Origin of the sequence: Flavobacterium quisquiliarum (genome assembly GCF_019308285.1) — a bacterium.
GTDB classification, from domain to species: Bacteria; Bacteroidota; Bacteroidia; order Flavobacteriales; family Flavobacteriaceae; genus Flavobacterium; species Flavobacterium quisquiliarum.
The window spans coordinates 1-57,671 of sequence record NZ_WWEM01000004.1; the positions used below are offsets into that span (position 1 = coordinate 1).

The window sequence follows — 57,671 nt, forward strand, 5'->3', positions numbered from 1 at the left end:
AGGGTCGTATAAACGACCATTCATATTGATAAGCCCTACACTCTGCAAATGTTCGTGGCCTGTATATCCTCTATCTAGTAATAATTCGCTGCTTTCTATGTCTTGTTCCAGCTTTGCTAAATTGCCCCAGGCATCATACAGCCGTTTTTCTACTGCTCCGCCAAATCTATCGGTTATGCCTAAAATAGAACCTTGGTAATCTCTTTGTAAATATAGATAATTTTGTGTTGTTCCATCACTTTTTACCACCACTGGAGCAGTGTAGCCATCTCCTCCAATGTAAGTAACAAAATCCAATTCCCCAGAAACTAGATTTTGTTTAATTTCCATTGTACCATCTTCAGAATAATATTTACGGTATGGTCTCAGCAATTTATCTGTTTCTAAGCTACCATAAAACATGGCAGTACGATTATTGGCATCATTATAGCAGAAACTTATTTTATCTACTCCTGTTTCTTCAATATCTACTGGAGCTTTAAAAGTATTATAAGTGATATTTAATGCTCTTACAGTAGTAGAGGGTTGGCTTGTTTTTCGTATCTGCACATCATCAAACCATACATTTCCAATGCCGTTATTACTTAATGTAATTCGTAATTGTTTAACATCTGCCGGCACTAAAACCGTTTTGGTAATAGGAGTCCAGACTCCTGTTGTGGTTATTTTTACAGAATCTGTCGTATTGCCAAGAAAAAACTCGCCCTCCTTTCTCATATTCAATATCATTTCTGCCTCGGGATTGTCTGTAAATACCCAGGCAGAATAGGTATATTGTGTGGGTGCTGTATTGTTAATGGTAATCATTTTTTCTGAAAATACGAATTGTCCGTCTCCATACGTACTATTTATTTTAATTGAATTTTTACCACTGTATGCTTTTGTATCATCGTAACTGTATGCTTTTACGGCTAAAGGATCGTTAAACAAATCATCAAAACTCATCCAGCCTTTTTTTTCTTCCATGCTGCTAAAAAAAATTCCTTCACGAATACCGTAACTGCCCACGGCTTCTTGACTGAGTGTAATCGAAGTGTTTTGATACGGCTTTGCAGTTATTGCATAATTGTATTCGCCAAGACTGTTTTTCTTAATCCTGCCATTATCATAATAACTCTGTTCTTCCTGCTCCCCTGCCACATTGGTATATTCTATTAATCGGTCATTTGCATCATACTTAAATTCTTCTTTCCAGGGTATTTGGACAAAGCCTCCATTAAAAAAATCAGGGTCGTAAACATTCGGATCAAAATACTCATTATCTCGACTGGTTAAATTTCCTGTTTTGGGATTAAAAAAAGTATTTAGAGTTAAAATATTTGGATTTCCAAAAGATGGCCCTGACAATTCATATTTGCGTACTACATTATGACCATAATCATCCATGGTAAAATCAATTTTTACAGGACCACTTTTCGCAAAACAAAGATTCCCTCTACCATCTATTGCATCGGTTTGCCATAAAACCGCATTGCTTGTATTATCTAGTATCTGCCAATGAAACCCATCTCTATAGGTATTCTTTATGGTATTTGAACTGCTTTTTCCTGCTGCTGATGCAGTCGATTTTTCTGTATAAATCCTGCCAAAACCATCATAGGTAAGCTCTTTTTTAAATGTGGCATAGGGTGTGGTTTCCTGTGTTGTACTGATTCTCTTGAATGAATCGTACGTATAATCGTTTATAATGGTATTGCCATTTATAAAATCCTCATACTTATTACCAGTCAATAATTTTGTCGAAGAGTCGTAGTAATAAATTGTTTTTGAATTGCTGTTGGTTCCAAGAATTGTTTTTTCATCGAGTTTTCCAACATCATTAAGTTTGTAAGCTGTTGTTCCATTAGGGGTAGTTTCTTTAGTAGTTTCGCCAAAATCATTATATTCATACGTATATGTACCGGCAGAAGTATCTGTCAGCTGGGTTTTTCTTCCCCAACCATCTTGTAAAATCGTTGTCTTTACTCCTCCGTAATCTGTTTCTTTTAAATTTCCATTTGCAAAATAAGTATAGTTAATGGTTTCTCCAGGAGTTTCGGTTAATGAGATGACTCTTCCTATAGCATTTTTGGTTATAATTTTTGTTTGAGCTTCATTACTAACAGTTGCAGTAAGTCCTGAATAAGAAATATTTGTTGTTCTTCCTGTGTAAGAAATGTTCTGAATGTTTCGTCCATATTCATCAAATTTTATTTCACTCCATTTATTCCATCCAACCCCTACATAAGGCTCACTTATCCTTATAGCCCTGTCATAAATGTCGTATAAAAAAGATTTATTATAGTTAAAACTTTGCATGCCCGATGAAGCCGTATTTATTTTTCTGCCTAAATCATCAAAAGTTTCTTCTACACTACCACCGCTGTCTCCTGAAGAAGTTACTACTGTTTTCTCAGCATTACGCGAGTAAGAATAAGTTCTATTTTTGTTTAAATAATCTGTTACTTTTATTATTTTTCCCCAAGAGTCATAAGTATAGGACGTAACTTGTCCGTATGGGTTGGTTTCTGAAGTTAAGAGTCCATTATTTGAATTATAGGTATATATTGTTGATAATCCCTCAATATCTGTATCTTTTGTCATGAAACGACCTGAAGAGTCATATTCATAGTTCGTTACTCGAGGCGTAAGTCCTGTAGCTGAAATAGTTTTTTTTGTTATATTCCCAAATGCATCATAGACATTATCTTCTGTAATGTAGTTTGTCCCTGCTCCCTTTTTCTTTATCTGGGTTAACAAGTTATTCGAATAAGTATATAACTCTTCTGTTGTCATTACATCACCCGGTATTGTAATACTTTGCGTCGAACCTGATAGCTGTCCCATGACAAAAGGAGATGTACCAGGCGAATTGTACGTAAAGGCTGAAGCCTTTGTTTGTATTGTTGATGCACCTTCTTTTGTTACTACTGTACTACTTAAAACATTGTTGTAAATATCATAATTTAATGAAGTCTCTGTACTAGTACCATTCAAAGCATTAATTTCTTTTAAAGCTAATGTTTTTAGTTTAAAAACTTTATTAGTCTGTAAAGCATCAGTAGGCAGATTATAATCAATAACAGATTTTGTAATATAATTGCCAGAAACATTTGCTTGAGGAGAAAATTGTCCCAAAGCAGAATAATTTTCAATATTGGCTCCTCTTAACGATATGTCATTTTTTGAAATATAAGAAATTATTGGATTAGTATCGTTGTGCCAATTTGTTTGTGCTGTACTCTTAAAACCTAGAAATCCTAATCCCTCGACATTAGAAACAGCACCATAATACTGGAATAATTTCTTCTTATAACTAGCAGTACTATTTTTCTCCAACATACTCACAACAAAAAAATTAGGATCATTTAGAATATTAATACTAGGATAATTTTCCAAATCACTAGCACTAAAATAGACTTGATTTGGTCCTTGTCTTGATTTTGTATCTAAAGGCACATAAGAGATAGTCTCGGTTACTCCGTTTCCATTTGTTATCTTCTTAAGCAGAACATCCAATTTGTTGTACCATACAAAATCCATACTGTACATTTTACTTCCAGTTATTAACGAGTATTTAAAACTTTTACTTAAATCATTAACATTCGTCAAAACAGGTATTGGATATCGTTCTACTTTGTTCGCAGCATAATAAAATTGAAGAGTCGACATAAATTTAAAATCAGAAACTCCAAATCCCATATTAAATACAATTTGAAATTTGGTCATTTGTGGTGTTCCTTTAGGTTTAGGGTTTGGAGCACCACTCTGATCTGATTCAACTGTAAAATTCTGTTGATTTAAAATATCTGTTTTTCCATCTCCATTGAAATCATTTGCTACATAAGTATTTTCATTTAAACTGTAAGTCCAATCATTATTATTGATAAGGTCTTGATAATATTTTTTTACTTCTGACTGATTATACTTCAAACCAATGGCTCCGCTTATTTTATTAAAACTGGTTCCTGTAGATATGTAAAAATTCCAATCATCCTGACCAAGTGCAGTTGGAATCACAAAATCTGTTTTTCCGTCTCCATTAAAATCTCCGTATAAAATTATTTTACTAGTAGCAATTGCCGAATCTGTTTTAGTAAACAATTGTACAAAAACATTTTGGTTGTTGAGGGAAAATACTTTTACCAAACCATTTTTAATCGCTATTATGTCTTCTTTTCCGTCTCCATTAACATCGGCGACTTTCAATTTGTATGTATCATCTATATTTAAACCACCAGATCCAAAAACAAAATCTGTAGTTAAACGTTTATCCATATTTATAAAGTAAGACATCCCATAATAATTTTCTGTAACACTAGTAGGATAAGGGTCATTTATTGTACAACGCTTTAGGTACGAAAATTGACAATCGTATTCTATTGCAACAATATCGGTTAGCCCATCTCCATTAAAATCCCCGCTTAAATATGTTTTGGAAATATCCTGAATATATGGGATGATATCTCCTGTCTCCTGACAATTTGATGGAAATTCTGGATGGTATACCAACTGCGGAAAAGTAAATATTTTTTCGTATTGTAATCCTATCCCCAAAGTCAAAGAAGATGAATATACCGAAAATGTGATTGAATTAGTATTGCTGCCATACTTTAAAACAGTCCATCCTTGTTTTGTCATTAATTTATTTACTGAAACACTATTTCCTTCCAATATTGACGTAGGGAAAATCTCTGCAAACTCTCCAGTATTATGCTCGAATCCTACATTTAATCCCGCACTCGAAATATCTTTATACAGCCAGTATTTCTTTTTTGCATTAATTGTTTTTTTTGGATATAAAATAACATCCGTCTTTCCATCTCCATCGAAATCACCCGAAACATTACCCATAGTTTCATAATCTAAATTAGTTAAATCTAAATTAGCAGGTGCAGTATTTGTAAAACTATTATCTACCAATGGACCATAAGTAAAAATAGTGGGATTATAACTCTTAGAATTATCTCCATTTTTTTCTGTTATTTTAATCAACCTCTGATAATCTTTATAGGTAGTTTCATACTCAAGAAAATAGTTTCTATAACCCACACCATTTGAGAAAACCTTTATATTGTTTAGAATATTATTTTTTAAAATATTTTGATTTCCTACATAACTTTGTTCAGGTCTTTTTCTAGTGCTGTAAGAAAATTGGATTTCATTTACTGGAGTACTACTAGATAATGTTCCATATTTTATTGAACTTATATCCAATACATTATTTGTTGCAGTATAATTATAATTAATCCTTACTCCTTGAGGATTTTCCCAATACGTTATTGCCCACTCCAACAAAGAGCGCGAATCTACAGAATTTCCATAGTAAGCTTTTGATCCATCAGGATACTCAACTACAAAATAAGCAGGACCATAATTAACTCCATTAGGATGAGTTCCGTAAGATGTAATCTTAATATTTGAAAAACTTTCGGTTTCATATAATGTTTCATTACTCCCATATATTCCAGATGTTCCGTTTTTTATTAATAGCCGTTGTCCATCAAAAGCAAAACGATCCAAAGTATTAAAGTCAACAGGATCAATTACACCATCATGAAATTTAGTAGAAGGAACTCTAGAAATGGTTGAAACACCCGAAATATTCCAACCATAACCTGCAATCCCATTTCCTCCCTGACTATTGTAAACCAAGCTTACCTGTGGTACAACTCCCTTAATTCCAGGAGGAACTGCTATAGGAATTTTATAATTTGCCGCACCAGTAAGAGAAACCGATAATTCTCCTTCTGTTAAGCCCACTTCTGCAGATTGTCCAAAACCAAACCACGCAATAGATAAAAATAATAGTGTAAAATAAAACTTCTTCATATCTGCTTATTTTTTAATTATTTTAATCGTTTTTTCATCTCCATCTTTGTAAGAAAACAACACCAAATAAACACCAGTTGAATACTGTTGAAAAGGAATATTTAAACGATTTGTACTGCTTGCTATTTGAAAATTCCTTAAAAGTTGGCCTGTCATGGAGTAAATAGAAATAGAACTTACATAGTTTTCCTCTGCCACTTGCCATTGCAGGTATAACTCTTCTCTTACAGGATTCGGGTAATAGGAAATGACATCTTCAGGAAAGAATTTTTCTAGTTCAGTTTCAGTTAATGCTTCCAATTCTTGAACCTCTTTTACAACTTTAGAGGTGCAGTTAAGACACAATACTCGAGTAATTTGATTTCCAGCAGTATCATAAGTAAACAAAACTTTATTTTGTGCCTGAAAATAAAAAGGCATCAATAACAGTAAGTGTAAAATATATTTCATATTTAGTTTGGTTAGATGGTTAGTCTTTTTTAATCAACTTATATACATTAATTAATGATTTTGTACATGTTGGTATCTATATTTTTAATAAAAATCTTTCATTTTTATATAACGCAAACATATTTACATAAGTTAAATATTGTTAATTAAAACAAAATATTATATATTCGTTTTTAACTAATCGTCTTAAAATATGTTGTTATGGGTGTTGGATTCAAAATCAAAAAATTAAGAGAGTCAAGAAATTTAACACAAGATCAATTGGCCATACAATTAGACATTTCGCAAAGTGAGTTGTCTAAGATTGAAAATGGAAAAGCCAAAAAAATCGATTTCCATTTAATGGGTAAAGTCTGTGCTTTTTTTAATAAAGATTTTGTTTATTTCCAGGAGAAGCGGGATCCAGTAAAAATTCTGGACAACTTTAATATTGATATTTCAACTGAAAAAATTCTGGATGAATTAAGCAGAATATCAAACGAATACAAGAAGAAATTAAACGATGCTGAATAAAACTGGTAGTAAATTTTTATAAAATATCAAACCTTCATTTACAAAGTCTAATTATAAACCTCTTAAAAAATTAAAACCCTAAAAATCAACTTCGATTATTATCAAACTTTTAATTTTAGTCTGTTTTTAGAAAAATTTAAGAATCCTTACTTTTGAAAATAGTATATTTGGCGCACTGTACATGACTTGAAAATCCAAATTTTCAGCAACAAAAACTAATTACTATTTTACTATAAATGAAACCTGGTAAGTTCATATATATCGTTTTACTTTCGCTGCTTTGTTTTTTCAGAGGCACCGAAAAGTATACGTTACCTATTGAACTGAATCCTTGTATTACACTGGATAGTGTTGAAGCAGACGATGTTTTGCACTTCTCTTCCGATTTTTCTACATCAAAAACTATTGATCTTCATTGTATAGCCAAAAAGAAGATTAAAGGAAGAGCGACTACTTTAGAGCAAAGTACCATCAGGGCTCCTTATTTTAGTAATTTAATCAACTTCAAGCTTTATAAAAAGAGCTTAATTTATGGTATTGCTTCGATATACCAGATTGAAAGACATACTCATCTCCACTTGTATCAATTATTCTAGATTGTAATTTCTTTAGTGTTTTTATATTTTCAGAAAATCATTCTGAACCAATCTTTCGTTTGCCTAAATGAGGGATTCGGCTATAAAAATATTTCTTAAAACGGTGCTTCAAGAAACAGAAAAGCAACCAAAAACATTTCTGTTTATTTTATCCAAAATCATTCAAACTTCCTGTATTTAAGCACGGAAGAACACCAATTTTATCTAAATTTTACAAATCTAATTATGAATATCTATAAAAATACATTCCTGTTGTTCTCTTTATCCCTGTTCGTTTTGGTCTCGTGCGGCGATAAATCAAAAAAGAATTCCGACAATATCAAAACGCTTCCTGTTTACAAAGTTACCCTAAAAGACACCGTAGTTTCGAGCAAGTTTGTTGCCGATGTACATGCCAAAAATAATGTAGAAATACACGTAAGAATTCCTGGTTTACTAGACAAAGTGTATGTAAGCGAAGGACAAAAAGTAAAAAAAGGACAAATCTTATTCAAAATAAGCGATGTCGAACTTCAGATACAACTCCTAAAAGCCGAAGCCGTTTTTAAAAGCGCAAAAGCCGATTTAAGAATTGCAACGGTAGAATTGGAACAAGCTCAAACGCTATTCAACAAAAAAGTAATTGCCGACAAAGAATTAGAATTATCTAAAGCAAAACATGAAGCTGCTTCTGCAAAATTGGCTCACGCTGCCGCAGAAAAAAAAGCCATCGACCAGCAGATTAGTTTTACCACTATCTGTGCACCTTTTGATGGTACAGTTGACAGAATTCCGTTTAAGGAAGGAAGTTTGGTAGAAAACGGTTCGTTACTAACAACGGTTTCTCAACTGGACGACGTTTATGCCTATTTCTCCATTCCTGAAAACACCTATTTTCAAATGATGGAAGACAAAACCCTTCATACACAAGGCGATATTAAACTCGTATTGCCAAACGGAATGGTTTACGATCAAAAAGGAGAATTGAGAACTGCTGATGGAGAAATCGACAGACAAACGGGTTCTATTCAATACAAAGCAAAATTTCACAATCCGCAAGGGTTTATCAAACACGGAACTTCGGGTAAACTGATTATTTCAGAACCAAAGAAAAATGTCGTATTGATTCCGCAGAAAGCCGTTTTTTCTATTCAGGACAAACAATATGTATTTCTGGTACAAAAAGATGGAGTAGTTAAAATGACTAATGTAAGCATTGAAAGTACTCTTGATGATGTGTACATCTTAAACGATGGACTAAAAAGCGATGACCTTATCGTTCAGGAAGGCACGCAGTCATTAAGAGACGGAGATAAAATCAACATCAAACAAATGTAGGTTTTAGGCTTAATATCAGTTATTTAATTATTTATCTAAAAAAAATCCAATGATAGAGTTATTTATCAAAAGAAAAATATTGTCATTAATCATCTCGGTAATGATAGTACTTTTGGGATTACTGGCGTTGTTCCAGCTTCCCATAACACAATTCCCCGACATTGTACCTCCGTCTGTTACAGTAACAGCAAAATATACAGGTGCCAACGCAGAAGTTTCAGCAGATGCCGTTGCACTTCCATTAGAAAGAGCTATCAATGGTGTTCCCGGAATGACGTATATGTCAACCGTAACTTCCAACGATGGTCTGACACTTATTCAGGTTTTCTTTGAAGTAGGAACCGATCCCGATCTGGCTGCCGTAAACGTTCAGAACAGAGTAACCACGATTCTGGACGAACTTCCAGAAGAGGTAATTCGTGCCGGAGTTACCACCGAAAAAGAGGTAAACAGTATGTTGATGTACTTAAATATTACGAGTACAGACAAAACTCAGGACGAACAGTTTATCTTCAACTTTACCGATATTAATATCCTGCAGGAATTAAAACGTATTGATGGTGTCGGTCGTGCCGAAATCATGGGACAAAAAGAATATTCGATGCGTGTCTGGCTGGATCCGCAAAAGATGCTTTCCTATAATATTTCAGCAAACGAAGTAATTAATTCCCTTCAAAAACAAAATATTTCTGCTGCGCCGGGTAAAGTCGGCGAAGGTTCAGGACAATTGAATAATGAATTGCAATATGTGATTAAATACGGCGGGAAATTCTTCCAGCCAAAACAATATGAAGAAATCGCTTTAAGAGCCAATCCAGACGGAACAATCTTAAGATTAAAAGACATATCCAACATCGAATTTGGCGCAATGAGTTACGGAATGGTTTCTAAAACCGACGGAAAACCTTCTGCTTCGATTATGTTGAAACAACGTCCGGGTTCTAACGCTTCTGAGGTAATTGCCAGCGTAAAAGCAAAAATGGCTGAATTGAAAGATTCTTCTTTTCCTCCGGGAATGGAATTTAATATTGCTTATGACGTTTCCCGTTTTCTTGACGCTTCAATTCATGAAGTAATCCGAACATTAATTGAAGCATTTATTCTGGTAGCCTTTGTGGTTTTCATCTTCCTGCAAGATTGGAGATCGACATTAATTCCAGTATTAGCAGTTCCTGTTGCGCTTATTGGTTCGTTTACTTTTATGTCGATGATGGGATTCTCGATCAACTTATTGACACTTTTCGCTCTAGTACTTTCCATCGGAATTGTGGTGGATAACGCCATTGTCGTCGTCGAAGCCGTTCACGTAAAAATATCTGAAGAACATATGTCGCCAATGGACGCTACAATCAGCGCTATGAAAGAAATCACCGGAGCTGTAATTGCGATTACCATTGTCATGGCTGCGGTATTTATTCCGGTAGCGTTTTTGAGCGGTCCAGTTGGAGTTTTCTACAGGCAGTTCTCTTTAACAATGGCCATTAGTATCGTGATTTCGGGAGTTAACGCGCTTACACTTACTCCTGCCCTTTGTGCCATTATGCTGAAAGCACACGATCCGAATAAAGAAAAGAAGTCATTAATCGATCGCTTTTTTCACAGATTCAATCATTGGTTTGATAATGTTACTTCAAAATACATTAAAGTCTTGGTAAAATTTGCGGATCGAGGTGCTGTAACTATTGGATTATTAGTACTCTTTTGTTTTCTAACTTGGGGAACAAGCAAGTTTTTGCCTTCAGGATTTATTCCGTCTGAAGATCAGGGAATGGTTTATGTGAGCGTTACAACGCCACAGGGAGCAACCGTTGAACGTACCGAAAAAGTATTAGACGAAGTAACCAAAATTGCAAAAGGAATTAAAGGAGTTGATAATGTTACGACTCTTGCCGGATACAGCATTGTAACTGAAATTGCCGGAGCATCATATGGTATGGGAATGATCAACTTAAAAGACTGGAGTGATCGTGATATTTCTGTAACCGATTTTATTGCTGAGCTTGGCGAAAAAACAAAAGGAATTACCGATGCTCAAATCGAAATTTTTGCACCGCCAACTGTTCCTGGTTTTGGTAATACAAGCGGTTTTGAGCTTCGATTATTAGATAAATCCGGAGGAGGTATTACGAATACAGATGAAGTGACAAAAAACTTCATCAAGGAATTAAATGCTTCACCTGAAATTCAGAACTCTTTCACCAGTTTTGATGCTACTTTCCCGCAGTATTTAATTCATATTGATTATGATTTAGCCGCCAAAAAAGGAATTTCTGTAGACAATGCCATGGCAACCTTACAGACAATGTTAGGATCTTTTTATGCGACCAACTTTATCCGTTTTTCTCAAATGTATAAAGTAATGGTTCAGGCAAGTCCGCAGTTTAGAAAAAATCCAGAAAGCATTTTGGATATGTATTTGAAAAATGAAGCTGGCGAAATGGTTCCATTCTCTACTTTTATTAAATTGGAAAGAGTATACGGCCCAGAAGTTTTAACACGATACAACATGTATATGTCGGCTATGATTAACGGAGAACCTGCCGAAGGTTACAGTTCCGGAGAAGCTATTGCAGCTGTAGAAAGAATTGCGGCAGAAAAACTGCCAAGCCGTTTTGAAGTGGAATGGTCTGGTATGACGCGTGAAGAGATTCTATCTGGTAACCAAACGATTTACATTTTTGCGCTTTGTATACTATTTGTATACTTGTTACTTGCCGCACAATACGAGAGCTTATTGCTTCCTTTCCCAGTATTACTAAGTCTTCCTGTTGGAGTTTTTGGCTCTTATCTGGCATTAGTTGCAGTTGGTTTAGACAATAACATTTATGCTCAGGTCGCACTCGTCATGCTGATTGGTCTGCTCGCCAAAAATGCCATTTTGATTGTAGAATTTGCTATGGCGCAGAACAAAATCGGACGTGATATTGTCGAAGCCGCAATTGAAGGCGCAAGGCTTCGTTTCAGACCTATTTTGATGACTTCTTTTGCTTTTATTTCTGGGTTGATTCCGTTATGTATCGCTACAGGTGCAGGTGCTGTGGGTAACCGTTCTATTGGTACGGCCGCTGCGGGCGGAATGTTAATTGGAACTGTGTTTGGTTTGGTGATTATTCCAGGACTTTACATCGTATTTGCCAAACTTGAAAAACGAATGAGCAAATCTTAATGCGTAATTTTTAAACACATAGAATCATAGAATTTAGATAATCTAAAAAGGCGTTTCATTAGCATAAATACACATAGCTATGTGTTAGAAACTAGTTTCTTTCAACCCCCTTATCCATAAGAAAAAATCTATGTTTCTATGTGTTTAATGAAAATTTTACGCAAAGGATTGATAAATAAATATAAACAATGAAAGAGATATTAAATCCATATAAAATTTTGAATCAGAATAAGATCAGTGCTTTTGTTTTAACCGGAACGCTTCTTTTAACAGCATGTTCTGCACCTAAAGTCAGTGATAAACTAACTGCTGCAAAACTACCCGAACAATTTGATGCCAAACGAACTTCTGATACTTCTAAACCTTTTATTCCGCTGCAAACGGAAACCTATTTTAAAGATCCAAAACTGGAGCAGTTATTAAAAAAAGCCGTGGCTCAAAATCCTGATTATTTAATTATGCAGGAAAGAATTTTGATTGCCAATTCCCATTTAAAAGTAGCAAAAATGGCACTGCTTCCCTCTTTAGATCTTGCCGTTGATGCTTCGGGAACGCATTACGGAAAATATACGATGGACGGTGTTGGAAATTACGATACCAACTTTTCGCAAAATATTACCGAAAAACAAAGAATCAATGAAGACGTCACTCCTAACCTATTTTTAGGCGGGAAAGTTTCTTGGGAAGCGGATATCTGGGGAAAACTAAGCAACCGTAAAAAAGCAGCACAACAGCGTTTCTTTGCATCACAGCAAGGAATGAGACTTTTGCAGACCAGACTTTTAAGCGATATTGCCGATTTGTATTTTAAATTAATCGCCTTAGACAAACAAGCTGCGATTTACGATAACAACCTTAAAACACAAGAAAGAGCATTAGAAATTGTTTCGGCACAAAGATCGGTTGGAAAGGCTACGGAACTAGCTGTACAACAGTTTAATGCACAAAACAATAATATTCATGCCGAAGCTTCGGAACTAAAATTAAGCATTGATCAAACGGAAAAAGCTTTATTGACGCTTTTGGGACAATATGGCGGAACGGTTGAGAGAAGCAGTGATTTCCTGGCAGGTCATTTAGAAGTTTTAAATCAGCAGATAAGTGTTGATTCTATCATTCACAAAAGACCGGATGTGTCTGAGGCTTATTTCGAATTATTAGCCAGCAACGCAGATGCTAAGTCTGCAAGAGCAGCCTTCTTCCCGACTGTAAACTTGGGAGGTTATGCAGGTTTCAATTCGTTTTCTTTCAATACCATTTTTGACGCGGGATCTTTTGCCTGGCAGATTCTTGGCGGATTAACAGCCCCTGTTTTTAATAAAGGACAAATCAAACAAGAATATTACGTTTCGAACAGAAAACAGGAAATTTCTTTTCTACAATATCAAAATGCGGTTACTACAGCTTATAACGAATTGAGCGCTTTATTGCATAGAAATGAAGCTTTTGAAGAGGTTTTGAAATATAAAACCAACGAAATTGATCATTTAGAAATTGCTGTAAATGTTTCGAACGATTTGTATTTAAGCGGTTATGCCAATTATCTTGAAATCATTAATGCGCAGAAAAACAAGCTGCAGGCAGAACTTGATTTTGTAGACATTCAGCTGAAAAATGCAAACTCTCAGGTGTTGCTTTACAAAGCTTTAGGAGGTGGAATTAATTAGTTTATATATTGGTTAAAAATTGTTTGAGCTTTTTTAATTAATTCATTTTGCTGGCAATTTTATATCCCATCCGCCCCCAACGGATGGGATTTTTTTTGATTGAAATTTTCTGTTCCGCATTACAACACTTACCTTTATTCCAAATTCCTAAAATAGCTCAGATGGATATTTCCACTATTCTTGACAACATCTATAAACTGCCAGAACAATCACGGCTTGCGCTGCAAAACAATGTCACAGAAATTGCTTTCCCAAAAGGACATATTTTACTAAAAGCCAACAAAGTAGAATCGAATATTTATTTGATAAAAAAGGGATTAGTAAGAGCATTTGTAGATCGTGATAACGAAGTTACATTCTGGTTTGGAAAAGAGGGCGAAACAGTGCTTTCTATGAAAAGTTATGTAGAAGAACAACCAGGATATGAAAGCATCGAACTATTGGAAGACTGTGAATTGTATGAACTCAAAACAGAAAATCTAAAAAAACTCTTCGAACAGGACGTTCATATCGCCAACTGGGGAAGAAAATTTGCCGAAAAAGAATTAATAAAAACCGAAGAACGATTGATTTCGAAACAATTCAAAAATGCTTCCGAACGTTATCTCGAATTGATGAAAGATCATCCTGAATTGCTTCAGAGAGTTCAGTTAGGACATATTGCCTCTTATCTTGGTATTACTCAAGTCAGTCTTAGCAGAATCAGGGCTGAACTAAAATAATTTCATTTTTTATCATTTGTTAAATTTTTTCTGAATTTCAAAAGGGAACTTTGCACCATAAAATTTAACTCTATGAACTGGATTATTCTAATCATTGCAGGGCTTTTTGAAGTAGCCTTTGCCTCATGTCTTGGAAAAGCAAAAACAACTACAGGAACAGAAATGTATTATTGGTATATTGGTTTCTTCATATCGCTAACTGTTAGTATGCTTTTATTAATGAAAGCGACTGAAACATTACCACTAGGAACAGCTTATGCAGTCTGGACAGGAATTGGTGCTGTAGGAACGGTTTTGGTTGGCATTTTTATCTTTAAAGAACCTGCTGCTTTCTGGAGACTGTTTTTTCTAGCTACTTTGGTTGGGTCTATTGTGGGATTAAAGGCGGTTTCTCATTGATTTTTTCTTTTAAACACATAGAAACATAGATTTTTTTTTGTTGGAATTTCAAAAAAGGTAAAAGAAAAAACAAGTTTTCACGCATAGCATATTGAATTCTCCTCTTGAAATTTTTCCTCAATCTTGTTAATTCCGAATGAGGAATCTCAGTAAGTAACTCGCCAAAGATTGGAATAACTTTACGGAATATTGTCGCGGAGATTCCTCCTTCGTCGGAATGACAATCTTTGTGGTTACTATGTGTTTAGTTACTTAATTTCAAGTCTGGTATGTCATTCCGACGAAGGAGGAATCTCCGTAAGAAGCTCGCCAAAGATTGGAATAACCATGAGGAATACTGTTGTAAAAATTCTTCCTTTCGGAATGACAAATTGCACGTAAAACTTTGACAAAGTTCTTCAAGTCAAAAATAGATAAATAAGCGAAATACAACATTTCGCTTATTTTTTGCCTAAATTTTATTAATGCATTTTTAGCATCACATGATAAAAAAATAGCATTTTACCACATTATTCTCTCTTCTATCTTTGTCATCAAATAAAGATTAAATTAAAACATGACATTCAGCCATTTCATTAAATCATTTGACGAATTAACCAATCACGAAATGTATGCTATGCTTCGTTTAAGAAGCGAAGTTTTTGTTGTAGAACAAAACTGTCCTTATCAGGATTTAGACAACAAAGACCAAAAAGGTTTTCACTTACTATATTATGTTGATAATGAATTGGCAGGCGTTACCCGCTTACTTCCTAAAGGGATATCTTATGAAGAAATTTCGATAGGACGAGTTGTAATCGCTCAAACACATCGCGGATTAGGTTTAGGCGTAAAACTAATGGAAGCTTCTATCAAAGGTTGTGAAGAAAAATTTGGAAAAGGTGCGATACGAATTAGCGCACAATATCATTTATCTAAATTCTATCAGTCGCTTGGATTTGTAGAACAAGGGAAAGTGTATGATGAAGATGGAATTCCGCATATCGGAATGCTGAGAGCTTAACAATTACGGGATAATCAGCTTTAAAACGTTGGCTAAAACAAGATTGTGGTCTTCTATTCTCCAATTGATATACAAATCGGTTTCTAGCGGTAATTTGATAAATCGAATCCCTGAAATTTCATGATAAACGTAAGAATCTGGTAGAATGGCAATTCCAAGTCCTTTTCGAACCAAAGCAATAATAGCTGATCCAAATTCAGAGTGAAGATAAACCTCTGGAGCATTTTCAAAAGAGTTGAATAATCGCTGAATTAAATCGCTGTAACTGCTGCCTTCATCGTTTGTTGGCAATATGAATTTCTGGGAAGCTAGCGTTTCTTTGGTAAGATCTTTGGGTGTTCGATACGGATGATTTTCGGGAACAACAATAGCGAGATGATCGGTATGGATTTTTTCAGAATGAATATCTTTTGCAGTATTAATATCTCTGGTAATCGCTAAATCAATTTTATAATTGCGAAGGTATTCCTGCTGATTTTCATACAATACCTGAACTAGTTTGATTTTTAGTTTAGGAAATGCATCAGAAATACGAGATAAAATATCAGGCATCAATGAAGCCGAAATAGAATCGGGATGTGCAATGGTAATGGTTCCGCTTTCGCCCAACTGAATCTGCCGAGCCGATTGATGGATGTATTCGAGTTTACTCATTTCGACTTCCCATTTTTCTTTCAAAAACTGGCCGGCCGCTGTGAGCTTGACATTCCGTTTATTGCGTTCAAACAGCTGAACGCCAAGCTGATTTTCAAGCGATTGAATCTGACGGCTTAAAGCAGACTGTGTGATATTCATTTTTCCGGCTGTATTCCAGAAATGAAGTTCACGAGATAAGGCTAAAAAATATTTAATTTGCTGTAAATCCATTGATGCAATTTACGCATTTATTAGGAGATAAAACCCTGTTAGACGCATCAAAAAAATTAAAACACATAGAAACATAGTTTTTCTTGTGTCTAAAAAGAAATCAAAAGAAACAAGTTTCCACACATAGCTAAACTATGTGAATTTAAAACAAGTGAAACGCCTTTTAACGTTAGTAAAATCTATGTTTCTATGTGTTTAAAATTAGTTGTGCATAACAAATCATTAAATAATAAAAAATGAATTTATTAGAAATAAAAAAAGCAACTGTAAAAGATTTAAATGAACTTCAAATAATTGGAAGACAAACTTTTTTAGAAACATTCGCAGACGTTAACAGCGAAGAAAATATGATCAAATACTTGGAAGAAAGCTTTGCTGATGAAAAATTGACAGCAGAACTTAATAATCCTAATTCGTATTTCTACTTAGCTGTTTTAGAGAATAACGTTATCGGCTATTTAAAACTAAATACTGGAAATGCACAAACTGAAAAACAAGACAGCAATGCTCTTGAAATCGAACGCATATATGTAGCAAAAGAATTTCATGGCAAAAAGGTTGCGCAGACATTGTATGCACAAGCTTTAGAAACTGCTGAAAAACTGAAAGCTACTTATATCTGGCTTGGCGTTTGGGAAAAGAATTTTAGAGCCGTAAGTTTTTATACCAAGAATGGTTTTATTCAATTCGATACTCATATTTTCCGATTGGGAGATGATGAACAAACCGATTTATTGATGAAAAAGACTTTGTAAACTTTGAAAAAGTTTCTTTTCTGTCTAGTTTGTCATTCTGACGAAGGAAGAATCTCCGTAAGTGGCTCTATAAAGATTGTCGATCCTGATTGCGGAGTTTCTTGTGAAGATTCTTCCTTCATCAGAATGACAATATTGGGGGAAATTTTTAAAATAACAATAAAAAATCTACAAAAACACAAATGAAACAAAAACAACTTTTACTAATCTTATTAATCATAGGAACAGCTTTTTGGGGCATTTCTTATTCGGTTACCAAACTGGCAATCGGGAATTATTCTCCTGCCACTTTCCTATTCTACCGTTTCTTACTGGCTGTTATTGTGCTTTCTATTATTTTTTGGAAATATGTCAAAGACATCAATTTACAAGCGGTTAAAACAGGATTTATTTTAGCCGTCCCAATGTTTTTAGGTATTCATTTACAAACAATCGGACTTAAATATACCGACGCTTCACAATGTTCTTTTATTGCGGGATTAACCGTTATTATTATTCCGCTAATGAAATTGGGACTTTATAAAACCAATGCTTCTCTAAAAATCTGGATTGCCGCTTTTACCGCTTTAACAGGTTTATTTGTTATCGCCATACAAGATAAATTTACTGTAAACGTTGGTGATTTGTTTACCATTGCAGGTTCGTTTGGCTTTGCGGTTTATTTGATTGCGGTTGAAAAGCATTCGGCTACAAAGAATCTTTTGTATTCTATCGTTCCTATGTTTGCCTTTTGTGCTTTATTCACTTTTTGTATTGCTCTTACAGATGCTAAAGCTGTTTGGTTACCACAGAATGATACTTTTTGGCTTGGTGTGGTTTACTGCGCTTTGTTTTCCACCGCTTATATGTACACCGTCTCTAATATTTCGCAGCGTTATTTATCGGCAGAACGTGTGGCAGTGATTTATTTGTTTGAACCTGTTTTTGGGGCAATCGGTGCTTTCTTTATACTAGGAGAAGATCTTTCGTGGCGTTTGCTTTTAGGCGGAAGCCTGATTTTTGCAGGAACTATTATTTCTGAAGTCAATTTTAAAAGTCCTAAACTTAGGATTTTGACTAAAAGGAGTTGATTTTTTTACTCCCGCAGATTTAGCAGATTCAATAAAATCAATAGATTTAGTTAAAAAAAAATCTGTCGAATCTGCTAAATCTGCGGGAGTAAATATTTTAAATACTTATAAAGTTGTAAGTGAATCTTCAGGATCACAAGGGAAATAGATAATAATGTCGGTTCCTTGATTTGGTTTTCCTTCGGCACGGATGTCTCCTCCAACAGCCTGCATAATTTTTTTGCATAATGCCAAGCCAATACCCGAACCTGTGTATTGCTCCTGCGTGTGAAGTCTTGTAAATACTTTAAAAATAGATTGTGCATATTGCGGTTCAAAACCAATTCCATTATCCGAAAAACGAACCCAATGACAATAGACCTTATATAAATCATGAATCAAAACCGGTTCCTGTGATGCGGTTATCGTAATCTTAGGCTTTCTTTCGGTCGAAGCATATTTTAATGAGTTCTGTATAATATTGATAAACAGCTGTCGCATTAAAAAGCTGATAGCGTGAACTTCTGGAAGACTTTCATATTCAATTAAAGCTTCATTATCCAAAATGGTTTCCTGCATTTCCTTAATCGTAGATTCTAAAATTTCATTTAAATCTACTTGTTCCAAAGCATCTCTGGTATTTTTAATGCGGGTATATTTTAGAATATCATCCAGCAGTCCTCTCATTCTACCAGCTGATTTTGAAACACGTTGCAATGAATCGGAAATTGAATCGGTTGAAATTACATCCAGTTCCGACAGCATTTTAGACGTAATCAGCTGAATTTTACGCAAAGGTTCCTGTAAATCGTGCGTACTGATCCAGTTGATATTCTCAAGCTCCGAATTTGTTTCTTTCAGCACTTCACTTTGATAGCGGTACTTTTCTTCTTCCTCACTCAGCATAATCAAAATAAGCTGATTGTGTAAAGCATGGGCGTATTGAACCGCAGCGTTTATTTCATACTGTTTCCAAATACTGCTTCGGTTTTTAACGATCTGTTTCCAGATATTAAAAGAGTTTCTCGGATGAAGTCCTTTACTGTCTTTTATGATGCTTTTTTCGGGATCACCACCCCAATTAATTTCAGTAACAGTTTCTGGTCTAAACCATATTATGTGATCTCCATTTCCAAGTGAATGATAAATAATCCCCGCAAAATTAGAGTCTTGTGCTATTTCAGGAAACTCATCGCAAATTTTATGGGTTGTAAAAATTTCATTTTCGCTTTTGGCATAAATTTCTTCAATCAATTTAAAAATCTTCTCATCGCAAGGTGCTAATCCGTTTTTATAGATTTTTCCTCTTGAAACAATCGAAACGCCAGCCGCATTACAAATTTCCAGTAATTGCGGTGTAGCAATAATCGTTTCTAATGAATCTTGCGAAATCGGCAGATCCAGTCCCGTCAATTGTTCTAACGCTGCGTTTGTTTTCTGTGCACTGATATTCTCATCATTGGATTGCCTGATATCAATTTGAGAAGTAATAAATTGTCCTTGAAGCTTGGCAGCCAATCTAATTTCAGGCGAAATATTTTTTTCTGAATAATGATGACAGGCAATCAATCCCCATAATCTGTCATGATGAATTAGCGAAATAGTAAGTGTTGCACCAACTCCCATATTCTTCAAATATTCGACATGAATTGGCGATGTGCTTCTAAGAATTGAAAGGCTCAAATCTAAATTCTTATTTTCTTTGTCATCATCAACAGTAAAAATAGGAACAGGCTTATAACCAATATCAACAATAAGTCTCAATTGGTTTCTAATGTATAATTCTCTCGCTTGAGCTGGAATATCAGTATGCGGATAATGCAATCCTAAAAATGGTTCTAAATCTTCTCTGCAGCTTTCAGCAAAAACTTCGCCATTGTATTGTTCATCAAAGCGATAAATCATTACACGGTCATAACCTGTAATTTCTCGTGTTCCCTCTGCTACAAGTGCACACAAATCTTTAAGCGATTTGGTATTGTTCATTTGAGTCACAAACTGAATTGTTTGTGTGTAAACATCTGCGAGTTTTTCTTTTACAGAAAACTGTGGTTCGGCTTCTAAAACATAAATATCGAAGCTTTTATGTATCGAGATTTGAAATAGTTTACCAAATAATTCAATCTGAAGCGGAAAGACGTTTTGAATTTTATCTTCATTAATATAATCCAAAATCTGTTTTTCTACAGCTGCACCAAAAACAGAGGCAAAGTCTTTTCCTAAAACCTGATGATGAGTAATATCTAAAAATACAGTTATATTTTCTGTACAATAGTCTATTTTCCAATCGAGAGTAACACCAATTAAAAAACCATGTGGCTGTATTTGACCAGGAATGTGTATGGGTTCGTGCTCACAATTGGTTAACGTGACGATATCGCGATTAACTATATCTTTAAACTTCATTCTCTCTACCTGCCCTCAAAATGTTTGTAAATACTGTCAAAAGCAAACACTGCTCCTTCTATAATCTCCTCTCCACATTCGTGCTTTTGTTCGTATTCTGATAGGAAATTCAGAAAAGCTTTCCAAAAACTTCCTGTTCTTTCTCCATAACCACTAAAATAAGACACACCTTTTTCTCCTGAAAGTTCAGGACGTTTTGAAACATTTTTCAAGATAAATCGCCCGCCCAATGTTGAACCTTCCACAACATATAAAACGCCAAGTGCAAAAGGAACTGACATTTCATCTTTATGAAAAACTGTAGCCGAATCTGTTTTTTTAGAATTTAAAAATAAAAGGTCGTATTCTATAAGATGTTTCTTTCTTCTTTGTTCTAAATCTTCGATAAGATTGGAGAAAAAAGGAAAAATGATAGTTTCTGTATCGTTATGAACATCGTGCATTAAACTCAAATAATGAATATAATCTTCGAGTTCCATATTTGGCGACATGATCGATTTCGACACCGAAAGGTCTTCCAGTTTTTGATGAGAATCAGCTGTTTGCGTTTTTAGATTTTGAAGGAAATCCGAAGCTATCGCAGAATTTATATGTGTACTCATTTATAAAATTGTGTGTGGTTTATGAGCTTTATTTGCTTAAGCTCTTATCACAAATTTAAACAAAAAATGGTAGTACTAAAATAAAAAATAGTCCTTTACATTTTAAGTTAAAGTAGACGTAATTTTTACGATTTTGACATTCGTCAATGTTTTTCTGCGAGATTAGCTTTAATTTTGAAATTGATTAAAAACTGACCAATGATAAGTGAACTTGAGACTTTAATTAAAAGCAAATTAGAATTAAAAAATAACGAACTAGACACCATTCTTTCCTGCTTTAAATTAATACAAGTAAAAAGAAATGAACAACTACTGAAAAGTGGTGCCGTAGCCGATAAAATATTTTTTATCAAAAAAGGATGTCTGCGTTTGTATTACAGTACCGAAGATCATACCATTGCAACGCGATTTATGGCTTTTGAAGGTACATTTCTAACTTCTATTGTCAGTTTTATTTCCCGAGAACCCAGCGCAGAATATATTGAAACCGTTGAAACATCTGATCTTTTAGCTATTTCTTATAACGATTTTTTCAGACTTAGAAATACCATTCCGCAATGGGATAAAATGTACATTTATATACTTGAATACGGTTTAACAGTAATTACTTCTAAACTAACTAGTTTACTGACTCAAAACGCTGCCGAACGTTATCGCAATCTCCTTAAAAACAATCCAGAACTTGTGCAAAGATTATCCAACGTCAATCTTGCCGCTTATCTTAATATTTCTCCCGAAACATTGAGTCGAATAAAATCACAGATCTAATTTAGAGTCTGTTAACTATCAAAAAAAAACAAAAAAACAACCTTAAAAAACATTTTTTATCATGAGAAGTGATGAAGTAAAAAAAGGCGTTCAGCGAACGCCTCACAGATCCCTATTGCGTGCTACGGGTTTAAAAAACGAAGATTTCAGCAAACCTTTTATTGGAGTCGCAAACTCTTTTATCGAGATTATTCCGGGGCATTTTTTCTTAAATAAAGTATCGGAAATCATTAAAGAAGAAATTCGCGCCAATGGCTGTGTTCCTTTCGAATTCAACACTATCGGAATTGATGACGGAATTGCCATGGGACATGACGGGATGTTATACTCCTTACCAAGCCGTGAAATTATCGCCAATTCGATTGAAAGCGTAATGAACGCACACAAACTAGATGCCATGATCGCGATTCCAAATTGTGATAAAATCGTTCCTGGAATGATTATGGGCGCACTTCGTGTAGATGTGCCTACTATTTTTGTGAGCGGAGGGCCCATGTCAAAAGGGTATACCAAAAACGGAACTGCGATCGATTTGGCTTCTGCTTTTGAAGCCGTTGGAAAACACGAAGCAGGAAAAATATCAGACGAAGAATTGTACGATATTGAATGTAATGCCTGCCCAAGCGGTGGAAGCTGTTCTGGAATGTTTACGGCAAACTCCATGAATACTTTGATGGAAGCGATGGGAATTGCATTGCCCGGTAATGGAACTATTTTGGCACAAACTCCAGAACGCGAACAATTGTACCGTGAAGCTGCAAGAAGAATTTGTGCTATCGCCAAAGATCAGCAGGAAATTGAAAAATTCAAACTGAAAAATATCTTAAACGAAAATGCCGTAAGAAACGCTTTTGCCGTTGATATGGCAATGGGCGGAAGCAGTAATACCGTTTTACACATGCTTGCGATTGCAAATGAAGCTAATGTCGATTTTAAACTGAAAGACATCAATACTATTTCCGGAAACATTTCTCATATTGCTAAAATTTCTCCGAGTTTGAGCACGGTTCACATGGAAGATATTAATAGAGCCGGCGGTGTAAATGCTGTAATGAAGGAAATAAACAAAAGAGGTTCTGGCGTTTTGTTTGATAATCTGACGATCAGCGGGGAAACTTTATTGGAGAAAATTGAAAATGCCGAAATTAAAGACACTACAATTATTCATACCATAGACAATCCGTACAGTAATGTGGGCGGATTAGCCATTTTATATGGTAATCTGGCTGAACAAGGTGCTGTAATTAAAACTGCTGGACTTACAGGCGCAAGAGTTTTTACAGGAAAAGCGGTTTGTTTTGACGGTCAAGCCGATGCCATTGCCGGAATTATGATGGGAAAAGTAAAAGCTGGAAACGTAGTAGTTATTCGTTATGAAGGCCCAAAAGGCGGCCCTGGAATGCAGGAAATGCTCTCTCCTACTAGTTTAATTATGGGAATGGGATTAGGAAGTTCCGTAGCCCTAATTACTGACGGAAGATTCAGTGGCGCAACCAGAGGCGCTTCAATTGGACATGTTTCTCCTGAAGCAGCTGAAGGCGGCATGATTGCTTTGGTAAAAGATGGAGACGAAATTCATATCGATGTGGATCAGTATATCTTGTCTGTTAATTTGAGAGATGAAGAAATAAAAACCAGAAGAGAAAATTTCAAACCTTTGAAAAAGCCTTTAAATTCAAAATGGTTAAGTCAATATCGTGCTCTTGTAACTAACGCCAGTACAGGCGCTGTTTTGAAAACTGATTTAGATTAAAAATAAAAATTGCTTCGGAGAAGCAAAATATGTGTAGAAATTCTATATATGATTAATAGCAAAGCTCCATCGGAGCGAAATATAGTAGCATTGCCTAAAAAACATTTCGCTCCGATGGAGCTCTTTTTTCGTTGCCCTATTTGGAGTTCTATACATATTACGTCCCTCTGGGACTTACCTTTTTGATTATTTCAAACTGATTTCGATTACTATATTTTTTAGTTTTATTATTTCCAGTTATTTATCACAGAGGGGTTTCCTGCAAGGTCTTTTTTGACCTTGTCGGTATTATTCTCTTTATGTATGGATACCTACAAGGTTTTAAAAACCTTGCAGGAACTAATTAATAATCGAATTCAGTTTACTATTAAAAGGCGTTTCACTTGGATTAATACAAATAGCTATGTGTTAATGACTAGTCATTTTTTAAAATCTTAGGCAGATTTAAAATAAAAATCTATGTTTCTATGTGTTTAAATATTTTCTCAATTTAAATCTTCTACCAGACAAATTTCAAAAGTTGTTTTTCCTTTTTCATTTTTGTTGAGAATATAACCGCCGTGCGCTTCTACAATATTCTTAGAAAGCGTTAAACCAATTCCTGCGCCTTCATTTCGAGTGGTAAAAAATGGGAGAAAGATCTTGTCTTCTATTTCTTTTTCAATACCTTTTCCGTTATCGGTAATCTTTATGAAAACCCGATTTTCTTTGGCTTCAGCCGAAATAAAAATCTGCTTCTGACTATTTTGGTTTAATAATGCATTAATAGAGTTTGTCAATAAATTAATTAACACTTGCTCAAACTGCTGTTGATCAACATTAATATGATAATTATATTCAATCGAATTGATCACTTCAATATTATCCTTTCTCAATAACGGATTCATAATCTGAAGTACATTTTCTATCAAATTAATTAATTCTATTTTTTCCTTTTTGGGAGAAGGAAGCATTGCGAGTTTACGATAACCTTCAACAAACTTCTGTAAATGGTCACTTCGTCTCAGCATAGTTTCTACACTGTTTTTCATATCTTCCAAATCTTCCTCAGAAAGCGAATCTTGTTCTACTAAATCTTGTAAATTCTGGCAGATCGAACGAATTGGCGTTATCGAATTCAAAAGCTCGTGCGAGATTACTTTCATCAGATTAATCCACGCATCTTTCTCTTTTTTCTCCACCACATTCTGAATCGAATCCAGTAAAACAATAAAATAATCCTGTTCAAAAATTTCGGTGCGCGAAGCCTGTAAAACAAATGTCTGTTTGCTTTGTTCGTTAATACTGATGTCGATTGAAGTTTTAACTTCATGAAAATCATCCTCTTCTATAATTTCGCATAAAGCAGGTAATTGATTTTTTAGGTATTTCCATTTCGAAACTTTAGGTACATTAAAATGATTCGAAAAATAATCATTCATCAAAAAAATGCTCCAATCGTTTTCTTGTTTCTGCAAAATCACAACTCCAGTTTCTATATTATTTAAGATCGAACGATAAATAATGTCTTTAGAAATCTGTTCATTTTCCTTATTTTTCAAGGTTTCATATAACTGAAATAAATCGTTATAAGTTCTATTGAATTTGTGTTTGGAAAAATCCGACGAAAAATCATTCTGTAAAATGGAAGCAATCGTTTTGTCATAAATCAGAACAAAATTTCGGACGTAAAAATACATTTCACGCACAATCAAAAATACCATGCAGAGTCCGAATATGCCTGTAAACAATAATCCTATTTTGAAAAAATAAATAGAAAGTTCAATTCCTGCAACAATTAGCATTAATCGCAGAAAAAGTAGTTTATAAGTTTGTAATGTCTTAAACATATCAGCTAATATTGATATTATATTTTTCTAAACGTCTGTATAAAGCACCTCTTGAAAGTCCCAGTTCTTCTGCCGTTTTACTAATATTATTATTGTTTTTAAAAAGTGCTTTTTCGACGGTTGACTTTTCTACAGCAGAAAGTTGAATATCATCGGAACTTTCTTCGTAAGGAGTTATAATTTCTAAATCCAGATCAGAAACTGTGATTTTGTTATTTTCACAAAGAATCACAGCGCGCTCTATTTTATTTTCCATTTCACGAATGTTTCCGTTCCAAGCGTGTTTTTCAATTTGTTCTAATACTTTTGGATCAAAAACAATTTCATCTCTTCCATACTTCTCAATCATCTTTTCAAGAAGATATTCTGCCAGCGGAATCTTATCTTCATCTCTTTCTCGTAAAGGTGGCAACACAATTTCCATCGTATTAATGCGATAGTACAAGTCTTCACGGAAGTTTTTATGAACTACTTCTTCTTTCAGATTCAGATTTGTTGCTGTAATAATTCGGACATTTAGAGGTCTTGCTTTGGTTTCTCCCAAACGTGTTACCGTTTTGGTCTGAATGACCTGAAGAAGTTTCGATTGCAATTGAAGCGGTACATTTCCAATTTCATCCAAAAAAATAGTTCCATTCTGCGCCATTTCAAAACGTCCCGGCGTATCGGTTTTGGCATCTGTAAAAGCGCCTTTTGCGTAACCAAATAATTCACTTTCGAAGATATTTGAATTTAGCGAACCCAAATCAACTGCAATAAAAGGTTTTTCTTTTCTTTCCGACTGCGAATAAATATGATGCGCTAAAACGAATTTTCCTGTTCCGTTTTCCCCCAGAATTAAAACATTGGCGTCGGTTTTGGCTACTTTATCAGCAAGAGAATAAGCTTTTTTAATGGTTTCTGAACTTCCAATAAAAAAGTCATTTTTGATTTCAACTTCTTTTACTTTTTTCTGTTCTTTTCGGGCTTTGTCAACGGCTTGTTTTACCGATTCTAAAAGCTTTTTGTTTTCCCAAGGTTTTAAAATATAATCAAAAGCACCTGATTTTAAACCTTCAACGGCGGTTTCTACTTTTCCGAAAGCGGTCATTAATATCACAACGGTTTTCGGCGAAAGCGTTTTTATTTCTTTCAGCAAATACAAACCTTCTCTCCCATCTTCAAAACCAATTCTGTAATTCATGTCCAATAAAACGACATCAATGGTATTTTTTGCCAATAATTCGACAATATTTTTCGGATTATTGAGCGTATAAATGTTCTCAAAATACTTTTTCAGATACACTTTTGATGCAAAAAGGATGTCTTCCTGATCGTCTATGATTAAAATGGATGCGTTTGTTTTTTTCATTGTTGTTCGGTTTTGGACGAAAGGTGTCCATTAATGGACAGTTCGATATTTACTGCATAAATAAACCATTAAAAACAAGCTGTTTACAAGGTTTAAATTATTGGCACGAAAATCACATTAGAACTGGTAAATCATTAATAATTAACGGCTTTCAGAAGTAAAAATAACAAAATAATTAAGTACAAATTACATCGAAATTATCTTAATTTTCAGACTTGTTTCTTTCATTTCCGAAGGCATAAAATTTTAAAAGAAAATCAATCAAAAAACAAACAGTCAAATTATGATTACAATTAAAAAACTTTCAAAAGTATTTAGAACTGAGGAATTAGAAACAAGAGCTTTAAATGACATTTCATTAACCATTAATGAAGGTGATTTTGTTTCGATTATGGGGCCTTCGGGAAGCGGTAAATCAACTTTGTTAAACATTATCGGACTTCTAGACAGCGCTACAGACGGGAGTTACAAACTGCTTGATCAAGAAATGGTCGGTTTAAAAGAAAATTTAAAATCAAAAGCCAGAAAACAAAACATCGGATTCATTTTTCAAAACTTCAACTTAATTGATGAGTTATCGGTTTTCGATAATATTGAGCTTCCATTGCTTTACAACAAAATTCATTCTTTTGAAAGAAAGAAAAAAGTAGAAGATATTGCGTCTATTTTAGGCATTTCACATCGTTTGAAACATTTTCCGCAACAACTTTCAGGCGGGCAACAGCAACGTGTGGCTGTAGCTAGAGCTTTAATCAATAATCCGAAAATTATTCTAGCCGATGAGCCAACAGGAAATCTGGACAGCAAAAACGGAAATGAGGTAATGGAACTACTAACCGATCTTCATGCCAGCGGTTCGACAATCCTGATGGTAACGCATTCTGATTACGATGCTTCTTTTTCGCAGAAAACCATTTTAATGAAAGACGGAATGATTTTGTCTGAAAAAGTAAATCACAGGAATGTTGACGTTTTGATAACTGCTAAAAACTAAAATTATGCTAAAAAACTATATCAACATATTTATATACCACATCAAAAACAACAAACTCTTTACGGCTTTGAATGTTTTAGGTTTGAGTATTGGGATGGCGACCTTGATTTTCGCCATTCTCTTTTGGAATGACGAACATTCTTATGATCAATGGAATCCTGAAAGAGACCAAATTTATTCTGTTCTAAATGACATTGGACAAAATAATATTTGGACATCAAACCCTGCAACTACAGGCCCTTTACTAAAATCTGTTTCCTCAGAATTAGATAGTTATTGTTATTTCTATGCCGATTATGCTAAAGATGTTATTTCTTATAATGGAAAAAAAGAAATGATCAGCAAAATATTTACAGCACAAAGTAATTTTTTCTCCTTTTTTCCATTTCATTTTGTTTACGGAGATGCAAAAACTGCACTCAAAGACCGAAACAGCATTGCATTATCTGAAGAAACTGCAATACGTTTATTTGGAAACGAAAATCCGTTAGAAAAGCTAGTAAAATATGAAGATCAGATTTTTACAGTTCGCGGTGTATTTAAAATTTCTGAAAAATCATCCGTCATGCCAAATGCAATTACAACAATAATTGAAGATGATTTAAAAAAAACAAAAGACCAATGGACTTATCATTATGGACTTATTCTTAAATTTAAAAATCCAAAAGCATCCGCTGGAATAGTAAAAACCTTAGATCGGCTTTTTTTTGAAAACTGTACCAAAGTGTATGCAAAAATGGAAGGTTTGACTGTTGCTGAATTCATTAAAAAATATGGAGAACCAGTAAAATCAAGCTTACTTCCTTTACCTGAAGCACGATTATACAAAGGAAATTTTCCTTTTCCAGAAGAAGGCGGAAAATTGCAGTACCTCATAATTCTTATGGGCTTATCCATCCTGATTTTATCGCTTTCTATTGTAAATTACATCAATCTGGCGACAGCAAATGCTATAAAAAGAGCCAAAGAAATTGGCGTTAGGAAAATTGCTGGAGCTGGCAAAGGACAAATTGTAGTACAATTTATTTTTGAAACTGCTTTAACTACGATTTTTTCTGTTCTACTAGCTTTGGTTATTGTCGAAATTTCTCTTCCTTCTTATAATGCATTCTTAGATAAAGATTTAGTTTTAATTGGCTCTCAGTTTTACATCCAGCTCATTTTAATTACAATACTGGTAATTATTGTATCGGGTATTCTTCCTGCTGTATATGTTTCCAATTTTGAAACTTTAAAAGTTTTAAAAGGAAACTTTAGCAGAAGTAAAAAAGGTATTTGGCTTCGAAACGGAATGTTGGTCTTACAGTTTTCTGTAGCCGCTTTTTTTATCATTGGCTCCATCATTGTTTACAAACAAGTTAATTTCATGGCAGAGAAAGATTTAGGCTTTAAGGGAGCGCAGGTTTTGGATATTACTTTTAAAGCCAAAAAAGATAAAAATCAATTTGAACGGTATAAAATAATCAAACAGGAAGCCAGTAAAATAAAAGGTGTAGAAGCCGTTTCTACCGCATTATTTGCAATGGGATCGATGGAAAATTCTTGGTCAAGTGCCAGTTACAAAAATGACAAACCCTTTTTGATACAGGAAATGGGGATGGATTTTGAAATGCTGGATATGCTCGATGTTAAAATTTTGAAAGGCCGAAAATTAAACCCTGCCTTTTCTTCCGATACCATTTCATCTGTTATGCTAAATCAGGAAGCGGCCAAATTACTTCCAGAAAAAGACCCATTAAACAAAATACTTTACTGGAGAGATCAAAAAGTAAAAGTTGTGGGAGTCGTAAATGATTTTAATTACTTCGGCATGGAAAGCAGAATTGCTCCAATGATCTTTTTCTATGTCACAAAAATTGATGGTGTTAGAGATGACATTCGACATGTTTTTGTAAAAATTTCGACAGATAATGTGCAGGAAACTATTACGGCCATTAATAAATTCTGGGTACAAAAAGTAGATACTGAATATCCTTTCGAGTATAATTTTGTAGATAAAAACTATGCAAAAACATATAAGAAATATGAAAACCAAAGAGATTTATTTGCTTTGCTCAACATTATTGTAATCTTGATTGCTGTATTCGGATTATTTTCTCTAGCCTCTTTTTCCATGGAAAGAAGACTTCGTGAAATTGCTATAAGGAAAACACTTGGAGCCGAAACGAATATTCTATTAAAAGAATTATCGAAACAATATGTCGTTTTCTGTATAATCGGATTTTTTATTGGAATTATTCCAGCTTATATTTTACTGCAAAAATGGCTGGAGAATTTTGCCTTTAGAATAGATATTCCAATCCCGCCTTTTATTCTAGCCTTTGTGTCTTTGCTATTTCTCACCTTGACCATCGTTTTAGGAAAAGCTTACCAAGTGACAAAAGTGGATGTTTTACGTTATTTAAAATACGAATAAGATGCTTAGAAACTGGACAAACATTTTCATCTATCAAATAAAGAGCAGTAAACTTTTTACTGCTCTCAATATTCTCGGATTATCAATTGGTATTTCGGGATTAATTTTCGCGCTGCTTTATTGGAACGACGAACATAATTATAACGACTGGAATCCGGAAAAGGATCATGTTTATCAGGTATTAGCCCAATTAAGTGACATGCCTGTAACAACAAATAATCCTGTACGTCTCAAACCCCATTTAGAAAATGATCCTAATATTGAAACTGTCGTTTTTGCAGATGAATGGTATCAAAAAGACAAAGTGGTTTATAATGGACAAAAGGAATCTGTAGATAAAATCATAAATGTTGAGCGGGATTTCTTTTCGCTTTTTCCTTTTAAATTTATTTATGGAAATGCCAAATCGGCTATAAAAGATGGAAATAGTATTGCTATTTCAGAAAAACTTTCAGAACGTTTTTTTGGTGACAAAAACCCTATAGGCAAGCAAATTAAATGTTTTAATTCTACGTTTACAATTGAAGCAGTATATCGCGTTCCGGGAAATTCATCGATTGCGCCAAATATTGTGGTAAACCGTATGAAAGATCTAACAGATCCTGCGCAAAATCCTGGACTTTTTGTTTTAAAAATTTTAGTAAAACTAAAAGATCCATCAAAAGTAGAATTAACCCGAAAAATGCTTGAAAAAGTATTTTATGACGAAGTTATTGTAAGAACTGCCAAACAAGCGGGTTTTACACCTGCAGAAATGATCAGGAAAATGGGAAGTTTTAAAGTTTTCATGGAACCGCTTTCAACTGCAAGACTTCATTCTGCAACCGATGGTTATACTGAAGGCAGAGGAAATTATCAGTTTTTGGTAATTATGGCTTGTTTATCTGTCTTGATTCTAATTCTGTCTATTGTCAATTATATCAATCTGGCAACTGCAAATTCGATTAAAAGAGCTAAAGAAGTTGGAGTTCGTAAAGTTTTGGGAGCTTCAAAAAAACATATTGTTTACCAATTTATTTTTGAAACCATTCTTATAACAACCTTTTCAATTTTATTAGCGTTAATGATTGTTGAAATAACGCTTCCCTTTTATAATTCCTTTTTAGAGAAAGATTTAAAAATGGTACAAGGTCAGTTTTACCTTCAATTGTTAATAGTTTTTGCCGTAACCATTTTATTTGCCGGAATATTTCCTGCACTTTATGTTTCAAATTTTAAAACTTTAAATGTATTAAAAGGCAATTATGAAAGAAGTAAAAGTGGTGTTTGGTTCCGAAACGGAATGTTGGTCTTGCAATTTGCAATTGCTGCATTTTTTATAATTGGTTCAACTATTGTCTACAGGCAAATTGAATATTTAAGCAATAAAGATTTAGGTTTTAAAGGAGATCAAGTATTGGCTGTTTCATTAAATTTTCCATCTTCTTATTATAACGAAGAAAAAAGTAATCAAAAAATATATTATCGATATAATACGATAAAAGAAGAATTATATAAGATAAAAGGAGTTTCTAAAGTTTCAACGGGTTTAATTGCATTCGACGGAAAAAACAATTCATTGTGGCCTGTTTGGTATAAAGAAGAACTCTTTAAACAAAAAGCAATCGGAATTGATTATGGAATGCTGGATTTGATGAAAATTAAAATACTACAGGGAAGAGATTTTGATCAAAAACTGGCTTCGGATACTACTAATTCTGTTTTGATAAATGAGAAAGCATTAAAACTGATGAATATTAAAAATCCGATTAATACTGAAATTAAAATTGGGAATCAACCCATGAAAATTATAGGAGTTGTCAAAGATTTTAATTTATTAAGCCCAGAATCTGCTATTGTTCCAATAACTTTCTATCATATTAAATCTTTGGACATGGCTGCAGAAATGAATGTGGTTTACATAAAGATCGAACCTGAAAATATGCAGAATACAATTGCAGACATAGAAAGTTTCTGGAAAAGAAAAGTAGATACCGAAAATCCCTTTCAGTACAATTTTGTCGACAAACAATACGCCAGAACTTACGAGTCGTATGTAAAACAAAAAGATTTATTCTCACTGTTGAATATCGTTGTAATCTTTATTGCTCTTTTTGGACTTTTTGCTTTGGCATCATATTCTATTCAAAGAAGAATGAAAGAAATCGCTATTAGAAAAACGCTGGGTGCCGAAACTAATATTCTACTGAAAGAATTATCAAAGCAATATATTCTTTACTGTTTTGTCGGATTTATATTAGCGATTGTTCCTGCTTATCTTTTATTGCAAAAATGGTTGAATAACTTCGCTTTCAGAATAGAAATTCCTCTAATGCCATTTCTACTTTCTTTCGTTTTATTATTGTTCCTTACGCTGACTATTGTTCTTACAAAAGCTTATCAAGCCACTAAAGTGGATGTTTTACGTTATTTAAAATACGAGTAAAGTACCAATCAACTAAAAAAGCGTTCGCCATGGCGAACGCTTTTTTTATAATTTCGATTCAATGTCAATATCAATGTCAAATTTCTAACTCATAACCTATAACTCATAACCTATAACTCATAACTTCCCCCTACTTCTTCGCAAATCCTTTTCTGGTCATTTCGCCCCAGCCTTTGGTTCCCATTATTTTTTCTTTGTAACCGACTAAAGCGGCATAAACTGTCAGCGGATGGAAATAAAATGGTTCTATAAAAGCGGCCATTAAAAGCTTAAAGAAATCGGCTTGTTTTGGGTATTTATGATAGGTTTTTTCTTCGCTGAACAAAGCAATAACCGAAAAGAAAACGGCGAAAGTATAAACAAACAACAAAAGTAAAATAAAGAAATGCCAATGAAGCAGTCCAAAAATGATAAACAAAGCGGTTATCACCAATCCGATAAATTCAATTCCCGGTGCTAGAAATTCGAACAAGGTCCAATATGGTACACTCAGCATTCCTAATAACTTATATTTTGGGTTCATGAACATTTTTTTGTGGAAACTTAATGTTTCTATTGTTCCTCTCATCCAACGGCTTCGTTGCTTTTTAAAGATTGAAAAATCTTCAGGAGCTTCTGTCCAGCAAAGTGGATCTGGAATGTAACTTACAGCATACGGAAGCTTATTCTCCAACATATAACGACGCATTCTTACAATAAGCTCCATATCTTCTCCAACCGTTTTGGTACTGTAACCGCCGGCCAATATTGCTATTTCTTTATCAAATGCTCCAAAAGCGCCGCTAATTAACAATAAACCGTCCAATCTTCCCCATGCCATTCTTCCCAAAAGAAAAGCTCTCAGATATTCTAAAACCTGAATTCTAGGCAGCATTCGATCTGGAATGTTCACTTCGACCAAACGACCGTTTTTAATAATACATTGATTCGCAATTCTCACAACACCACCTGTAGCAATAATACGTTTTCCATGCGATTCTAAAAATGGTTTTGCTAGTTTTAAAAGTGAATCTTTATCTAAAATACAATCCACATCAATACAAACTACAAAAGGATTTTCGGCAATATTAAGTCCCACGTTTAAGGCATCAGCTTTACCTCCGTTTTCTTTGTCTACGACAATCAGTTTTTTATAAGCTGCATTTCTGGAAACATAAATTCCTTTTATCTTTTTGGTTTCAATCTGCGGATGAAATTCACGATCCGATAAAACCAAATCGTACGTATTAATCAGGATTTCCATTGAATTGTCCTTGCTTCCATCATTCACCACGATTGCCTGATAATTATTATAATTCAGAGACAATAATGATTTTACATTTTCTTCGATGGTTAAACCTTCATTATAAGCAGGGGCAATCAAAGAAAGTTTTGGAGCAAATTCACTTGTTAACAGCACATCATAATCTACAAAGCTATTTTTCTTCAAATAACCTCTTAATTCTTTAGTAGAAAGATAGGCTAAAACTAAATAAGAGGACATAATTAATATGGCGTAGCCAAGTATCAGGAGTATGTATACATCCAAAAACCACATTAATTCAGTAGTAAAAAAAGTCATTTTCTAAATCAATTAAACCGTTAGTGTCTGCAAAATACTTTGCGCTTCATACTTTATTGTTGTGTTTGTCGCTTTGGATGCCAATTGTGCCACAAAAGGAACTTTCTGTGTTAATTTTAACTCTTTTATCAGCTTTAATCCCAAGGTAATAACTGTTGTATTTTGGGATTCCAATAAAAGCTCAATTCCTTTTGTGTCTCCAATGTCGTGTTTTTTGAAAGCTCCAATAATATTCAACTGCGTCCAATCGTCAATAGGATCTGAATGTTCAACCAAATGAACTATACCTCTTGTGCCTCCAAGTTTAATGCAGGCATTTATGGCCGTAATTTTTAAAGTTTTGTTTCTTCCTTTAGAATAAAGAATAATTTTATCAAACGCTTCTTTAATATTAAACTCGGCAAGTTCAGTAATTCCTTTACATTTTATTTCCCATTTAAGGCTTTTCAGCTTTCTAAAGGAATCCTTTATTAAACCTGATTCTTTATAAAACTGTTCTAATTTTTCAGCATAAATACCTTCATAGTTTTTATGCAGATTAATAAGAGATTCTGTCAGCACTTCCCTAAAAAAAGAAGTATCAAACAGCACTAGAAAGCTTTTATTTTCTTTGATTTGGGCAAATGCAACATCTTCAAAAATGACCGATGCTAACAATTTTTCGATTTCCGCATTGTATTCAACCCGAAGTCTTTCTCTTCTGATTTTTTTGTTTCGGCTTGCTACGATGTACAGGTATAAGACAAAAGAAGCTGCAACGAAAAAGTAGATCGAAAAAGTGAGAAAGGACACTACCCATTTACCGCCTTTATAGATTTCCCAGATTTCTTCCATACTAGAAACGTTTCGTTACAATTAACTGAACATTGAATCGGTTTCTGTATTCTCCTGGAATATATTCTTCTCTTTCGTAAAGGAATATCGGGCGTACAAAAAAGGATTCTCCTAAACGATGCTGGTATTGAATTCCCGCTCTATAGGCTTTTAATGGCGTTGTAAAATTATTGTACAGATACAAATACGGAACATTTCCATATTGAAGTTCAAATCTTAGCAGACTTTCTTTTTCTTCATTTACTTTCTGCAAACTTAAAACATGAGAAAACAATTCATTTGAAGTATCGTAATATGGTCTGTAAGCAACAGTATAAGTTCCTGCTGTATAAGCCAATTGTCCTGTAAGCAATGTAATATCGTCACTTTCAAAATGCATAAATCGTGCTCCAAGGGAATAATCAAACTTTTTATGCGGTTTAAAATAGTATTCTAAACCTGCTTTTGCCACAGGAAATATCGTTTCGCCTGTAGAAATACCTCCATTAGCATACAAATAGCTTTTATTGGAAAATGTCTGATAATAGTCGGCTTCAAATAAGGCTTGGGTATCGTTACTGACATTTCCGACATTGGCACGACCTACAATAGCCGATTTACTGAATTTATGCGAATACTCTACATAACCATAATGAAACGGAGACTGTCCCGGTTCTGAGGTCGAAACATTTAAGTAAGAAACAGAAAGCGCGTTTTTAGATTTATGTCCAATAAGCGTTCGTATTCCTTTAAAGGCTTGGGTGCTATTGTCTATATAGGCCGATTTTTCAATTAATTCTAAAGCTTCCTGATCTCTGTTTAGTTTTTCCAGACAAGTTGCTTTTATTTTTAAAACCTCAAGAGATTTTGGGTCTAATACCAAATATTTATCGCAGTAAACGACACATTTTTCATATTGTTCTGTCCAAAAATAAACATTGATTATCGCCTGCAAAGCCTCCTGATTTGGATTGACTCTGTCTGTCATTGGAGACAAAATTTTTATTGCCGTTTTATAATCTTTCTTCCAGCTGTAGATGCGTCCGGTATATGTCTGAATATCTTCGTCCTGTGGAAATTTAGCACGCAAAGGTTCAATCAGCGATAATGCTTTATCGTAGTTTTGTTTTTCAACCTCGCGCTTAACATTTGATAAAGTTTCCTCTACATTGATTTCCTGTCCAATGGCAATAGAAGAAATAAAAAGCAGTATTATTGAATAATAAATATACTTCATTAGAAACGTGTTTTTAGCAGTTTATTAATTCGCACTAAAAGCACGGCTGGACTTACAGGTTTGGCAATAAATTCATTTGCGCCTATATCAAAAGAATCCAATTCTGTTTGTTCTACTCCCGAAGAAGTCAATATAATAATGGGAGTTTCAGAATTTATAGTTTGTCTTACATATTGGGTAATTTCCATACCGCTTTTACCCGGCATGTTGATATCCGTAAGGATTAAATCGTAATTATTGGTTTCGATTGCGTCTAAGGCATCTTTTCCATCCGAAAATTGGTCAACGGTAAATCCTTTTGATTCTAAGAAAAAAGATAACGATTTGCGTAGGATATCATTATCTTCGGCTAAAATAATTCTCATTTTTTTTCAAATTTTAAACTTGGGGGCAAACTTTATTATAACATCCTATTTGTAAAGCTAGGGCTTATTTCTCTTTTATCATAGCTCCTTTAGAATTTTAACGACTTCAGTGATTCCACAATGCAGTACATTCATTTTATCTAAAGTTTCAGTAGTAAATTCTCGTGCTGCAGCTTCTTCTTCAATAATAGCGGCACAATTACTTAGATCTTCAAGCATAAAAATATCTAAACTCGATTTCATATTATGCGACAACATTTTTACAGCATCATGATCTTCTTTACGGAAGGCTTCTTCTAACTGTTCTGTCTGACTTGGAATTTTTTCTATGAAAAGGTTAATCATTTCTTTTTTAAATTCAAGATCACCGCAAGCCATTTCATCTAAAAAAGATAAGTCTATAATACGTTTTGGAGTAAGCTCAATGTTTGGATTCATTACTGTTTTTATCGCTTTCAAAAGAACCGCCTGCTTAAAAGGTTTTGGCACATAAGCATTCATTCCAACTTTATAGCAGCGTTCCTGTTCTCCCACCAAAGAATGCGCTGTCATAGCGATAATTGGAATGGTTGAATTCATCTCGTTTCGAATGTATTCTGTGGTTTGATAACCATCTTTCACAGGCATCTGCAAATCCATCAAAACCAAATCATATTTATTCTGAGATAAAAGTTCAATACCTTCTTCCCCATTTTGGGCAATATCCAAATCAAATCCGAAATTATTTATAACGCTTTTTGCTAATTTCTGATTTAAGGCATTGTCCTCGCAAAGCAATATTTTAAGTCTCCCTAAATTATTTATTGACATAGATTTAACGGCAGGCTGAGCAGGATTTCCTTTTTTATATGAGATGATAAAAAAGAATTCAGATCCGCGGTTTGGGGTGCTTTTTACATGAATTTCTCCATGCTGCAACTCTATCAATTCTTTTACAATATTAAGTCCCAATCCAGTGCCTCCGTAAGTACGGGTAGTACTTTCTTCGCCTTGCGTAAATCTTTCGAAAATAGTAGTTAATTTATCTTCATGGATTCCGATTCCAGTGTCTTTTACAGAAAATTTAAGTGTGTAATTATCTTCTGTTTCCTCCAGTTTCTTTACCGAAACCGTTACTTCTCCCTCGTTTGTAAATTTCAAGGAATTCCCAATCAAATTAACCAATATCTGATTCAGTCTTCCTTGGTCTCCCACTACATTATCAGGCATTTCGGCATCTAAAAAGAGGTTGAAATCGACTTCTTTCTGAGCTTTTACCTTTAGCAGATTATAAACGTGTTTTAATGTCTTTTTTAAATTAAATGGTTCCGATTCAATCGCTAAATTCCCTGATTCTATTTTGGAAAGATCCAAAATATCATTTACAATCAGCAACAGGTTTTCTCCCGCAATCTGAACACTTTCAATGTAATCGCGCTGTACTTCATCTAATTCAGTCTGTGCCAAAAGATCAGTAAAACCAATGATTGAGTTTAAAGGCGTTCTAATTTCGTGGCTCATATTAGCCAAAAAACTATCTCTTGCCAGAACTGCTTTTTCAGCAATTTTTCTCTGTGCATCTAATTGAATATTTTTTGTACCAATTTCTAATTGAGCCATAACGTGCTTGGCCACAATAGAAAGGGCATTACGCTGGTTTTCATTCAATTCTTTTACCACATGATCGACAGCGCATAAAGTACCAATATTATAACCGTCTGGTGTTGTAATTGGTACACCGGCGTAGAATCTAACATTAAAACCTCCTGTAACATTAGGATCATTTTTGAACCTTTCACTTAAATGAGTATCGTTTATTTCTACAATTTTAGTATCTAAAATGGTATAATTACAAAAAGTTATTTCTCTCGGAACTTCAGAAACACCAATTCCTATTTCGGATTTAAACCATTGTCGGTTTTCATCTATAAAAGAGATATGTGCAATAGGAACACCGCAAATATAAGAAACCAGTTTTGTGGCATCATCAAAAGCGTTATCAGGAAGTGTATCAAGTATATTGTAACGTTTTAAAGCTGCTAAACGTTGTAATTCGTTATCTGGGATTGGGTAATCGTTATTCATTTTTATTACAGTAGGAAAAGCAGGCAAAGGTAAATCAATTTAAGCTAAAACATTTGTTTCGCAGTGAGTTTATTGCATATTTATGCCAAATGTGACTTAAGTATTACAGTTTGGATTGTTAATCTTTAAGTCAAGGTTTATTCCGAAGATGAAATGAATTGTGATTTTTGCTATTGAGGAATAAATCCAGTCTTCTTATTTTATAAAAATGCGTTTTGATTATTATTTTCTAAAGTTCTAAAATACTTTTAAGTTCTAATGTTGTTGTTCCTGATGAAATTACTTTTGGAGCTTTTGCCAATTTCCCAGCTAAAAACTCAGTTGAAATGGGTTTCAAATTTTTAAAAAGTCCAATTGCGTTGAAGACTTTAATAATTCTAATAGAAATTTTTTCGCCCCAACGATCTGTGTTTTCACGAATTAACGGCCCTGGTCTGAAAATAATATATTGAGGAAAATTAAGTTTTTTAATATATTCTTCCAGTTCTCCTTTCATTTTAGAATAAAAAACTTTGCTTTTGGATGAAGCGCCATAAGAAGAAACTAAAACAAGAGATTTAACCTGATTTTTAATGGCAATTTCTGAAAAATCGGCTGGAATATCATAATCGATTTTCCATTGTTTTTCTTTAGAACCTGCATCTTTTAAGGTTGTTCCAATGCAGGAAAAAAGCACATCTCCCTTAATTAAATCCTGAAACGAATTTACATCTGAAAAATCCACAATATGTTCGGTAAGCTTTGGATGGGATTTTCCAAAAGGACGTCTCACAAAAACAGCAACCGAAGTATAATCTTGATCTTCTAAAAGTTTATCAACCAATTCTTTTCCTGTAGAACCAGTGGCTCCAATTACCAATGCTTTCATAATTCAATTGTTTTACTGTTTGTGCAATTCATTAAACACATAGAAATATTGATTTTTTTGTCAACAAAGGCGTTTCACTTGCATTAATACACATAGAACTATGTGTTAGAAACTAGTTTCTTTCTTATTTCTTTCGTAAAACAAAAAAACTATGTTTCTATGTGTTTAATACTTTTTAAAAACAACAAAAAAAGATTGTTTTGGTAAATATAAGAAAAACCCCTTTACAAAATTTGCAAAGGGGTTTCTTTAAAAAATTAGCTTCTATTTTATTTAATCAACTCTCTTAACAGAAAGTTTGTCTAAACAGAAATAAGCTGCTGTATTCATTCCATAAAGTGGGTCTGCATCTGTTGAAGCCATTTGGAAAACCAAGTACTGAACATCTCCTAAAGCTTGAAGTTTAGTTGCCGCCACATTTACCCATCCTGTTGGCATAACTAAAGATGAACCTGTATAATCTGCCAGAGACTGTGTTATCGGACTTGAAATAGTTCCGTTTTCATCAACACCATAAATCAGCAATTCAAAATGATCTCCTGAAGAAAAAGCTCGTGCAAACCCGTCTCCACTCAAACAACCATAATACGGCCAAGGATGCATGTTGATTTTTAATCCGAGTACTTCATAAATTCCAGTGTTTCCAACTTTAATCCAGTTAGAAAAACTAGATTCGCTAAAAGTTGTTCCTTGTGGAGAAACAGGATCTAAATAACTTGACCAATAGGCCACAATATATGGATCGCCAGATGTTCCAGGTGTTCCAGGCGTAATTGTAGTCGAAGTTCCAAAACCACTTCCTGCCATAGTCCCCCATTGATGAGGCACCCATCCGTCAGATCCGCCTGGGCCTGCACCAGAACCGTAATTGGTAATATCATTTACGTTAGACACAATAAATCCGTCCCAGTAATTGTAACCAGCCGATGTACCAGTGTGAGAAAATGTAAAAATATCTACACTTAAATTGGTGTTAGCCACATAGGTATTTTCCCAGTACTTTCCTCCTGTCGTGGTAATACCGCTGCTTAATAAAGCGCTTGTTAGGTTAAGCGTTGTTGTGGTTCCAATTGCAGGATCTGTAACCGCTGTTCTTGCTGTTTTCGATGTAGAATTTACTACTGAATTAGTGCTTTCACTGCTTAAAACATCCTCATCACTACTACAGGATGAAAATCCAAACATTAGACCTAAGGTCAAAAAATAAACTACTTTTTTCATTATTTATAAAATTTAGGGTTAATATTCCATTTTATTTCTTCTGAAAATTTAAATCCGAAACTTCTTTAAAAATGCTCATCAACAAATCGCTGGATCCTAAAGCAGTAAATGTTGGTACATACACTTTTACAAAATCAACTCCCGGTAAATGCACTTTTTTACCCTCTTTATCCACTGCCCAAGAAATATCAATTGAAGGATCTTTAATACCGCCATAACCCCAGTCAAAAGTGCCAACATTGTAACTTGTACCCGCACCATCGCTTACATCTTTTGTTGGTATAAAAACTTTTGTTCCTTTTAAAGTATAAGAATCCCCAACCCATGCCGGATAGTAATTACTTCTTCTTCTAGTATTGGTTCTTGTAATGTTACCTGAAGCATTTTTGTTATCAGTCCAAGGAAGATAAGCAGTATCGTACTGCCAGCTTAATGTTCCCGTTACTGGAGTTGCGGTTGCATTCGGTTTCTTATACGTTAGTTCGTAGTTTTTAACTGTTGTTGATTTATAGTACTCACTTCCTGCGATTTCATACCATTCATTTTCATCAGGTTTCCCATTTTTATTGGCATCATAAGCCACGGCAATACTTACTGGAGAATATTTAACAGTAGCACTTCCCATTTCCATTTGAACAATAAAATCACGTTGGCCATACGCATTCACAACTGTATGGTCAAAAGCGGTTACAATATATCCGCCAAATGTTCCTAAATAAACTGAACTTTCTTCGTTTAAACTTGTTTGTACTGCCTGCAAAGATTCTTCTTTTGTTGCATAACTTTCCATTGCGTAATTTGGTGCAGGCAAATAATCAATAAGTTTTAAAGCTTTAGCGGTATACGTATTACCAGTTTCAGAAACCGTAACTTTAGCAGACGCTTCTTTTACAATTTTATCTACTGTTACTTTATAACCTAAAACATAATCTGCTGCTTTTGGCGTAATAAATAATAAGTTTTTGCTTTCGCCGATGATTGAATCTTTAACAGCACCATCTTTAGTTGTAACTTTTACAGACCATTGATAAGCTGGAGTTTTTCCTTCTGCATTTTCTAATGTTACTTCCGGTGCTATTTCTACAACATTATAGCGCTGAACGGTAAAATCTGATGCAAGCTTAATAGTAATCGAAGGATCTTTAACCGGCACTACAATTTCTTCCTGTTTTGAATCGTCGTTACTGCAAGCATAAAAGCTAACAAGAGTGATTAGCACTAAACTATACTTTAAATACTTTTTCATGGTCTTATTTATTAGCTTGTTTTAAATTGTATTTTTTTACTATATGAAGATCTGCAGCACCTGCAAATACAGTTGCCATAGAAGATTGCTGCAGACAGCGTCCCATTGGTTCGCTTACACAGTTGACTACTTTTATAAAATCGATTCCTGGGAGATTGGCTTTGTTTCCGTTTTTATCTACCGCCCAGTCAATATCGATATCTGGATTTACGGCATTTACATAACCCCATTCTGGAGGTGTTGAATACCATAATGTTGTTTGGCCTGCGCGTGCTGTTTTAAAATCTACATCGAGTTTTAATCCTTCATAACTCACAGAAGTTTGGGTTGCCCATAACGGATAAAATTCTTTTTTACCTCTTGGTCTTTCCAGATAATACTTGTCTCCTTTACTGTTTTCACAATAAACATGTTCGTAATCTGTCCAAAGAGCACTTGAAGTAACCAAAGGTTCTCCAGCTGCTTTTTTGTTATAAGTAACTTTGAAGTTTTTAAGAGTAGTTGATTTAGCATGCTGACTTCCGATAATTTCATACCATTCGTCTGCATCTGGTTTTCCGTTTTTATTTTTGTCATAAGCTACATAAATCAATCCTGGAGCTGGAGGATTGGCTTTTGCAACTGTCGGATTGGTTACATCTCCTCCATATACTCTAAAATCACTTGTTCCAGGAACATTCACAACTGTATGATCAAACCCAACAACGATAGAACCTCCAAAACCGCCTAAGTCTAATAAATACCCAACATTGGTTTCGTTGATTCTTCCCAAAGCTGTTTTCATTACATCTTCTTTAGAATTGCCCTCTTTGTAAATATCGTTGGCAAGCATTCCCGGAGCGGGATCAAAATCAAAAATTCTAGTGATGTACGGATTGAAATTTGAAGCTTCGTTGACAACTGTTACAATTGTACTTTTACTTCCTTTTTTATTATCTGCTGTTACGTTCAATGTAAATTCATAAGAACCTGCATAAATGGCTGTAAACCTTAAATCTTTTGTATCTCCAACAATTGAATCTGTTACTTGATTTACTGGATTTTTAGTCATAATCCATTCGTATTTAGCAGTGGCTCCAGCATCCGAAGCTGTAATATCTAAAACCGTAAAAGTTGGCGTTTCATATTTTTCTTGAAGTGTAATTGCAATTACATTTTCATCTTTATCATCACTGCTGCATCCAATGAAGGCGAATGCAAATGCCAGCAATAAAAATTGGGTAACTTTTTTTTTCATAAATTGATTATAATAAATTGATTTGATACTAGTTAAAATTATCTCGTTGGAATATTTTCTCCTGAAAGATGCAGATCCGTTGCTCCCATAATTTCAGTTGAAGTTTCTCCAAGCCAGCCCGCCTGCTGATTAAGTCCGTTATACACTTTTACAAAATCTATGGCCGGAAGCTGTACTTTTTTGCCACTGCTGTCAATTGCCCAATCAATGTCAATTGCCGAATCGTCATCATTATTGGGCGCATTGTCCGCATAACCGTATAAAAAAGCATATTGAACATAATAGCTTCCGTTGCCGCTTTCATCAACAGCATTGTCTGGCAATCTTGTTCCTTTGAAAGTAATAGAAGCCTGATCTTTAAGCCATTTCGGCCAATATTCTAAGGAATGATTGTAAGCATTATTCTGCGCCAGATAACCGTCTTTTCCCTGATTGTCTTTCCAGTAGATGTATTCCAAATCGGTAAAAGTTACCGTTCCTGTTCCACCGCCCGGAACTGGAATTTTATTAGGATCTGGTCTGTAATAGGTTATTTCGTAGTTGCGGATTGTTTTTTCCATTTTGTGGCCTGCACCTTCAATTTCGTACCATTCGTCATCCGGAAGTCCATTTTTATTTTTATCATAAGAAACCAGGATAACTCCCGCTTCACTGCTTCCCCCACGTAATTCCGCATTCTGATTCGGATTGGCTTCTGCCCAAAAAGCATTTCCTAAAACCCTAAAATCACGTTTTCCCTTTAGGTTTACAATACTGTGGTCAAAACCAAAAACCACATAACCGCCAAAAGCACCAAGCGAAATAAGATCGCCGTTTTTCTTTGCCAAATACGAATTAGCTCTTGTTAAAACTCTATCAGCCGTGTCTCCGTCATTGGCCACAGGAAGATCATTTACAAATTGCCCTGGCGCAGGTTTAAATTCGAATACTTTAGAAATAAACGTTTTTAATTCTTTGCCTTCTGAACTGACAATAACTACTACTTTTTGGGTCTGAGTCGTTCCTTTATCCGTAATTTCTACTTTGAAAGTGTAAGTTCCTTCAGCAGTTGAAGCAAACAGAGCTTCTTTTGAAGTAGTGTTTACCAAAGAATAGTTTTCTGAAGAAACACTTTCAACTGTCCAATTGTAAAGGGCATCAGTGCTCACATTTGTTTTAGCACTCAAACTAATAATTGAAAAACGAGTGGTTTTAAATTCGTTCGTTACCGATTCTCCTCCAGAATCCGGATTGTCATTATCTCCGCCTGAACAATTTGCAAGTGAAATGACAAAAAAAGCGAGCATTAATACATGACAATACTTTAAAAATCTCTGATTCATATCTTTATTTTTTGGTTATAAAAGCAATATGCGCAGGAATATTTCCCGCTGTAGTTTTCCATTTTAATCGGCCATCTGGCGTAAAACAGTAGATGTAGCCTGTTACGACATAATTTTGGGCATCGGTTATATAAATTTCTTTGGTTTCGGGATTGACCTGAAGTCCATACGGAATCATGATTTTTTTGTCGGTTCCATCCGTTATGATTTTATCGCTGATTATCTTTTTCGTTTTGGTATCCAAAATTCCGTACGTAATCTTATTGCTGTTCGTGAGATAACTCCACGAAACACTGTAATAATAAAGCAGATCATCAACCAGACACATTCCCAAAGCCGGAATATCGAGTTGCATTTTCTTCTCGTCTGTTTTGGTATCAATCACAAAAAGATTGGGTTGCGTATTGTAGTAATCACCTCGTGAACTCACATAAATATCGCCACGGCTGTCAATCTCCATACTGTACAAATTAATACCAACATCTATTTTTTTGATTTCTGTGAAAGTTTCTAAATCAATTACCGAAACCGTTCGATCGTAATTAGGAACTCTGTAACCGCCTGAATTCGCTACATACAATTTTCCGTTATGCACTACCATTTGTTCCGGCTGATAGCCAACGGTCACTTTTCTTTTTATTTCTAAAGAAGTCGTATCGATTTCGGCAACAAAACCAATTTCTGCATTCGGATTAATGGCAACCGGGCCTGAATAGGAACTTACATAAGCTTTGTCTTTGTAAAAAGTCACATAACGACAGTTTGGGATATCAATTTTCTTGATTCGTTTTGCCGTCCATTTTTCTAAAACTTCTACTTTGTTCGAGACATTGATGACTGCATAAACCTTATTCCCATAAATTTGAATATCGTTTCCAACATCGCCTAATTCTTTTACAACTGACGGATTTCGTTCTGAATAAACATCAGTGGTATAATTTCCTGTTCTGTAATTGAAAACGTCAATGCTGGCACGGTTCATTCCCATATTCCCTTCATTCAGCAGATAAAAACCTTCAATATTGCCGTCGTTGGTCGGCACAGCAACATTGGTATCTGAAGACAGAAATATTGTTTCATCTTCCCTGCAGGAAACCAATACTATAGCTGTAAATAAGCTAATTATTATTTTTATAAAACCCTTTTTCATAACTCAAAACCAATTATAAATTTGAATGTTCTGCCCGGCATTGGATAATTGTAAATCACTTCGTATTGCTGATTGAAGGCATTGTTTACTTCTACCGTTGCATTTAATTTGTATTTATTGAAGAGGAAAGATTTTTGAACCGCCAAATCATGAGTGTACCAAGGCTGTACTTCGTTTACTTTGATATTGTTGACGTTTCCGTTGTAGCGTTTTCCAACGTATATAAAACTGTAATTGAAATTCCACGTTTCATAACCCGCATTTAAAATTCCTGAACCACTATGCCAAGGAGTGTACGGAATCTGATCGCCATAAGAAGACATTTGCAAACCGGAAACTTTGGTAAAATCCTGACTTTTAGAATAGGTATAAGTCAAATTGGCATCCAGATTTACTTTGTGAATATGAGTTCCTAAATTCACTACAGTTTCAATCCCTTTTCCTTTTACCTGCCCAATATTGGTCATCATCCAGCGGAATAAATTCCCTGTCGGCGCGGCTACAATTTTGTCTTTTGTATAGGTATAATAACCATCTGCCTGAATGGAAAATTTATCCATAAAGCTTTCTTTTACAGGAAAATTATAAGTAAAACCAACATCATACTGATTCATATATTCTGGCCGTAAAGTACTTGAACCGACCATTGTATAATACAAATCGTTGAAAGTCGGCATTCTGAAAATACGTTTAGCGAATGCTCTTAAATTAAAATCGTATTTTTTGAAAGGAGTATAACCGAGGAATAATGCAGGCGTAAATTCGGTTTTATTGGGCGCTTTGGCGTTGTATTTTACTTCTTCGATCACTCTTGTTGCGAGTACATTTCCTAAAACTTTAAAACCTTCGTATCGATAGGAAGTTGCCAAAGAAACCAAAGCCGTATAACGCTCTGGAAAAGAAAACTGCGTCTGGATTCCTCTTCTCGTTGCGTTTAATTTATTGTATTGAAAATCGGTTGAAAGCGAAACATCCCAGGTAGGTAAAATGCTGTACATATTCACTGCCGAAAAATAAGTTTCCTGCTGGTAATAGCTGTCATCAGACTGAACACCTTCAGTTACCGTTTCGCCTAAAACGTTCGTTGTATCGCGGGCAATATAATGCGTATAATCGTAAGCAAATTTTCCTTTTAATTGAAATTTATACTTTTCTGAAACGTCTTTTATTAAAAAAGCCTGTCCGAAAAAATTCTTATCAAACTGTCGGAAACCGTCTCTGAATTTGTTTTCTACAATGGCTCCGGGCGCACCTCTTTCAGAATCATAATAATACACTTTGGCATCCCAGGAACCTTTGTTTATTTTTCCGTACAAACCAGATTCAAATCGGAATGCTTCAATATCGCTGTTCCATCTCGTGGCTGTGGTATCATAAGCGGTAGTTCCGTCCAGATTTTTTCTTTTATATCTAAATTTATACTGCCCGTTAGATTTAATGTATTCTGAACTGACGCTCATACTCACTTTGTCGCTAAGTTTCTGCTCCCATCTAAAACTCGGATCATGATAATTGATGGACATCGTTTTGTAACGAACCAATAAATTTGTCTTTTTATCACCAGCAAAAACAGGTCGTTTTGTTTTTAAATAAATGGCTGAAGCCGAAGCAAAATCCTTAGCCGATTGGAAAATTTCACTTTTTTGTCCATTATACATGGTAAGCGATTCCATATCGTCAAGCGAATATTTTCCGAGATCTGTAACGCCGTTCTGGGCATTTCCAAGCTGGATTCCGTCATAAAAAACACCCACATGATGTGTTCCCATATTGCGGACATCAACAGTTTTTAGTCCGCCGACTCCACCATAATCTTTAATTTGAGTTCCAGCAAAATAACGAAGCGCATCGGCCACATTATGACTCGCCATTTTTTCGAGCAGAACCCCCGAGAGACTTTGCACAGGAATCACTTCCTGATATGGTTTTCCTTTTAAAATAACTTCTTTTAAAACACGCGAGCTATCTTTCTCCGTTTGTGCATGAAGCCAAAAAGGAAGACTTAAAATAAAAACAGTTAGTAAAGTTTTTTTCAAATTATACATCACAATTGAATTAAATCAACTTTCTGTGATGTAGTAATTACATAAACGTAGAATTGACCCCGCTGCAAAACAGCTGGTCATTATCTTTGTCATCAACTTCATACCACGAAAGTTTTAAACTATGTGATCGTGGCAGGTCTCCTGACTTATTCTATCTTTAAACGGCCTTCTCATCCGCCGCGGCGAACAATGACATTAGTAATGTTTAAAGACTTTGTGTAGAACTTACAGTAGCGGGTCTGTTCAGGATTTGCACCTGATTCCCTTTTAACTATTTTTTCTGATGAAAAAACAGACCAAAATCAGGCGCAAATATAGGGCGCATATAACGGGTCTGCAAATTCGAAAGAACTTTTTTACAAAATAAAAAGTTTATTGCAATGAATAAGCAGGACTTTATACATCATAAATATTTGTCTAACAAAATCCTAATCTGAGTTGTAGAAGGCCTTGGTGCATCCTTATGAATAATTTTTCCATCTTTTCCAAGCAGTACATAACGCGGAATTGTAGTCACATTTATTTCCTTTAGCAATTCATCTTTTTCAGATTTTGAAATAAGCACACTATTTTCTGTATTCAAAATATCTTTGTGCTGTAACATTGCTTTTTTCCATGACGTTGCACTTTTATCAATAGAAATAAAAACAAAAGCCACGTCTTTATATGCTTCCATCAGCTTCTTTTCACTTGGAAGTTCTTCTCGGCAAGGCATACACCACGAAGCCCAGAAATCGATCAAAACCAGTTTTCCTTCGTGTTTTTTCACTATATCTTTTAAAACCAGAGGTGTTGCAGTTGGTTTTAACTCCGCTTCTATATTGGAAACAAAAGCTTGGTTTTTACAGTTATTTCTAAATATTTCCAGCGCTTTTGCGTCAAAAGGAACTTTCTGGTCTCTATTGTTTACAGGATAATACATATTGATGTACAATAGATAATCAATAATAGCCTGATTTTTAAAATTTGCAGAAATAAAGTTCAGTACATTAGGAAGAGTCTTTTTTAAACCTAAAAAGTTCATTCGTTTTTTGACATAATTTTCAACAAGTTCTCTGTAAGCCTGTACATCAAGCAAAACATCAGCCTGATCGAAACTCTCTTCTATTGTGGTAAATGTGGCTGGATTTAAAGGTTGAGCTTCCAGAGCATTGTATAAAGTCAAACTCCAATACATAGCAGTAAAATATTCGTAAAACTCTTTCGAAAGTTTGTTCTCTTTATAATAGGTTTCTAATAATTCTTTTTGCTTGAGGTAATCTTTATCAAAATAAGAGTTGAGTTTGGCAGATGCCATAATAATTTTTAACTGATTGTAACTTGGAAGATTTTTAGTTGAACCGTATTTGATAAAAGATTCATTTAAAAATTCCGACTCAGACTTACGGATTGGATTTTCATTACAATAATAATGAACCAAACCTTTATCGTCGAGATCAAATTCTATGGTTTCATTTGGCAGAGCATAAATAGAAGTTGCTCTATTTATATCGTTACAAGATATAGTCGAATTATTATCAACCTTTAATTCCCGATTGTTTGTATTCAGAACTGCACGTTCATAAATATTTTCTCTTGAATGCGAGGTTAGATTTATAACAGTTTCTTTATTTCCGACATATTTAATGGTAATCTGCTGTGCAAATGAAGCTGTAGAAATCAGTAAAAATAAAAGAGCATTTTTTAGTTTAAACATTTGTTTTCGGGGTTGGTTTGATTAGTTAGTTTATTTTTAAAACTTGTGTGGTCAAGTATTTAAAAATGTACCGTAAATATAAATACTTCGCTCTAATTGACAAGAATATTCTTAATTACTTTTAAGCTAAAAAAAAATTGAAATAAAAAAATCTCGCAATTTCTTTTGACATCAAATCTTTATATCGTAATATTGCAATATTAAATTTATAAAAAAAATGGGAGCAACTAAAACAGAACATTTTACTGATGCACAAAACCAGATTGCAACTATTGCAAAAGCATTGGGACATCCTGCAAGAATAGCCATTTTAGAATATTTGCTTAGAGTAAATGAATGCATTTGCGGTGATATCGTAAACGAACTTCCACTGGCACAGCCAACCGTTTCCCAGCATTTAAAAGAACTTAAAAATGCCGGAATCATTAAAGGAAATATTTCAGGGAATTCTATATGTTACTGTATTGATGAAAAAGCTATAGAAATTTTAAATGCTTATTTTTTAAACATCACCCAAACTCTTTCAAAATCAGAATGCTGTTAAGGCATTTTTTTTGAAAACATATATCGTAATATTGCAATTAACAAATAAATAAAAGAACATGAAATTAGCAGAAATAAAACAGATTTTACCAACATTAGAGAATGTAGAATTTCAATTGGAAAATGGAACTTTTGTCCCGGAACATTTCCATGTAACGGAAGTCGGAATGATTACTAAAAACTTTATTGATTGCGGCGGTGTTATTAGAAACGAAGAAGTGGTAAACTTTCAGCTTTGGAATGCAGACGATTTTGAACATCGTTTAAAACCAAATAAGTTACTGCATATCATTGAGCTTTCTGAAGATAAACTGGGCATTAAAGATCTTGAAATTGAAGTGGAATACCAGAATGAAACAATCGGAAAATATGATTTGGATTTTAACGGAAAAAACTTTGTTCTTAAAAACAAAACAACAGCTTGTTTAGCTCAGGATTCATGTGGGATTCCAGCTGAAAAACAAAAAATAGTTCTCAGAGGACTGGAAAATAACAGTTCTTGCTGCACGCCAGATTCAGGATGCTGTTAAGCAATGAAAGCCAAAATTATTCAATATAAAAAACCAATTATTATCACCAGCTCTGTTATGGTGTTACAGCTTATTTTTGGATTCGATCCAAAATTCTGCATCATCAATATCATTTGGCTGTTCGTTTAAATTATGGAAAAGAAAATACTAATATTGTGTACCGGAAATAGTTGCAGAAGCCAGATTGCAGAAGGCTATATCAAACATTTTGCAGGCAACAAAGCAATAGTTTACAGCGCCGGAGTAGAAACACACGGCGTAAATCCGAAAGCCATTTCTATTATGAAAGAAGATGGAATTGACATTTCGAATCACACTTCAAATAACATTGACGAATACTATAATATTGATTTTGATTATGTTATTACGGTTTGTGACAATGCCAAAGAAAGATGTCCATTTTTTCCAACTAAGGCACAAAAATTTCATTATAATTTTCCCGATCCTGCCAAGGCAACGGGAACAGATTCTGAAATAGAAGAACAATTTAGAAACGTTAGAAATCTTATAAAAGAATATTGCAGGACTTTTGTTGACAATAATTTAAAGTAAAATAAAACAGACAAAGAAGTGCAACGAATTATTTTTTTTTGAAAGCTTCGGAGAAGTGTAATATTTATAGAAAAGAACAAACATTTACAATATAAAGCTCCGGAGGAGTGACATTTTTTATACAATTTATAACAATATGTCGCTCCTCTGGAGCTTTTTTGTGTAGCTTAATTGGAATTCTATAAATATTTTGCCCCGCCGGGGCTTTTATTTATAAATAATCAATTAATCATGATTTACCATTTGTCTAAAAAGCATTAATTCTCCACTATCATTCTTTTGCCAGACATTCATGCTTTTTCCTTTTACATTGCCTTTGCTGTCACCATCTTTCCATTCTACGCTGTAAAAACCGAATTCTACAATTGCTTTTTGTGCAAAAATAATTCCTGATGTTTTAATTGAAATCTCTTCAATGACTAAAGTTCCAGGCTTTTCATGTTCTGCAAAATAAGGCGTTATCTCTTTTTCTCCTGAAAGGATTGGCGTGTAATACGTTAAATACATCGCATTTGGCAGGAACATTTTAGCATGCTCCTCTCCTAGCCTTTTTTGAACCATTTCTTTAATTTTATTATTTCGTTCTTTTACTTCCAGTGTAAGCTTATCCGAAGCTGTATCTTCCTGAGTTGGAGAAACGGCACTATCATCAATTTCCGGAATCAGTTTATCGTCAAAATAAGTGTTGGATCCCCATATTTCCGACGCAATTGTCATGGAAGATTTCTTCCACAAAACCATATATTTTCCAGAATAGCTATAAGGCTTTTGTTCTTTAACATTGAGATCTTCATTAAAAGTTCCAATTTCAAGAATATAATTTCCAAAATCTTGCAGGTCAACAATTTCTTTTTGATAGGAAGTAATGACGGCCTGAGTTTTCCATTGCTTATAAAAATCAACAATCTCTTTTTTGCCGATTCTCTGCCTGCTGTGTTCCGGCATCAAAATCGATTCGTCTGTATATGCTTTTAACAAATCTTCTGTTTTTCCGTTAATGAAAGAAGCGGCAAAAGAAGTATTATAATCTTCAATCTTTTTACGAAGATTAGTATTGATTCTGCTTTCCTGAGCAAACATGCCAATTGCCAGAAGAAAAAAGGTAACACTCAATTTCATAACAATTTGTTTTTTATCTATTCAAATATAAATATAAAACATTGAAAATCATTATTTTAAAAACAAAAAATCAATTTACAAAAACCAATCAAATACGTTAATTTTTAGACAAAAAATACTTAAGAAGGCAATAATTGCTTTTATAAAATGTTTATATATAAAGATCGAATAAGTCTAATCTTTTTAAAAATCAATATCCCTAGATTAATAATATAAAACATGAAAAAAATATTTTTGATAACTGCCATTACTTGTTTCTCAGCGCAGATTTACGCTCAGGAATTAAACAATAAATTCAAAGCCATTCCACCAAAAGATGCTGAAAAAAAAGAAGTTGTGCCACCTAAAGAAACAGCTCCGAAAGAAAATCCGCCGGCACCTGTAGAAAAACCAGTACCGTTGCAGGTGAATCCGGATGATCTTTTTAAAGACACCAATAGATACAAACAGGAAGCAAATGTTGAAGGCATTTTTTACAGAAGAAACCAGTTTTTAGGAAACTTCAACACTACTGCGGTTACTTCTACTATTATGTATCGTGATGCTGCTTTTGTTGATGGCGATAAAGTAAAAGTATATTTAAATGATAAAGTAATTGAACCTGAAGTTTTTCTAACTGGTGACTTTAAAAGCGTGAAAATAAATCTCGAAAAAGGAATCAACAAGATTGATATTGAAGCGTTAAACGAAGGTTTTGCTTCTCCAAACACAGCCGAATTTAAGGTTTATGATGACAAAGGAAATGTTATTTCGTCAAGCGAATGGAATGTTGGAACGGGTTATAAGGCTGTTATTGTTTTGGTTAAAGAATAATCTTTTTTTAAACACATAGAAGCATAGATTTTCATAGCTTTTAAAAGGCGTTTCACTTTCAACAAAACACATAGTTGTGCGTCCTTTCAATTTAATCAATCATTCTAAAAATCATAAAAAACACTTAAAACTGCTGTCTTCAGCAGTTTTTTGTTTGTGTATATGTAGTTAACTACGTAGTTTTGTACTCATATTTAATTATTAGAAATAAAATGCAAATTCAACCTATACAAAACGAGTACGAAAAAGAGATTGTAGATTTAATCTTAAACATTCAGCAAAAAGAATTTAATGTTCCTGTGACTTTAGAAGATCAACCCGATTTATTGGATATTGAGAATTTCTATTTTAAGCCAGGCGGTATTTTTCTTGGTGCATTTATCAATGATAAATTAGTGGGAACTATTGCTTTAGTAAAATTTAATCCTGAAGCTGGAGCTATTAGAAAAATGTTTGTAAAGAAAGAATATAGAGGAAAAGAATTCAATATTGCACAGCAGTTATTGGAACAACTAATTAATTACAGTGAAGAAAACGGAATTAAAAATCTATATTTAGGAACTGTAACCATATTACAGGCGGCATTACGTTTTTACGAAAAAAATAATTTTATTACTATTCCAAAAGAAGCGCTTCCGTCTGATTTTCCATTAATGAAACCTGATAATGTATTCTGCCAATTGACTTTAAAACCAACAAAATGAATATAATTGATGAAATAGGCATACTTGCCATATCTACCCGATTGCAGCGTTTGAGTGAACAATTGCGCAAAGACGGCGCACAGATTTATGCTTATAACAATATTGATTTTGAACCAAAATGGTTTCCTGTAATTTATACACTGCATGTAAAAGAAATGCTGGGTGTGGTCGAAATTGCCAATGAAATTGGTTACAGTCACCCATCTACCATTAGTTTGCTAAAAGAATTAGAAAAGCAAAAAATCATCAGTTCTAAAAAGGATAAACTTGACGAACGAAAAAGACTTATTGTACTGACAACAAAAGGAAAAGAACTGGTAGAAAAAATGCAACCTGTCTGGGAAATTATGTCGAAAGCCTTAAACGAAATTACAAACACGCAAAACAATCTTTTAAAAGCAATTGAAGAGGCCGAAGAAAACCTAACACGTCAGGGATTTTTTCAAAGGGCCTTAGAATTGAAAGGCTAAGTTTAGCTTTTAAAATATCCGCCGAATCAGCAAAATCTGCGGGAAAAATTTTTTCACGCTCCCGATAGCTATCGGGATAGCAGATCAGCAGATAAAATGAGATTTTAAAATCTAGCTGTGTATATTAAAATTAAAACCTTTTTTCAATTTACTCTCTTCCAGTAATCTTTTTTCGGTGGTTTATTCCCCATTTCGCCAGTGAATCGATTACTTCTTTCAAAGTATGTCCGTATGGCGTAAGTTCATATTCTACGGTAATAGGCTGCGTATTTAAAACAGTTCTCGTAACCAATTGGTTTTCTTCAAGATTCTTTAATTCTCTGCTCAGCATTTTACCTGAAATTCCTTCTACTTCGCGTAAAAGATCAGTGAATCTTAAAGTGTTGAAACATAATGATGCGATTATGGCAATTTTCCATCTTCCGTTTAGCACGTCCATAGCATCCTGAACTGCCAATAATCTTTGATTGCAAGTATTTTTATCGTGTAATGCCTCTTTTATCATACTGTGTCTGTTAGTTACCTCGATGTTACAGTTACTTTTGGTAATTGGATGACAAAAATACACTTAAAGTTTTTACATTTGAATTATTATTTTAAACACTAGAAAAAAAATGGCCTTAATAGAAGCATTAAATTGGCGTTACGCTACAAAAAAAATGAACGGACAAGTGGTTCCGCAGGAAAAAGTAGATTATATTTTGGAAGCAGCAAAACTAGCTCCATCTTCATCTGGATTACAGCCTTACAAGATTTTTGTTATTACAAATCAAGATTTAAAAGAAAAAATTAGAGCGGTAAGTTTTGACCAAAGCCAAGTTACTGACGCTTCTCACGTTTTGATTTGGGCAGCTTGGGATGGATACAGTTTAGAAAGAATCTCTGCTGTTTTTGAAAGAACTACTGCAGAAAGAGGTATTCCTGCTAGCGCAATGGACGAATACAAACAAAGACTTTGGGGAATGTACGAACCTCTTGGTCAGGAATGGCATGCCAACCACGCAGCTAGACAAGCTTATATTTCACTTGGAACAGCTGTTGCTGCCGCTGCTGAACAAAAAGTAGATGCTACGCCAATGGAAGGTTTTATTCCTGCTGAAGTAGATAAACTTTTAGGATTAAGCGAACAAGGACTTAAAAGTGTTTTGATTCTTCCGCTTGGTTATAGAGACGAAGCTGGCGATTGGTTGGTAAACTTGAAAAAAGTAAGAACACCGCAAGAAGAATTTATCACAGAAATCAAGTAAAAATTATTTTTTCACTTTGTTAAAAATGCTTCTGAAATTGCTGAATATGCTTTTTCAGGAGCATTTTTCTTTTAAATATTTCATTCTGAACTCTTAATTAAAAACAAATTCAAAAAATCAAGAAATACAATCCAAATTAGACTTTGTTAATTTTTAATGCTTATCTAAAAAAGGTACGAAAAACGGATAATTAAATAATATTGTATAACTAATTTTGTCAAGTCCAAAACAATTCATTCTAATTACAACACATTAAATTTCTAACACTATGTCTGATTTTTTAACTCAATTTGGTGAAGACCTAAAAAAAAACGTCCCAGGTTTTATCGCTGTATCTGTAGCTGAAATCGCAAGCGGTATGTCATACTACTCTCAGTCTGTTGTTGCAGATTTTGATCCTGAATTAGCATCAGCTTATAACCTTGAAGTGGTTAAAGCAAAAATGAACGCTATTAAGGCTCTTAATTTACAAGGCCAGGTTGTTGACAATGTTATGATTACGCTGACTTCACAGATTCACATTATTGACGTTTCTGACAATCAACAATACTTTATTTATTTAGCTGTAGATTCAACTAAAGCTAATTTAGGTATGACAAAATCGATTTTAAATAAATACAAAAAAGAAATCGCAACAAAACTGTAGTACCCGTATTTTTATTACCCAAATAAGAAGGAATATTCAAATTGAATATTCCTTCTTTATTTTTATACAAGTGCCTTTTCTTTTCTTTAAAATATTTTATACTTTCGACAAGTAAAGGATCCCCAAATCACTTAAATGGAATTACGCGCGTATTTCGAAAAATATCACGACGAAGCTACTTGTATTGAAGAGCTTAAAAACCAACGCATGCAAAATGGCATCATTTGTAATAAATGCGGTCATGATGCACATTCCTTTAGACAAAATGATTTAAAATTTCAGTGCCGTAAATGCCGTAATCGTATTAGTTTACGATCTGGAACTGTAATGGAAAATTCAAATCTACCCATTCGATATTGGATGATTTGCATAGAATTAATGACTTTATCGCACAGAAAAATGTCGATTCTTAAAATTCAATATTTATTAGGACACAAAAGATATGAACCCATCTGGCTAATGGTGCAAAAAATACGTTTGGTCATGAAAATTAGGGATGAAAAATACAGATTAAGAGCCTATTCTCAGTTTGATCCTGAATTTCTTCAAAAAATAGACACACTGATGTTAAAGAAAAAAACAAAAAGTGCCTCCAATTAGAGGCACTTTTTGATCTAAATAGTTTTGCTATCCTATTTAATTGTAAACTATTTTTTCTTATTCTTTTTAGCTTTAGTTCTTTTCGCTTTTTTCTTAGCAATCTTTTTCGCTTTTGCTTTATCTTTTGCTTTTTTAGCTTTGTCTTTCTTTTTAGCTTTTGCTTTAAGTTTTGCTTTTTTAGCTTTTTCCTTCTTTTTATCTTTCGCTTTTTCTTTTCTCTTAGCTACAGCAGCTTTTTTCTTTTTCAATTTTTCTTTTTTCTCAGCTACCTGTTTTTTCTCTTTTTCTTTCATCTTTTTACTTTTCTTTTTAGATTCCTCTTTATCCTCTTCCACTGTTTCTTCTTCGATTTCAGACGAAACAATCTCTTCAACTTCTTCTGTTTTTTCTTGCTCTTCAATAACAACAGCCTCTTTTTCGACTGTTTTTCTTGGAGCTCTTTTTGGTTTTGGTTTTGATTCTGGAGTATCAGTCACAACTGATTCTGTTTCTGAAGCCGGAGCATCAATCTGCTCGTTTTCCTCAGTAGGGATCACTGGAGCAACTTCCACCTCTTGATCGACTTCATTAGTAAGCACTTCTTTTGCCATTATTCTGTTAATTTTAAGAAATTGATTAAATTTACTTTGTAATAAACTAATTTTTAATGTTATTAAATCATTAAATTAACATCAAAAAATAATAAACAAAGATAGACCGAAAAACACATTCGCCAATGTTAAGTTTTTCACTCAACTACAAAACCAATTATAAACAGCTAAAT

47 protein-coding genes and 1 riboswitch are annotated in these 57,671 nt (G+C 34.1%); of the genes, 24 read left to right on the forward strand and 23 right to left on the reverse strand.

Features of this window, described 5'->3' with window-relative positions; genetic code table 11:
* Both GSY47_RS00445 and GSY47_RS00450 read right to left on the reverse strand, forming a co-directional pair.
* Positions 1 to 5,811 (reverse strand): FG-GAP-like repeat-containing protein (locus tag GSY47_RS00445; protein WP_219071027.1); only part of this gene is annotated, 5,811 nt, incomplete at its 3' end.
* Positions 5,812 to 5,817: 6 nt separating this feature from the next.
* The gene (locus GSY47_RS00450) at positions 5,818 to 6,261 is read right to left on the reverse strand and encodes a T9SS type A sorting domain-containing protein (RefSeq protein ID WP_179003555.1); all 444 of its coding nucleotides are present in this window, start codon (positions 6,259 to 6,261) and stop codon (positions 5,818 to 5,820) included.
* 201 nt (positions 6,262 to 6,462) lie between these two features.
* Here GSY47_RS00450 and GSY47_RS00455 point away from each other — a divergent pair, with 201 nt between their 5' ends.
* From GSY47_RS00455 to GSY47_RS00490, 8 genes are all read left to right on the forward strand, one after another.
* Complete coding sequence (locus tag GSY47_RS00455) at positions 6,463 to 6,774, forward strand: helix-turn-helix domain-containing protein (protein WP_179003554.1); 312 nt, start codon at positions 6,463 to 6,465, stop codon at positions 6,772 to 6,774.
* Between the two features lie 236 nt (positions 6,775 to 7,010).
* Positions 7,011 to 7,370 (forward strand): hypothetical protein, encoded by a 360-nt coding sequence (locus tag GSY47_RS00460; protein ID WP_179003553.1) that lies wholly within the window; start codon positions 7,011 to 7,013, stop codon positions 7,368 to 7,370.
* A gap of 225 nt (positions 7,371 to 7,595) precedes the next feature.
* Positions 7,596 to 8,687, forward strand: a complete 1,092-nt coding sequence (locus tag GSY47_RS00465) for an efflux RND transporter periplasmic adaptor subunit (protein ID WP_179003552.1) — start codon at positions 7,596 to 7,598, stop codon at positions 8,685 to 8,687.
* Between the two features lie 49 nt (positions 8,688 to 8,736).
* Positions 8,737 to 11,853 (forward strand): efflux RND transporter permease subunit, encoded by a 3,117-nt coding sequence (locus tag GSY47_RS00470; RefSeq protein ID WP_179003551.1) that lies wholly within the window; start codon positions 8,737 to 8,739, stop codon positions 11,851 to 11,853.
* Positions 11,854 to 12,041: 188 nt separating this feature from the next.
* Entirely contained in the window at positions 12,042 to 13,520 is a 1,479-nt protein-coding gene (locus GSY47_RS00475) for a TolC family protein (protein WP_179003550.1), read from the forward strand.
* A 161-nt stretch (positions 13,521 to 13,681) separates the two neighbouring features.
* Complete coding sequence (locus GSY47_RS00480; RefSeq protein WP_179003549.1) at positions 13,682 to 14,242, forward strand: Crp/Fnr family transcriptional regulator; 561 nt, start codon at positions 13,682 to 13,684, stop codon at positions 14,240 to 14,242.
* A gap of 72 nt (positions 14,243 to 14,314) precedes the next feature.
* Positions 14,315 to 14,641 (forward strand): DMT family transporter, encoded by a 327-nt coding sequence (locus GSY47_RS00485; RefSeq protein WP_109193059.1) that lies wholly within the window; start codon positions 14,315 to 14,317, stop codon positions 14,639 to 14,641.
* 556 nt (positions 14,642 to 15,197) lie between these two features.
* Positions 15,198 to 15,644: a GNAT family N-acetyltransferase gene (locus GSY47_RS00490; RefSeq protein WP_179003548.1), complete on the forward strand. Its 447-nt coding sequence runs from the start codon at positions 15,198 to 15,200 to the stop codon at positions 15,642 to 15,644.
* A gap of 3 nt (positions 15,645 to 15,647) precedes the next feature.
* On the opposite strand, the gene GSY47_RS00495 is transcribed toward GSY47_RS00490, so the two are convergent.
* A complete protein-coding gene (locus GSY47_RS00495) occupies positions 15,648 to 16,511 on the reverse strand; it encodes a LysR family transcriptional regulator (protein ID WP_179003547.1) in 864 nt (287 codons plus the stop codon).
* Between the two features lie 236 nt (positions 16,512 to 16,747).
* Between GSY47_RS00495 and GSY47_RS00500 the strand changes: the two genes are divergently transcribed.
* Together GSY47_RS00500 and GSY47_RS00505 are read left to right on the forward strand one after the other, a co-directional pair.
* On the forward strand, positions 16,748 to 17,266 hold the full coding sequence (locus GSY47_RS00500) for a GNAT family N-acetyltransferase (RefSeq protein WP_179003546.1): 519 nt from the start codon (positions 16,748 to 16,750) through the stop codon (positions 17,264 to 17,266).
* 182 nt (positions 17,267 to 17,448) lie between these two features.
* Positions 17,449 to 18,336 (forward strand): DMT family transporter, encoded by an 888-nt coding sequence (locus GSY47_RS00505; RefSeq protein ID WP_179003545.1) that lies wholly within the window; start codon positions 17,449 to 17,451, stop codon positions 18,334 to 18,336.
* Positions 18,337 to 18,441: 105 nt separating this feature from the next.
* Here the strand turns inward: GSY47_RS00505 and GSY47_RS00510 are convergent, their stop codons facing one another.
* Positions 18,442 to 20,721, reverse strand: a complete 2,280-nt coding sequence (locus tag GSY47_RS00510; RefSeq protein ID WP_179003544.1) for an ATP-binding protein — start codon at positions 20,719 to 20,721, stop codon at positions 18,442 to 18,444.
* Positions 20,722 to 20,726: 5 nt separating this feature from the next.
* Positions 20,727 to 21,323: a biliverdin-producing heme oxygenase gene (locus GSY47_RS00515; protein WP_179003543.1), complete on the reverse strand. Its 597-nt coding sequence runs from the start codon at positions 21,321 to 21,323 to the stop codon at positions 20,727 to 20,729.
* Positions 21,324 to 21,521: 198 nt separating this feature from the next.
* Between GSY47_RS00515 and GSY47_RS00520 the strand changes: the two genes are divergently transcribed.
* Both GSY47_RS00520 and ilvD read left to right on the forward strand, forming a co-directional pair.
* Positions 21,522 to 22,091 (forward strand): Crp/Fnr family transcriptional regulator, encoded by a 570-nt coding sequence (locus tag GSY47_RS00520; RefSeq protein WP_179003542.1) that lies wholly within the window; start codon positions 21,522 to 21,524, stop codon positions 22,089 to 22,091.
* Between the two features lie 61 nt (positions 22,092 to 22,152).
* Positions 22,153 to 23,844, forward strand: coding sequence for a dihydroxy-acid dehydratase (gene ilvD / locus GSY47_RS00525; protein WP_219071028.1), 1,692 nt, complete (start codon positions 22,153 to 22,155; stop codon positions 23,842 to 23,844).
* A 485-nt stretch (positions 23,845 to 24,329) separates the two neighbouring features.
* On the opposite strand, the gene GSY47_RS00530 is transcribed toward ilvD, so the two are convergent.
* Entirely contained in the window at positions 24,330 to 25,673 is a 1,344-nt protein-coding gene (locus tag GSY47_RS00530; RefSeq protein WP_179003540.1) for a sensor histidine kinase, read from the reverse strand.
* A gap of 1 nt (position 25,674) precedes the next feature.
* The gene (locus GSY47_RS00535; protein ID WP_179003539.1) at positions 25,675 to 27,024 is read right to left on the reverse strand and encodes a sigma-54-dependent transcriptional regulator; all 1,350 of its coding nucleotides are present in this window, start codon (positions 27,022 to 27,024) and stop codon (positions 25,675 to 25,677) included.
* Positions 27,025 to 27,307: 283 nt separating this feature from the next.
* Between GSY47_RS00535 and GSY47_RS00540 the strand changes: the two genes are divergently transcribed.
* The 3 genes from GSY47_RS00540 to GSY47_RS00550 are packed head-to-tail and all read left to right on the forward strand — an operon-like array spanning position 27,308 to position 32,859.
* On the forward strand, positions 27,308 to 28,018 hold the full coding sequence (locus GSY47_RS00540; RefSeq protein ID WP_179003538.1) for an ABC transporter ATP-binding protein: 711 nt from the start codon (positions 27,308 to 27,310) through the stop codon (positions 28,016 to 28,018).
* Positions 28,019 to 28,022: 4 nt separating this feature from the next.
* A complete protein-coding gene (locus GSY47_RS00545; protein WP_179003537.1) occupies positions 28,023 to 30,434 on the forward strand; it encodes an ABC transporter permease in 2,412 nt (803 codons plus the stop codon).
* 1 nt (position 30,435) lies between these two features.
* The gene (locus tag GSY47_RS00550) at positions 30,436 to 32,859 is read left to right on the forward strand and encodes an ABC transporter permease (RefSeq protein ID WP_179003536.1); all 2,424 of its coding nucleotides are present in this window, start codon (positions 30,436 to 30,438) and stop codon (positions 32,857 to 32,859) included.
* Between the two features lie 130 nt (positions 32,860 to 32,989).
* Here the strand turns inward: GSY47_RS00550 and GSY47_RS00555 are convergent, their stop codons facing one another.
* The 13 genes from GSY47_RS00555 to GSY47_RS00615 all read right to left on the reverse strand — a co-directional run bounded on the left by GSY47_RS00555 (position 32,990) and on the right by GSY47_RS00615 (position 49,684).
* Entirely contained in the window at positions 32,990 to 34,420 is a 1,431-nt protein-coding gene (locus GSY47_RS00555) for a glycosyltransferase family 2 protein (RefSeq protein ID WP_179003535.1), read from the reverse strand.
* Between the two features lie 12 nt (positions 34,421 to 34,432).
* Entirely contained in the window at positions 34,433 to 35,254 is an 822-nt protein-coding gene (locus tag GSY47_RS00560; RefSeq protein ID WP_179003534.1) for a hypothetical protein, read from the reverse strand.
* A 1-nt stretch (position 35,255) separates the two neighbouring features.
* Entirely contained in the window at positions 35,256 to 36,470 is a 1,215-nt protein-coding gene (locus tag GSY47_RS00565; RefSeq protein ID WP_179003533.1) for a YaiO family outer membrane beta-barrel protein, read from the reverse strand.
* Positions 36,470 to 36,835, reverse strand: a complete 366-nt coding sequence (locus tag GSY47_RS00570; RefSeq protein WP_179003532.1) for a response regulator transcription factor — start codon at positions 36,833 to 36,835, stop codon at positions 36,470 to 36,472. The genes GSY47_RS00565 and GSY47_RS00570 overlap by 1 nt, the downstream gene beginning before the upstream one ends.
* A gap of 78 nt (positions 36,836 to 36,913) precedes the next feature.
* Entirely contained in the window at positions 36,914 to 38,899 is a 1,986-nt protein-coding gene (locus tag GSY47_RS00575; protein WP_219071029.1) for a GAF domain-containing hybrid sensor histidine kinase/response regulator, read from the reverse strand.
* 229 nt (positions 38,900 to 39,128) lie between these two features.
* Positions 39,129 to 39,767 carry an NAD(P)H-binding protein gene (locus GSY47_RS00580; protein ID WP_179003530.1) on the reverse strand — a complete coding sequence of 213 codons (639 nt, stop codon included), beginning with the start codon at positions 39,765 to 39,767 and terminating at the stop codon, positions 39,129 to 39,131.
* Between the two features lie 273 nt (positions 39,768 to 40,040).
* The gene (locus GSY47_RS00585) at positions 40,041 to 40,988 is read right to left on the reverse strand and encodes a DUF4465 domain-containing protein (RefSeq protein WP_179003529.1); all 948 of its coding nucleotides are present in this window, start codon (positions 40,986 to 40,988) and stop codon (positions 40,041 to 40,043) included.
* A gap of 31 nt (positions 40,989 to 41,019) precedes the next feature.
* The gene (locus GSY47_RS00590; protein ID WP_179003528.1) at positions 41,020 to 42,234 is read right to left on the reverse strand and encodes a hypothetical protein; all 1,215 of its coding nucleotides are present in this window, start codon (positions 42,232 to 42,234) and stop codon (positions 41,020 to 41,022) included.
* Between the two features lie 4 nt (positions 42,235 to 42,238).
* Positions 42,239 to 43,471 (reverse strand): PKD domain-containing protein, encoded by a 1,233-nt coding sequence (locus GSY47_RS00595; protein WP_179003527.1) that lies wholly within the window; start codon positions 43,469 to 43,471, stop codon positions 42,239 to 42,241.
* A gap of 38 nt (positions 43,472 to 43,509) precedes the next feature.
* Positions 43,510 to 44,793: a cell surface protein gene (locus GSY47_RS00600; protein WP_179003526.1), complete on the reverse strand. Its 1,284-nt coding sequence runs from the start codon at positions 44,791 to 44,793 to the stop codon at positions 43,510 to 43,512.
* Between the two features lie 4 nt (positions 44,794 to 44,797).
* Positions 44,798 to 45,943, reverse strand: a complete 1,146-nt coding sequence (locus GSY47_RS00605; protein ID WP_179003525.1) for a YncE family protein — start codon at positions 45,941 to 45,943, stop codon at positions 44,798 to 44,800.
* Positions 45,940 to 47,988 carry a TonB-dependent receptor gene (locus tag GSY47_RS00610; RefSeq protein WP_179003524.1) on the reverse strand — a complete coding sequence of 683 codons (2,049 nt, stop codon included), beginning with the start codon at positions 47,986 to 47,988 and terminating at the stop codon, positions 45,940 to 45,942. Before GSY47_RS00610 ends, GSY47_RS00605 begins: the two co-directional genes overlap by 4 nt.
* 114 nt (positions 47,989 to 48,102) lie before the next feature.
* Positions 48,103 to 48,304, reverse strand: a riboswitch (cobalamin riboswitch).
* An 87-nt stretch (positions 48,305 to 48,391) separates the two neighbouring features.
* Complete coding sequence (locus GSY47_RS00615) at positions 48,392 to 49,684, reverse strand: thioredoxin-like domain-containing protein (protein WP_179003523.1); 1,293 nt, start codon at positions 49,682 to 49,684, stop codon at positions 48,392 to 48,394.
* Positions 49,685 to 49,901: 217 nt separating this feature from the next.
* On the opposite strand from GSY47_RS00615, the gene GSY47_RS00620 reads away from it, so the two are divergent.
* The 3 genes from GSY47_RS00620 (at position 49,902) to GSY47_RS00630 (ending at position 51,309) form a co-directional block, all read left to right on the forward strand.
* The gene (locus GSY47_RS00620; RefSeq protein ID WP_179003522.1) at positions 49,902 to 50,228 is read left to right on the forward strand and encodes an ArsR/SmtB family transcription factor; all 327 of its coding nucleotides are present in this window, start codon (positions 49,902 to 49,904) and stop codon (positions 50,226 to 50,228) included.
* A 58-nt stretch (positions 50,229 to 50,286) separates the two neighbouring features.
* The gene (locus GSY47_RS00625) at positions 50,287 to 50,757 is read left to right on the forward strand and encodes a DUF6428 family protein (RefSeq protein WP_179003521.1); all 471 of its coding nucleotides are present in this window, start codon (positions 50,287 to 50,289) and stop codon (positions 50,755 to 50,757) included.
* Positions 50,758 to 50,889: 132 nt separating this feature from the next.
* Positions 50,890 to 51,309, forward strand: coding sequence for an arsenate reductase ArsC (locus tag GSY47_RS00630; protein WP_179003520.1), 420 nt, complete (start codon positions 50,890 to 50,892; stop codon positions 51,307 to 51,309).
* 225 nt (positions 51,310 to 51,534) lie between these two features.
* On the opposite strand, the gene GSY47_RS00635 is transcribed toward GSY47_RS00630, so the two are convergent.
* Positions 51,535 to 52,428, reverse strand: coding sequence for a YybH family protein (locus GSY47_RS00635; RefSeq protein ID WP_179003519.1), 894 nt, complete (start codon positions 52,426 to 52,428; stop codon positions 51,535 to 51,537).
* 219 nt (positions 52,429 to 52,647) lie between these two features.
* Here GSY47_RS00635 and GSY47_RS00640 point away from each other — a divergent pair, with 219 nt between their 5' ends.
* The 3 genes from GSY47_RS00640 to GSY47_RS00650 all read left to right on the forward strand — a co-directional run bounded on the left by GSY47_RS00640 (position 52,648) and on the right by GSY47_RS00650 (position 54,415).
* The gene (locus GSY47_RS00640) at positions 52,648 to 53,241 is read left to right on the forward strand and encodes a hypothetical protein (RefSeq protein WP_179003518.1); all 594 of its coding nucleotides are present in this window, start codon (positions 52,648 to 52,650) and stop codon (positions 53,239 to 53,241) included.
* 212 nt (positions 53,242 to 53,453) lie between these two features.
* A complete protein-coding gene (locus GSY47_RS00645) occupies positions 53,454 to 53,945 on the forward strand; it encodes a GNAT family N-acetyltransferase (protein WP_179003517.1) in 492 nt (163 codons plus the stop codon).
* The gene (locus GSY47_RS00650; RefSeq protein WP_179003516.1) at positions 53,942 to 54,415 is read left to right on the forward strand and encodes a MarR family winged helix-turn-helix transcriptional regulator; all 474 of its coding nucleotides are present in this window, start codon (positions 53,942 to 53,944) and stop codon (positions 54,413 to 54,415) included. The genes GSY47_RS00645 and GSY47_RS00650 overlap by 4 nt, the downstream gene beginning before the upstream one ends.
* A gap of 148 nt (positions 54,416 to 54,563) precedes the next feature.
* Here GSY47_RS00650 and GSY47_RS00655 read toward each other — a convergent pair whose 3' ends face one another.
* Positions 54,564 to 54,920 (reverse strand): winged helix-turn-helix transcriptional regulator, encoded by a 357-nt coding sequence (locus GSY47_RS00655; protein WP_179003515.1) that lies wholly within the window; start codon positions 54,918 to 54,920, stop codon positions 54,564 to 54,566.
* A 109-nt stretch (positions 54,921 to 55,029) separates the two neighbouring features.
* Here GSY47_RS00655 and GSY47_RS00660 point away from each other — a divergent pair, with 109 nt between their 5' ends.
* The 3 genes from GSY47_RS00660 to GSY47_RS00670 all read left to right on the forward strand — a co-directional run bounded on the left by GSY47_RS00660 (position 55,030) and on the right by GSY47_RS00670 (position 56,908).
* Positions 55,030 to 55,662, forward strand: a complete 633-nt coding sequence (locus GSY47_RS00660) for an NAD(P)H-dependent oxidoreductase (RefSeq protein WP_179003514.1) — start codon at positions 55,030 to 55,032, stop codon at positions 55,660 to 55,662.
* A gap of 268 nt (positions 55,663 to 55,930) precedes the next feature.
* Positions 55,931 to 56,308, forward strand: a complete 378-nt coding sequence (locus GSY47_RS00665; protein ID WP_179003513.1) for a hypothetical protein — start codon at positions 55,931 to 55,933, stop codon at positions 56,306 to 56,308.
* Between the two features lie 135 nt (positions 56,309 to 56,443).
* Positions 56,444 to 56,908, forward strand: a complete 465-nt coding sequence (locus GSY47_RS00670; RefSeq protein WP_179003512.1) for a transposase — start codon at positions 56,444 to 56,446, stop codon at positions 56,906 to 56,908.
* 47 nt (positions 56,909 to 56,955) lie between these two features.
* On the opposite strand, the gene GSY47_RS00675 is transcribed toward GSY47_RS00670, so the two are convergent.
* Complete coding sequence (locus GSY47_RS00675) at positions 56,956 to 57,498, reverse strand: hypothetical protein (protein ID WP_179003511.1); 543 nt, start codon at positions 57,496 to 57,498, stop codon at positions 56,956 to 56,958.
* Between the last annotated feature and the right edge of the window lie 173 nt (positions 57,499 to 57,671).

Excerpts from the sequence above, each read along its gene's own strand:
- GSY47_RS00450 (WP_179003555.1), bottom strand. The coding sequence starts at position 6,261 with ATGAAATATATTTTACACTTACTGTTATTGATGCCTTTTTATTTTCAG.
- GSY47_RS00455 (WP_179003554.1), top strand. The coding sequence starts at position 6,463 with ATGGGTGTTGGATTCAAAATCAAAAAATTAAGAGAGTCAAGAAATTTA.
- GSY47_RS00460 (WP_179003553.1), top strand. The coding sequence starts at position 7,011 with ATGAAACCTGGTAAGTTCATATATATCGTTTTACTTTCGCTGCTTTGT.
- GSY47_RS00465 (WP_179003552.1), top strand. The coding sequence starts at position 7,596 with ATGAATATCTATAAAAATACATTCCTGTTGTTCTCTTTATCCCTGTTC.
- GSY47_RS00470 (WP_179003551.1), top strand. The coding sequence starts at position 8,737 with ATGATAGAGTTATTTATCAAAAGAAAAATATTGTCATTAATCATCTCG.
- GSY47_RS00475 (WP_179003550.1), top strand. The coding sequence starts at position 12,042 with ATGAAAGAGATATTAAATCCATATAAAATTTTGAATCAGAATAAGATC.
- GSY47_RS00480 (WP_179003549.1), top strand. The coding sequence starts at position 13,682 with ATGGATATTTCCACTATTCTTGACAACATCTATAAACTGCCAGAACAA.
- GSY47_RS00485 (WP_109193059.1), top strand. The coding sequence starts at position 14,315 with ATGAACTGGATTATTCTAATCATTGCAGGGCTTTTTGAAGTAGCCTTT.
- GSY47_RS00490 (WP_179003548.1), top strand. The coding sequence starts at position 15,198 with ATGACATTCAGCCATTTCATTAAATCATTTGACGAATTAACCAATCAC.
- GSY47_RS00495 (WP_179003547.1), bottom strand. The coding sequence starts at position 16,511 with ATGGATTTACAGCAAATTAAATATTTTTTAGCCTTATCTCGTGAACTT.
- GSY47_RS00500 (WP_179003546.1), top strand. The coding sequence starts at position 16,748 with ATGAATTTATTAGAAATAAAAAAAGCAACTGTAAAAGATTTAAATGAA.
- GSY47_RS00505 (WP_179003545.1), top strand. The coding sequence starts at position 17,449 with ATGAAACAAAAACAACTTTTACTAATCTTATTAATCATAGGAACAGCT.
- GSY47_RS00510 (WP_179003544.1), bottom strand. The coding sequence starts at position 20,721 with ATGAAGTTTAAAGATATAGTTAATCGCGATATCGTCACGTTAACCAAT.
- GSY47_RS00515 (WP_179003543.1), bottom strand. The coding sequence starts at position 21,323 with ATGAGTACACATATAAATTCTGCGATAGCTTCGGATTTCCTTCAAAAT.
- GSY47_RS00520 (WP_179003542.1), top strand. The coding sequence starts at position 21,522 with ATGATAAGTGAACTTGAGACTTTAATTAAAAGCAAATTAGAATTAAAA.
- ilvD (WP_219071028.1), top strand. The coding sequence starts at position 22,153 with ATGAGAAGTGATGAAGTAAAAAAAGGCGTTCAGCGAACGCCTCACAGA.
- GSY47_RS00530 (WP_179003540.1), bottom strand. The coding sequence starts at position 25,673 with ATGTTTAAGACATTACAAACTTATAAACTACTTTTTCTGCGATTAATG.
- GSY47_RS00535 (WP_179003539.1), bottom strand. The coding sequence starts at position 27,024 with ATGAAAAAAACAAACGCATCCATTTTAATCATAGACGATCAGGAAGAC.
- GSY47_RS00540 (WP_179003538.1), top strand. The coding sequence starts at position 27,308 with ATGATTACAATTAAAAAACTTTCAAAAGTATTTAGAACTGAGGAATTA.
- GSY47_RS00545 (WP_179003537.1), top strand. The coding sequence starts at position 28,023 with ATGCTAAAAAACTATATCAACATATTTATATACCACATCAAAAACAAC.
- GSY47_RS00550 (WP_179003536.1), top strand. The coding sequence starts at position 30,436 with ATGCTTAGAAACTGGACAAACATTTTCATCTATCAAATAAAGAGCAGT.
- GSY47_RS00555 (WP_179003535.1), bottom strand. The coding sequence starts at position 34,420 with ATGACTTTTTTTACTACTGAATTAATGTGGTTTTTGGATGTATACATA.
- GSY47_RS00560 (WP_179003534.1), bottom strand. The coding sequence starts at position 35,254 with ATGGAAGAAATCTGGGAAATCTATAAAGGCGGTAAATGGGTAGTGTCC.
- GSY47_RS00565 (WP_179003533.1), bottom strand. The coding sequence starts at position 36,470 with ATGAAGTATATTTATTATTCAATAATACTGCTTTTTATTTCTTCTATT.
- GSY47_RS00570 (WP_179003532.1), bottom strand. The coding sequence starts at position 36,835 with ATGAGAATTATTTTAGCCGAAGATAATGATATCCTACGCAAATCGTTA.
- GSY47_RS00575 (WP_219071029.1), bottom strand. The coding sequence starts at position 38,899 with ATGAATAACGATTACCCAATCCCAGATAACGAATTACAACGTTTAGCA.
- GSY47_RS00580 (WP_179003530.1), bottom strand. The coding sequence starts at position 39,767 with ATGAAAGCATTGGTAATTGGAGCCACTGGTTCTACAGGAAAAGAATTG.
- GSY47_RS00585 (WP_179003529.1), bottom strand. The coding sequence starts at position 40,988 with ATGAAAAAAGTAGTTTATTTTTTGACCTTAGGTCTAATGTTTGGATTT.
- GSY47_RS00590 (WP_179003528.1), bottom strand. The coding sequence starts at position 42,234 with ATGAAAAAGTATTTAAAGTATAGTTTAGTGCTAATCACTCTTGTTAGC.
- GSY47_RS00595 (WP_179003527.1), bottom strand. The coding sequence starts at position 43,471 with ATGAAAAAAAAAGTTACCCAATTTTTATTGCTGGCATTTGCATTCGCC.
- GSY47_RS00600 (WP_179003526.1), bottom strand. The coding sequence starts at position 44,793 with ATGAATCAGAGATTTTTAAAGTATTGTCATGTATTAATGCTCGCTTTT.
- GSY47_RS00605 (WP_179003525.1), bottom strand. The coding sequence starts at position 45,943 with ATGAAAAAGGGTTTTATAAAAATAATAATTAGCTTATTTACAGCTATA.
- GSY47_RS00610 (WP_179003524.1), bottom strand. The coding sequence starts at position 47,988 with ATGTATAATTTGAAAAAAACTTTACTAACTGTTTTTATTTTAAGTCTT.
- GSY47_RS00615 (WP_179003523.1), bottom strand. The coding sequence starts at position 49,684 with ATGTTTAAACTAAAAAATGCTCTTTTATTTTTACTGATTTCTACAGCT.
- GSY47_RS00620 (WP_179003522.1), top strand. The coding sequence starts at position 49,902 with ATGGGAGCAACTAAAACAGAACATTTTACTGATGCACAAAACCAGATT.
- GSY47_RS00625 (WP_179003521.1), top strand. The coding sequence starts at position 50,287 with ATGAAATTAGCAGAAATAAAACAGATTTTACCAACATTAGAGAATGTA.
- GSY47_RS00630 (WP_179003520.1), top strand. The coding sequence starts at position 50,890 with ATGGAAAAGAAAATACTAATATTGTGTACCGGAAATAGTTGCAGAAGC.
- GSY47_RS00635 (WP_179003519.1), bottom strand. The coding sequence starts at position 52,428 with ATGAAATTGAGTGTTACCTTTTTTCTTCTGGCAATTGGCATGTTTGCT.
- GSY47_RS00640 (WP_179003518.1), top strand. The coding sequence starts at position 52,648 with ATGAAAAAAATATTTTTGATAACTGCCATTACTTGTTTCTCAGCGCAG.
- GSY47_RS00645 (WP_179003517.1), top strand. The coding sequence starts at position 53,454 with ATGCAAATTCAACCTATACAAAACGAGTACGAAAAAGAGATTGTAGAT.
- GSY47_RS00650 (WP_179003516.1), top strand. The coding sequence starts at position 53,942 with ATGAATATAATTGATGAAATAGGCATACTTGCCATATCTACCCGATTG.
- GSY47_RS00655 (WP_179003515.1), bottom strand. The coding sequence starts at position 54,920 with ATGATAAAAGAGGCATTACACGATAAAAATACTTGCAATCAAAGATTA.
- GSY47_RS00660 (WP_179003514.1), top strand. The coding sequence starts at position 55,030 with ATGGCCTTAATAGAAGCATTAAATTGGCGTTACGCTACAAAAAAAATG.
- GSY47_RS00665 (WP_179003513.1), top strand. The coding sequence starts at position 55,931 with ATGTCTGATTTTTTAACTCAATTTGGTGAAGACCTAAAAAAAAACGTC.
- GSY47_RS00670 (WP_179003512.1), top strand. The coding sequence starts at position 56,444 with ATGGAATTACGCGCGTATTTCGAAAAATATCACGACGAAGCTACTTGT.
- GSY47_RS00675 (WP_179003511.1), bottom strand. The coding sequence starts at position 57,498 with ATGGCAAAAGAAGTGCTTACTAATGAAGTCGATCAAGAGGTGGAAGTT.